Origin of the sequence: Dietzia sp. 179-F 9C3 NHS (assembly GCF_045369825.1) — a bacterium.
Lineage (GTDB): Bacteria > Actinomycetota > Actinomycetes > Mycobacteriales > Mycobacteriaceae > Dietzia.
On sequence record NZ_JBIQES010000003.1, the window covers coordinates 1 to 57,671 of the forward strand.

The 57,671-nt window shown below is 70.1% G+C and carries 42 protein-coding genes, 4 pseudogenes and 1 riboswitch (1 of these 47 running past the window's edge); of the genes and pseudogenes, 24 read left to right on the forward strand and 22 right to left on the reverse strand.

Annotated features, from left to right (window positions below; translation table 11 throughout):
* Positions 1 to 237: 237 nt before the first annotated feature.
* Genes ACH0BZ_RS04570 through ACH0BZ_RS04590 form a run of 5 tightly spaced genes read right to left on the reverse strand, consistent with a single transcriptional unit; the run spans position 238 to position 5,863 of the window.
* Positions 238 to 1,566, reverse strand: a complete 1,329-nt coding sequence (locus ACH0BZ_RS04570) for an ABC transporter ATP-binding protein (protein WP_406896794.1) — start codon at positions 1,564 to 1,566, stop codon at positions 238 to 240.
* 35 nt (positions 1,567 to 1,601) lie between these two features.
* The gene (locus ACH0BZ_RS04575) at positions 1,602 to 2,399 is read right to left on the reverse strand and encodes an ABC transporter permease subunit (RefSeq protein ID WP_406896795.1); all 798 of its coding nucleotides are present in this window, start codon (positions 2,397 to 2,399) and stop codon (positions 1,602 to 1,604) included.
* Positions 2,396 to 3,334, reverse strand: coding sequence for an ABC transporter permease (locus tag ACH0BZ_RS04580; protein ID WP_406896796.1), 939 nt, complete (start codon positions 3,332 to 3,334; stop codon positions 2,396 to 2,398). Before ACH0BZ_RS04580 ends, ACH0BZ_RS04575 begins: the two co-directional genes overlap by 4 nt.
* Complete coding sequence (locus tag ACH0BZ_RS04585) at positions 3,334 to 4,860, reverse strand: ABC transporter substrate-binding protein (RefSeq protein WP_406896797.1); 1,527 nt, start codon at positions 4,858 to 4,860, stop codon at positions 3,334 to 3,336. Before ACH0BZ_RS04585 ends, ACH0BZ_RS04580 begins: the two co-directional genes overlap by 1 nt.
* Positions 4,861 to 4,915: 55 nt before the next feature.
* Positions 4,916 to 5,863, reverse strand: a complete 948-nt coding sequence (locus ACH0BZ_RS04590; protein ID WP_406896798.1) for an NAD(P)/FAD-dependent oxidoreductase — start codon at positions 5,861 to 5,863, stop codon at positions 4,916 to 4,918.
* A gap of 175 nt (positions 5,864 to 6,038) precedes the next feature.
* Here ACH0BZ_RS04590 and ACH0BZ_RS04595 point away from each other — a divergent pair, with 175 nt between their 5' ends.
* The 6 genes and pseudogenes from ACH0BZ_RS04595 to ACH0BZ_RS04620 form a co-directional block, all read left to right on the forward strand.
* A complete protein-coding gene (locus ACH0BZ_RS04595; protein ID WP_406896799.1) occupies positions 6,039 to 11,816 on the forward strand; it encodes an amino acid adenylation domain-containing protein in 5,778 nt (1,925 codons plus the stop codon).
* On the forward strand, positions 11,813 to 20,269 hold the full coding sequence (locus ACH0BZ_RS04600) for a beta-ketoacyl synthase N-terminal-like domain-containing protein (RefSeq protein ID WP_406896800.1): 8,457 nt from the start codon (positions 11,813 to 11,815) through the stop codon (positions 20,267 to 20,269). Before ACH0BZ_RS04595 ends, ACH0BZ_RS04600 begins: the two co-directional genes overlap by 4 nt.
* A gap of 35 nt (positions 20,270 to 20,304) precedes the next feature.
* Entirely contained in the window at positions 20,305 to 21,363 is a 1,059-nt protein-coding gene (locus tag ACH0BZ_RS04605; RefSeq protein ID WP_406896801.1) for a class I SAM-dependent methyltransferase, read from the forward strand.
* Entirely contained in the window at positions 21,360 to 23,105 is a 1,746-nt protein-coding gene (locus ACH0BZ_RS04610) for an ABC transporter ATP-binding protein (protein WP_406896802.1), read from the forward strand. Before ACH0BZ_RS04605 ends, ACH0BZ_RS04610 begins: the two co-directional genes overlap by 4 nt.
* Positions 23,102 to 24,817 (forward strand): ABC transporter ATP-binding protein, encoded by a 1,716-nt coding sequence (locus ACH0BZ_RS04615; RefSeq protein WP_406896803.1) that lies wholly within the window; start codon positions 23,102 to 23,104, stop codon positions 24,815 to 24,817. The genes ACH0BZ_RS04610 and ACH0BZ_RS04615 overlap by 4 nt, the downstream gene beginning before the upstream one ends.
* A 318-nt stretch (positions 24,818 to 25,135) precedes the next feature.
* A pseudogene (locus ACH0BZ_RS04620) lies at positions 25,136 to 25,291 on the forward strand (zinc transporter permease); the annotation flags it as partial.
* Here ACH0BZ_RS04620 and ACH0BZ_RS04625 read toward each other — a convergent pair.
* The gene (locus ACH0BZ_RS04625) at positions 25,276 to 25,602 is read right to left on the reverse strand and encodes a transposase (RefSeq protein WP_406896804.1); all 327 of its coding nucleotides are present in this window, start codon (positions 25,600 to 25,602) and stop codon (positions 25,276 to 25,278) included. The pseudogene ACH0BZ_RS04620 and the gene ACH0BZ_RS04625 overlap by 16 nt on opposite strands.
* Before the next feature lie 211 nt (positions 25,603 to 25,813).
* Between ACH0BZ_RS04625 and ACH0BZ_RS04630 the strand changes: the two genes are divergently transcribed.
* From ACH0BZ_RS04630 to ACH0BZ_RS04645, 4 genes are all read left to right on the forward strand, one after another.
* Positions 25,814 to 26,980, forward strand: coding sequence for a glutathione-independent formaldehyde dehydrogenase (locus ACH0BZ_RS04630; protein ID WP_406896805.1), 1,167 nt, complete (start codon positions 25,814 to 25,816; stop codon positions 26,978 to 26,980).
* 1 nt (position 26,981) lies between these two features.
* Positions 26,982 to 27,551, forward strand: coding sequence for a type 1 glutamine amidotransferase domain-containing protein (locus ACH0BZ_RS04635; protein ID WP_406896806.1), 570 nt, complete (start codon positions 26,982 to 26,984; stop codon positions 27,549 to 27,551).
* Positions 27,548 to 27,850 (forward strand): putative quinol monooxygenase, encoded by a 303-nt coding sequence (locus tag ACH0BZ_RS04640; RefSeq protein WP_227923047.1) that lies wholly within the window; start codon positions 27,548 to 27,550, stop codon positions 27,848 to 27,850. Before ACH0BZ_RS04635 ends, ACH0BZ_RS04640 begins: the two co-directional genes overlap by 4 nt.
* Positions 27,851 to 27,989: 139 nt before the next feature.
* The gene (locus tag ACH0BZ_RS04645; RefSeq protein ID WP_406896807.1) at positions 27,990 to 29,120 is read left to right on the forward strand and encodes an NAD(P)/FAD-dependent oxidoreductase; all 1,131 of its coding nucleotides are present in this window, start codon (positions 27,990 to 27,992) and stop codon (positions 29,118 to 29,120) included.
* A gap of 137 nt (positions 29,121 to 29,257) precedes the next feature.
* Here ACH0BZ_RS04645 and ACH0BZ_RS04650 read toward each other — a convergent pair whose 3' ends face one another.
* Complete coding sequence (locus ACH0BZ_RS04650; RefSeq protein WP_406896808.1) at positions 29,258 to 30,001, reverse strand: molybdopterin-dependent oxidoreductase; 744 nt, start codon at positions 29,999 to 30,001, stop codon at positions 29,258 to 29,260.
* Positions 30,002 to 30,531: 530 nt separating this feature from the next.
* Here ACH0BZ_RS04650 and ACH0BZ_RS04655 point away from each other — a divergent pair.
* Together ACH0BZ_RS04655 and ACH0BZ_RS04660 are read left to right on the forward strand one after the other, a co-directional pair.
* Positions 30,532 to 30,945, forward strand: coding sequence for a GlcG/HbpS family heme-binding protein (locus ACH0BZ_RS04655; protein ID WP_406896809.1), 414 nt, complete (start codon positions 30,532 to 30,534; stop codon positions 30,943 to 30,945).
* 43 nt (positions 30,946 to 30,988) lie between these two features.
* A complete protein-coding gene (locus tag ACH0BZ_RS04660) occupies positions 30,989 to 31,300 on the forward strand; it encodes a putative quinol monooxygenase (protein ID WP_064864493.1) in 312 nt (103 codons plus the stop codon).
* 628 nt (positions 31,301 to 31,928) lie between these two features.
* Here the strand turns inward: ACH0BZ_RS04660 and ACH0BZ_RS04665 are convergent.
* Positions 31,929 to 32,606 (reverse strand): annotated as a pseudogene (locus ACH0BZ_RS04665) (esterase/lipase family protein); the annotation flags it as partial.
* 301 nt (positions 32,607 to 32,907) lie between these two features.
* On the opposite strand from ACH0BZ_RS04665, the pseudogene ACH0BZ_RS04670 reads away from it, so the two are divergent.
* Positions 32,908 to 33,075 (forward strand): annotated as a pseudogene (locus ACH0BZ_RS04670) (IS3 family transposase); the annotation flags it as partial.
* A gap of 25 nt (positions 33,076 to 33,100) precedes the next feature.
* Here the strand turns inward: ACH0BZ_RS04670 and ACH0BZ_RS04675 are convergent.
* The 9 genes and pseudogenes from ACH0BZ_RS04675 to ACH0BZ_RS04715 form a co-directional block, all read right to left on the reverse strand.
* On the reverse strand, positions 33,101 to 34,276 hold the full coding sequence (locus tag ACH0BZ_RS04675) for a PucR family transcriptional regulator (RefSeq protein ID WP_406896810.1): 1,176 nt from the start codon (positions 34,274 to 34,276) through the stop codon (positions 33,101 to 33,103).
* Positions 34,277 to 34,399: 123 nt separating this feature from the next.
* Entirely contained in the window at positions 34,400 to 35,821 is a 1,422-nt protein-coding gene (locus tag ACH0BZ_RS04680) for a phytoene desaturase family protein (protein WP_406896811.1), read from the reverse strand.
* A gap of 10 nt (positions 35,822 to 35,831) precedes the next feature.
* Positions 35,832 to 36,841: pseudogene (locus ACH0BZ_RS04685) on the reverse strand (DUF3556 domain-containing protein).
* A gap of 41 nt (positions 36,842 to 36,882) precedes the next feature.
* Positions 36,883 to 39,828 (reverse strand): AMP-binding protein, encoded by a 2,946-nt coding sequence (locus tag ACH0BZ_RS04690; RefSeq protein ID WP_406896812.1) that lies wholly within the window; start codon positions 39,826 to 39,828, stop codon positions 36,883 to 36,885.
* A gap of 196 nt (positions 39,829 to 40,024) precedes the next feature.
* Positions 40,025 to 40,147 (reverse strand): hypothetical protein, encoded by a 123-nt coding sequence (locus ACH0BZ_RS04695; RefSeq protein WP_406896813.1) that lies wholly within the window; start codon positions 40,145 to 40,147, stop codon positions 40,025 to 40,027.
* Positions 40,144 to 40,332: a hypothetical protein gene (locus ACH0BZ_RS04700; RefSeq protein WP_406896814.1), complete on the reverse strand. Its 189-nt coding sequence runs from the start codon at positions 40,330 to 40,332 to the stop codon at positions 40,144 to 40,146. Before ACH0BZ_RS04700 ends, ACH0BZ_RS04695 begins: the two co-directional genes overlap by 4 nt.
* 37 nt (positions 40,333 to 40,369) lie before the next feature.
* Positions 40,370 to 40,948 carry an LppP/LprE family lipoprotein gene (locus tag ACH0BZ_RS04705; RefSeq protein ID WP_406896815.1) on the reverse strand — a complete coding sequence of 193 codons (579 nt, stop codon included), beginning with the start codon at positions 40,946 to 40,948 and terminating at the stop codon, positions 40,370 to 40,372.
* 281 nt (positions 40,949 to 41,229) lie between these two features.
* Positions 41,230 to 42,387, reverse strand: a complete 1,158-nt coding sequence (locus ACH0BZ_RS04710; protein ID WP_406896816.1) for an acyl-CoA dehydrogenase family protein — start codon at positions 42,385 to 42,387, stop codon at positions 41,230 to 41,232.
* A 137-nt stretch (positions 42,388 to 42,524) separates the two neighbouring features.
* Complete coding sequence (locus tag ACH0BZ_RS04715; protein ID WP_406896817.1) at positions 42,525 to 42,677, reverse strand: hypothetical protein; 153 nt, start codon at positions 42,675 to 42,677, stop codon at positions 42,525 to 42,527.
* A gap of 98 nt (positions 42,678 to 42,775) precedes the next feature.
* Here ACH0BZ_RS04715 and ACH0BZ_RS04720 point away from each other — a divergent pair, with 98 nt between their 5' ends.
* Together ACH0BZ_RS04720 and ACH0BZ_RS04725 are read left to right on the forward strand one after the other, a co-directional pair.
* Positions 42,776 to 43,372 (forward strand): TetR/AcrR family transcriptional regulator, encoded by a 597-nt coding sequence (locus tag ACH0BZ_RS04720; RefSeq protein WP_406896818.1) that lies wholly within the window; start codon positions 42,776 to 42,778, stop codon positions 43,370 to 43,372.
* Between the two features lie 46 nt (positions 43,373 to 43,418).
* Positions 43,419 to 43,883 (forward strand): SRPBCC family protein, encoded by a 465-nt coding sequence (locus ACH0BZ_RS04725; protein ID WP_406896819.1) that lies wholly within the window; start codon positions 43,419 to 43,421, stop codon positions 43,881 to 43,883.
* Positions 43,884 to 43,932: 49 nt separating this feature from the next.
* Here ACH0BZ_RS04725 and ACH0BZ_RS04730 read toward each other — a convergent pair whose 3' ends face one another.
* Positions 43,933 to 44,607, reverse strand: coding sequence for a hypothetical protein (locus ACH0BZ_RS04730; RefSeq protein ID WP_406896820.1), 675 nt, complete (start codon positions 44,605 to 44,607; stop codon positions 43,933 to 43,935).
* A gap of 88 nt (positions 44,608 to 44,695) precedes the next feature.
* Between ACH0BZ_RS04730 and ACH0BZ_RS04735 the strand changes: the two genes are divergently transcribed.
* The 5 genes from ACH0BZ_RS04735 (at position 44,696) to ACH0BZ_RS04755 (ending at position 50,294) form a co-directional block, all read left to right on the forward strand.
* Positions 44,696 to 46,183 (forward strand): protein adenylyltransferase SelO, encoded by a 1,488-nt coding sequence (locus ACH0BZ_RS04735; protein WP_406896821.1) that lies wholly within the window; start codon positions 44,696 to 44,698, stop codon positions 46,181 to 46,183.
* Between the two features lie 188 nt (positions 46,184 to 46,371).
* Entirely contained in the window at positions 46,372 to 47,019 is a 648-nt protein-coding gene (locus ACH0BZ_RS04740; RefSeq protein WP_406896822.1) for a TetR family transcriptional regulator, read from the forward strand.
* A 4-nt stretch (positions 47,020 to 47,023) separates the two neighbouring features.
* Complete coding sequence (locus ACH0BZ_RS04745) at positions 47,024 to 47,929, forward strand: ABC transporter ATP-binding protein (RefSeq protein ID WP_406896823.1); 906 nt, start codon at positions 47,024 to 47,026, stop codon at positions 47,927 to 47,929.
* A complete protein-coding gene (locus ACH0BZ_RS04750; RefSeq protein ID WP_406896824.1) occupies positions 47,926 to 49,569 on the forward strand; it encodes an ABC transporter permease in 1,644 nt (547 codons plus the stop codon). The genes ACH0BZ_RS04745 and ACH0BZ_RS04750 overlap by 4 nt, the downstream gene beginning before the upstream one ends.
* Positions 49,570 to 49,790: 221 nt before the next feature.
* A complete protein-coding gene (locus ACH0BZ_RS04755) occupies positions 49,791 to 50,294 on the forward strand; it encodes a hypothetical protein (RefSeq protein ID WP_406896825.1) in 504 nt (167 codons plus the stop codon).
* On the opposite strand, the gene ACH0BZ_RS04760 is transcribed toward ACH0BZ_RS04755, so the two are convergent.
* Both ACH0BZ_RS04760 and ACH0BZ_RS04765 read right to left on the reverse strand, forming a co-directional pair.
* The gene (locus ACH0BZ_RS04760) at positions 50,291 to 50,653 is read right to left on the reverse strand and encodes a RidA family protein (protein ID WP_406896826.1); all 363 of its coding nucleotides are present in this window, start codon (positions 50,651 to 50,653) and stop codon (positions 50,291 to 50,293) included. The two genes, ACH0BZ_RS04755 and ACH0BZ_RS04760, sit on opposite strands and share 4 nt — an antisense overlap.
* A 635-nt stretch (positions 50,654 to 51,288) precedes the next feature.
* Entirely contained in the window at positions 51,289 to 52,053 is a 765-nt protein-coding gene (locus ACH0BZ_RS04765; RefSeq protein WP_406896827.1) for a 3-oxoacyl-ACP reductase, read from the reverse strand.
* A 35-nt stretch (positions 52,054 to 52,088) separates the two neighbouring features.
* Positions 52,089 to 52,186, reverse strand: a riboswitch (TPP riboswitch).
* A gap of 315 nt (positions 52,187 to 52,501) precedes the next feature.
* Here ACH0BZ_RS04765 and ACH0BZ_RS04770 point away from each other — a divergent pair.
* A complete protein-coding gene (locus ACH0BZ_RS04770) occupies positions 52,502 to 52,843 on the forward strand; it encodes a transglycosylase family protein (RefSeq protein WP_406896828.1) in 342 nt (113 codons plus the stop codon).
* 230 nt (positions 52,844 to 53,073) lie between these two features.
* On the opposite strand, the gene erm is transcribed toward ACH0BZ_RS04770, so the two are convergent.
* Entirely contained in the window at positions 53,074 to 53,862 is a 789-nt protein-coding gene (gene erm / locus ACH0BZ_RS04775) for a 23S ribosomal RNA methyltransferase Erm (protein ID WP_406896829.1), read from the reverse strand.
* Positions 53,863 to 54,175: 313 nt separating this feature from the next.
* Here erm and ACH0BZ_RS04780 point away from each other — a divergent pair, with 313 nt between their 5' ends.
* The 3 genes from ACH0BZ_RS04780 (at position 54,176) to ACH0BZ_RS04790 (ending at position 57,433) form a co-directional block, all read left to right on the forward strand.
* On the forward strand, positions 54,176 to 55,537 hold the full coding sequence (locus ACH0BZ_RS04780) for an MFS transporter (RefSeq protein WP_406896830.1): 1,362 nt from the start codon (positions 54,176 to 54,178) through the stop codon (positions 55,535 to 55,537).
* 146 nt (positions 55,538 to 55,683) lie between these two features.
* Positions 55,684 to 56,178, forward strand: coding sequence for a glutathione peroxidase (locus ACH0BZ_RS04785; RefSeq protein ID WP_406896831.1), 495 nt, complete (start codon positions 55,684 to 55,686; stop codon positions 56,176 to 56,178).
* Positions 56,179 to 56,290: 112 nt separating this feature from the next.
* A complete protein-coding gene (locus ACH0BZ_RS04790) occupies positions 56,291 to 57,433 on the forward strand; it encodes an alpha/beta hydrolase (protein WP_406896832.1) in 1,143 nt (380 codons plus the stop codon).
* Here ACH0BZ_RS04790 and ACH0BZ_RS04795 read toward each other — a convergent pair.
* Positions 57,411 to 57,671, reverse strand: the end of a protein-coding gene (locus ACH0BZ_RS04795) for a pyridoxal phosphate-dependent aminotransferase (protein WP_406896833.1). The gene runs 1,008 nt beyond the window's last position; the window shows 261 of its 1,269 coding nt (coding positions 1,009-1,269); its start codon lies beyond the right edge, outside the window; its stop codon occupies positions 57,411 to 57,413. The genes ACH0BZ_RS04790 and ACH0BZ_RS04795 overlap by 23 nt on opposite strands.

Genomic DNA, 57,671 nt, shown 5'->3' on the forward strand with positions numbered 1-57,671 from the left:
CGCCAGCGGGCAACTCTCACGTCCGCCAGCGGGCACCTTCGTGACCGCCTACGGGCAGTCTCTCGTGTCCGTCGTCAGAGGCATCCCCTGCCGACCCCCGCGTTCTGCTCACGCCTCGTCGTTAGGCCGCGCCGCGGCCCAGCAGCACTGGAAATCCGACTTAAGCTTCTGCCCCGGCATTGCTCGCTAAAGCACTGGACTCTGGTCTTATCTCCTCGTGGACGCACGCATAGTTGGCTAGGATTTCGGGTCACGTAGCGCGACCATTGCGTGGCACCTATCTACGACCCGGGAATCGTGCGTGGCCATGAAGACGGCCGTCCCGTTCGAGGCCGCGTGTGCGAGACAGTCCAAGACGGAGTGGGTCGTCCCAGTATCGAGGGCGGCCGACGGTTCGTCGATGAGGAGAACGTCGGGAGTACGTAGAAGTGCAGCGGCGAGCGCAATGCGTTGGCGTTGCCCGCCAGAAAGCGCTCCGGGCCGGCGTTGCAGTAGCTCCGGAGCGAGGTGGAGATCGGTGCAGATCCGCGCCAGGTCGGTGCGGTGGTCGCGGGCGAGTCTGCGCAGTCTCCGGCCCACAGCGACCGCGGGGGCCAGAGAGAGAGAGGAGTCCTGTGGCACCAGGGCGAGCGAGTCGATGTGGGACCGTGGTCGGTCCTCGACCCGGGGGGCCATTACCTCACCGTCGAGTAGGACGTGGCCCCGGTCCGGGGAGTGTAGGCCCGCGGCCGCGCGCAGCAGTGTCGACTTCCCTGATCCCGAGCGGCCTACCAGGGCGACGAGTGAGCCGGCCGGCACGACTGCGTCGAGCGGGCCGATTGGTGCGCTGTTCGGATGCGACACCCGGACGGAGTCGAAGGCGAGCCTGGGGCGCGTTTCTGCGAGGGTGGGAGCTTTGCGAGTCGGCCACCGGGGCGGAGCTGACGGCGGGACTGATTCGTCGATGCGGCCGGAGTCCACTGTCACGATTCTGCCGCCTACTTCGCACGCGAGGTGCGTGTCGTGGGTGACGAGGACCAGGGTGCGACCGCCGGTCACCGACAGGAGGAGCTCGGTGAAGGATCGGGCGGTATCGGGGTCGAGTCCGGCCGTGGGTTCGTCGAGCACTACGAGACCGGGGTCGACCGACAGGGCCCGCGCGATGGCCACGCGGCGCCGTTGGCCACCACTGAGTTGACCTGGTCGGCGCCGCAGCCAGTCGTCGTCGACGGGCAAGCCCAGCTCCCGCGCGTAGTGGATGCCCAGACCGCGGGTGACTGCGTTCTCCTCGGCGAGCTGTCTGATCCGGAGCCAGGGGGTCAAGGCCGCGCCCGGGTCCTGGTCGAGGAAGCAGGTGCGACGGCGGAGCAGACGTACCTGCCGCGCGCTGGCACCGAGAGCCTCGATCCCGTCGATGGTGACCTCTCCGGAGGCCACGTGCAGTCCGGGGGAGACATCGCCGAGGAGGCTGTGGGCGAGCGTCGACTTTCCGGCTCCGGATTGGCCCACCAGTACCAGCCGTTCACCGGGCTCGATGTCCAGCCGCGGTACCTGGAGACGAGGCGCCCCGGTCTGGTCCCGGATCACCAGGTCACGTACGGATAGGGCAGATGCGGCCACCATCAGATCGTCCCGTGCCCTTCCCTGTCGGCGAGCAGTGCCGGCGGTACCGCTAGTAGCGCGATCCCGATCGTCGGCACGATCACCGACCACGGATTGAGGGTCGCCCCGGCGATTGAATCCCGGACGGTCGACGCCCAGTCGTCGCCTCCTCCTCCTAACCCGCCGCCGAGGAACGCCAGTGTGCTCACCAGGTAGACGGCGCTGGTGAAGCGCACGGACAGCTCTGTGAGCAGCGGGCGGGACAGGCCCGGGACGACCTCTCGTACCGTGACGTCCAGCCGCGACCGTCCCTCCGCCCGCGCGATCTCTACGAACCCGGAGTCGAGAAGGGGCGCGCTCGCGGCCTCCAGATAGCGCGAACTCACCGGGATGAACAGCACCGTCGTCACCGCCCCCACGACCACGGCCGAGCCGTTTCCGGCCGTGGCCACGACCAGGATGATGAGCACCGGGGGGAGGGTGACCAACACGTCGGTCGCGAACCGCACGACCGGGCGTACTAGTGGGATCCAGGCGAGCGTGAGACCGACTACGGCCCCGGTCGCGGTCGCCAGGAAGGCTGCTGTCACCGAGATCGCGATGAGCGGCAGATTGCCGTGAAATGCCCGTGCCAGGACGTCCCGCCCCAGCCGGTCGGTACCCCATACGGCGTTCTCTTGGGTGAACGCGCCGCCGACAACGTCGTCCGGGGCGGGCAATCCGACTACGGGCGCGAGGACGGGCCCGAGCAGCGCGATCGACAGACCCGTCATCAGCAGTCCCACGAGGAGCGCGCGGAGCAGATGTGCGGGGGTCACCGGAGCCACCGCCGGGGCGCGGACTCTGTGACCAGATCGGCGACGAGCAGTGATGAGGCGGTGATGCCGGCGGCCACGGTGACCAGGGTGGCGACTGGAACGGTGTCGCGGTTCGCGATGAGGGTGACGAGCAGGCTGCCGGCGCCCGCGTATCCGAACGCGACCTCGACGACGAGAGCCGCGCCGATGAGGCCAGGCACGGCCAGTGCGCAGAGCTGGACGATCGGCCCGGTGGCCCCGGGGATCAGGTGCCGAACGAGTACGGCCAGGGGCGGTATCCCTGCCAGTCGCGCGGCCCGGACGTGGGGGCGCGCGGCCTCCGCGGCCACCACGGCGCGGATTGTTCGCTGAAGCCACGCGCCGACGGCCAGCCCGACGGTGACCGCCGGGAGGATGAGTATTTGCGGACGATCGAGTGGGCTACCCCCCAGCGGGATGAGTGAGACCGGCGGGAGTAGGCCGAACTGGATTGACAGAACCGTCACGAGGATTGCCGCGAGGACGAACTCGGGGGTGGCGAGCAACACGGCCGCGGCAAAGGACGTCGCCCGGTCTGCGCGAGACCCGGTTCGGGCGCCGGCTAGCACCCCACCGCCAACTCCGGCCACCACCGCGACAGGGATCGCCGCGAGCAACAGCAGACCGGTTCGCGCCAGTGGTTCCCTGATCTGGTCGACGACCGGGATTCCCGAGGCCGAGAACCCCGGATCGCCCCGAACCATCCCCCCGAGCCAATCGACGAAGCGCTCGGCGACGGGGATATCGAGTCCGAGTTCGGCTCGTCGTCGGGCGAGCCAGGAGGCGTCAGTGGTCACGAGCGACGCTGTCGCGGCGTCTCCGGGGAGCTTGTCGACCAACCAGAAAGCAAGCACGACGGTGACCGCGAAGGTGAGGAGCGTCTGGGCGACTCGTACCCCCGCGCGTCTGGGCGTCATCAGTCGGGGCGGGACCCGAAGAACGGAGCGGACTGGCTCGAGGGGACGTCGCCGGCGGCGCCGTTGGTGCCGTTGAGGAACGGCTGGTACCCCCAGATGAGCTGACCCCCTTGCTCGGCCACCTCGACGGCGAGCTCGGAGACTGCGGTCTGGCGTGCGGAGTCGTCGGTGATTGCTGCGGCGGTGGCCAGACGCCGGTCCCAGTTCGCATCGGCGCCGAATCCGTCGAGGTTGAAGCCACCGGCGGTGCCGGTGGTGAACGGCAGCGCCGTGGCCGTCGAACGGTTGACCCAGTAGACGGAGAACAGTGGCAGCTCCATCAGGCCCGCGATGTCTGCGAAGTAGGCCGCCGGGTCCCGCCGATCGAGCGTGAGGGTGAGTCCGACCTCGCGGGCCTGGGTGACCAGAAGTTCGGCGGCGTCGTTGAGGCCGGGGACCACGTCCGAGGTCACGAGTGTCACCTCGTCGACCCCCGCCTCCTGGAGGAGGATCCGCGCTCGGTCCACGTCACGGGTGACCTCGGAGAGATCCTCGGGGTAGCCGCTGATGCCCTTCCCCAAGACATCCTCGCCCACGACTGCGCCCTGACCGAGGACGGCCTCGACCAAGCCCTCCCTGTCGACCAGGAGTTTGAACGCCGTTCGCACCCGCTCGTCGTCGAACGGGGCGACACGGGTGTTAAGGATGAGACCCAGCGCCTTGGAGTCCGCCGGACCACCCTCGGTGATGCGGGCCGGTTCGGTCACCGTGCGCGCGGCGGTGACCGGCAGGTCGTTGGCGTAGTCGATGTCGCCGGACACCACCGCCCGGGCTCGCGCGTCCGGGTCCGGGATCGACCGCACCTCGAGTCGGTCGATGCCGACACCCGGGTGATGGGTGTTGGGGGAGAAGACCCACCCGTCCTCGGCCGATCCGGAATCGAGGACGAAGGGTCCCGAACCGACACCGGTCTCGGGGTCTCCGTCCTTGAACACGGTGCTTTGTGGAGCCAGGACCGCCTCGACGAAGTCGGCGCGCGGCGCACTGAGGTGCAGCTCCAGGGTGCGCTCGTCGACCGCGTGGGAGGCGTCAATATCGAGTGGGGCCAGGAACGACCCGGCCATCGGGGAAGCGGAGGTGTACACCAGCGAGGCGAGGGCGTCGTCGGCGGTCACCGGCGAGCCGTCCGAGAAGGTGGCGCCGGGCCGCAGCCGGACCGTCCACACATCCGCCGCATCGTTCGATGTGACCGACTCGGCCAGTTGAAGCTCCGGCTCGTTGTCGAGAAGGACGACCAGCGAGTCGTAGACCGCGAAGATGCCGACCCAGGCACCCGGTGAGGACGCGGCGGCGGGGTCAAGCGTGTCCCCCGGGGAGATCATCGCTGCTACTCGGACGGTGCCCCCATGCACGCTCGGGCCCGAGCCGTCACCGGCGCCGGCATCGTGTCCGCCCGCATCGTCGGTGGCGCAGGCGCCGAGGGTGAGCCCGGCACCGGTGACGGCGCCGGTGACGGCAATGAGACGGAGAAAACCGCGGCGATCCATGAGCGTGGTGGTCCTTAAGACGGTGTTGGTAGTGGCGGGTGGGGCAAGGGCCGCGTCAGCCGAGGCCAGCCTCGACGCGGAAAAGGTCCTGATCAATCCACAGCGCCGCGGCCTGCCCGGCGGCGACGGCACGGGCGACAAAGGCGAGTGGGATGGGGTCGTCGCGACGACGGGCACAGTCACCGGCCGCAAAGACGCGTGGGTCGGTCGTGCGCTGTTGCCAGTCCACCAGAATGTGTGCGCCCTCGGTCTCGACATCGAGTCCGAAAACGGAGTGACGGGGCAGTTCACGGGGGCTGTGGAACACCGCTCCGAAGGAGAGGTCCTCGCCACCAGCCGAGACCGTGAGGTCGCCGTCGACCCCTGTGACCTCGGTGACGGGACGGTGATCGACGACGATGCCGTTTCGTGCGAGGGCCTCGTGGATTTCGTCGGGGACCGGATGGCCGTTGGTGAGCAGGGTGACGTCGCGGGAGAAGTGGGCGGCGAGATAGACCGCCTGCAATCCCGGTTGGGCGGGGTTCTCCGGGGCGTCGGTGAGGACGGCGAGTCGCCGCCCGTCGACCTCGTGACCATGGCAGAACGGGCAGTGGAAGACCCCTCGTCCGAAGCGCTCCGCCACACCGGGGATTCCGCTCACGTCGTCGCGGACGCCGGCGGTGACCAGCAATCGCTCGACCAGAAACGATCCGCCGTCCGAGGTTGACAGGCGGATTGGCGTGTCGGCGTCGGTTACCTCGAGGCTCGTCACGGTGGAGTGCACGATCTCGACGTTCGGGTGGCCGGCGACCTCGTCCATCCCCACGCTCCGCAGCTGCTCCGGGGGCCGACCGTCGAGTCCGAGGTACATGTGCATTTCGGTCGCGGGGGCGTTGCGTGGCTGGCCGGAGTCGACCAGCACGACGCGTCTTTTCTGACGGCCCAGTACCAGTGCTGCGGTGAGGCCTGCCGGTCCGGCGCCGATCACGGCGACCTCGGCTGCCGTGGGGGTGGGTGATGGCATGACGGCTCCCTGATGGGTGTGCGACGACGGGCGGACGTCCCGTCCCGCATGGGTAACGAGCAGCGACCGTAGAGACCTTATTGAAAATGGGTGGCGTTATCAATAGAGTCAGCGCGGTCGCGCCTCGGCACAGTCCGGACAGCGACTGTTTCCGTGTGAGTCGAGAGGTGAGGTCATGCCGTCGAATCGGTCCGTAGTCGCAGCTGCCGTCTGCGATGTTCTGGAGGTTGACTCGGTGGGACCGGGGAAGTTGGTGGACCTCGGACTTGACTCGCTCTCGGCTGTGCGGCTCCAGCGACTGCTCTTGGAGCAGACCGGGGTGAGGATCCCGCTGCGGGACTTCGTGGGCGACATCGATCTAGAGTCACTCGAGCGCCGTTGTGCGTCCGCAGAGGCGCCGGCGGCGGCGGTGGCGGCGGTGGCGTTGGCGAGCGAGGATCGGGTTCACGACCAAGGGGAACCCCCCGAGGACATGATGGGCCGGCAGCCGGATCCCGGCACGTTCGCGCTGAGCCCGGTGCAGAGCACCTACTGGGTCGGGCGCGGTGACGATTACCCACTCGGTGGGGTCTCGACCTACTTCTACTCCGAGTACGAGGTCGTGCCGGCCCCCGGTACGGACGCCCTCTCAACCGTGGCAAAGCTCGAGTCGGCGTGGAACCGTGTGGTCGCCCGTCACCCAATGCTCCGTGCGGTGGTCGGTCGCGACGGGGTGGGCCGGATACTCGACAATCCGGGACTTCACCGGTTCGAGATCGTGGACCTGCGCTCAGACCCGGATCCGCGGGAGGCTGAGGACTGCGCCCGGCAGGATCTGTCCCACCGGCGCGCGCCAGCCCACCGGTGGCCTACGCACACCCTCGCTTCGGTTCTGCGCCCGGACGGGTCCCTTGTCCAGTGTGTGGGTTTCGACGTGTTGCTCATCGACTTCCCGAGTATTCGGCGGGTCCTCGACGAGTGGGGCCGGGAGTACCAGCACGGCGCTGGTGGTCAGGCCGCGCAGGGGGAGGCTGTGGTGCCGCCCCCCGCTCTGCCGCGCTCCCGGGCCGCCGAGCGCGACGCCATGGAGTTCTGGCGGGGCAGAGCGGCAGACCTACCGGGGGGGCCGTGGGACACCGCGCACCTGCAGGCCGAGCAGTTCACTCCGCCGCGTTTCCGGCGTTCCGTGGGCCGGGTCGCCTCCGATGTCTGGGATGACTTTCGTGCTGCGGCTCGTGCACACGGTGTCTCGCCCGCCGGTGCACTCGCGGCGTTGTTTGCCGTCGCGCTGCGGCGTTTCGGTGCCAGGGATCGTTTCTGCCTGGTCACCACCTTGTTTGACCCCGCGGCTCAGGATGAACCGGGGGTGGGGGACACCACTCGGACGGCCCTGCTCGACACTGATCGCCCGGACTACGCCGAAAGGTTCGTGGACTACGCCGTGCGAGTGACGCGCAACTTCTGGGATGCGGTGGACCATTCGACGGTACCGGCCTCCCGTGTGGTCGGCGAGCTGCTGGGAGCGTCGACTGGCATCCCCGAGCACTGTGTCGTGTTCACCACCTCCATCGGGGATCGCGCGGGGGCACGCACGGACGCTTGGCTCGGCCGACGCGGGTTCGGTGTGTCCCAGACGCCCCAGGTCCTGTTGGACGCCATTCACTGGGAGGAGGACAACGAGCTCATCTTGGCCTGGGACTACGTGGTCGGGGCGGTCGATGAGCGCGTCATCGACGGGATTCGTCAGGCAGTCCAGGCGGCCGTTTCACGGTTGGCGCGCGACGAGACTGCTTGGATGCGCCCGGGGCTATTCCTCGACCCCTGGGTCCGGACCCCGCGACCGCGTCCGGTGTCCTACGACTCCGGACCGGGTCTCCACGAGCCGGTGCTCGCGGCGCTGGGTGCGGACGGAACACGGCGGGTGGTCTCGCAGGGGGCCCGCGTCGCCGACGCCCATGAACTCGCGTCCATCGCGGCGTGGACCCGCGGCGAGCTGGTGCGCCGAGAGGTCCGTCCCGAGGAGCCGGTACTTGTGCAGCTCGGCAAGTCGGTGGAGCAGATCGGCATCGTCCTAGGGATCACCTCTGCGGGAGCGGCCTACGTGCCCGTCGATCCGGCGTGGCCACTCACGCGAGTCAAACGGATCGCGGCCCGCGCGGGCGCGCGGTTCGCCTTCGTCGCCGAGGGAACGTCGCTGCCCGACGGGGTCGTCGCGATACCCGCACTGGTCCCGAGATCGGTGGACGGTGCGGATCGTCCTGACTCCGCCCCGGTGGAGGGAACCGGGCTCGCGTACACAATCTTCACCTCGGGCTCTACCGGTGAGCCGAAGGGGGTCGCCATCGAGCACCGCCAGGCCAGGACGACGATCGACGACCTGGCCCGCCGATTCGAACCCGGTCCGACTGACGTCGTGTTCGGGCTGTCCGCACTGAGCTTCGATCTGTCCGTGTGGGACATCTTCGGCGGCCTGTCCGCCGGCGCGCGACTGGTCCTGCCTGAGCGTGGTGCGGAGGCCGATCCCGAGCACTGGCTACGCACAATCGAGACCGAGGGCGTCACGGTCTGGAACTCCGCGCCCGCTCTGGCCGAGATGCTCGCCGACTACGCGGAATCCGATCCCGGGCGCGCGCGCTCGGCGCTGGGCTCGCTCAGGCTGGTGATGATGTCCGGGGACTGGATCCCGGTGACGCTGCCAGACCGACTTCGTGACCTCGCGCCGCATGCGGTCGTGGTGAGTCTCGGTGGGGCGACCGAGGCCTCCATCTGGTCGATCCACCACGTCGTCGGTGACGTCGACCCGCAGTGGCCGTCCGTCCCCTACGGCACGGCGCTGGACGGACAGTGGTTCCGGATCCTCGACGGCCCGGACGGGGAGCCGGTTCCGGTCGGGATCCCGGGCGAGTTGTTTATCGGCGGCGACGGCGTGGCCCGCGGGTACCTGGGCGATGAGGACCAGACCGCGGAGCGGTTTCGGGTCCATCCCGTCTACGACGAACGCCTGTACCGCACCGGCGACGAGGGGATGTGGTTGCCCGACGGGACCATCCGGTTCCTCGGCCGCGTCGACCGTCAGGTCAAGGTCAACGGCTATCGCGTCGAGCTCGGTGAGATCGACGCGGCGCTCACGCGCCTGGACGGTGTGAGGGGTGGAGTCTGTAGTGCGGTCAACGGCCCCGGCGGTGGTAAGCGCCTCGTGGGGCATGTCGCACTCACTCCGTCGTCCGGTCTCGACGAGCGCGCGATTCGCTCCGCGCTGCGGGACGCACTGCCCGCGTACATGGTCCCGACCGCAGTCGTCATCCACCGAGAGCTGCCGGTGACGGCCAACGGAAAGATCGACCACAAAGCGCTTCCCAACCCCTTCGCCGCCGTGCCGTCTGCCACCGCGCCTCTTGACACCGCAGCACCGACGCTCGTCGAGCCGGAGGCCACTCACAGCGAGGAGACCGACGCCGTGCCGGACGCCGTGCGGCCACGGCAGAGGGGGCCGGTGAAATTGGCACCCGAGCTCGCCGCGATACTCCCGGGCGACGTTGATCCGTCACTCGAGCCCCTGGCTGCCGGGCTCGACTCGCTCGCGGTGGTGCGCATAGCGAATCTTGTCGAAGATCTCACCGGGTCCCGCCCTGAACTGGAGAAACTCCTCGCGACGCCACTGGGGCACATCCTTCTCGACGACGCGGACCGCAGGCCAGGTCACGAACCCGCACCGGGTGCGTCGAGCTCCGGCGGCTCGGCGGGGCTCGTTGGCGACCCGACCCGCCAGACCCCTGCCGCTGGCATCCGGGCTCATCGCGTTCTCGCGCCTCCCGCTACGCAAGCCCCGCACGAGTCTGGCGCGGACCTCCTCGAGGTGGCCCGCGCCGGATCCGGTGTGGAGGTGGCGATCGCCGCCGGAGACGGGCCGCTAGGGTCGCAGCTGCTGGCGGCGGGCCGATGGCTGAGCCGGATCGAGCAGGTCGCGCCCGAGCATGGCCTCCGCCTGGACGCCACAGCAGGCGGAAACGATCAACTCGTGACGCTGCGACTCGGACGGGCGCCCACGTCATCGGCCCCCGAACCGCCGCCGCCGACGGCGCCGGCCGTGTCCGGCGTCCCGACGACCGGATCGGTGCCCGTCACCGCGGTGCCTGCCATGACCGGCCCTGGCAGAGCAGCGTCTGTGACAACGCAGCCCGCCACGACAGAGTCCGCTTCATCAGCGACCACGAGCGCACCACTGACGGAGATGCAGGTGGCCTATCTCGTCGGTCGCGCGGACCCGTGGTTGGGTCGCCCGGTTGCACCGCGGTACCGGACCGAGGTCGAGGTTGACGCTCTCGACGTCGCGGCGCTGGAGCGCGCGCTGGACGCGGTCGTGGACGCCCATCCGATGTTGTCGGCGCGGGTCGACGACAACGGCCGACAGGTCATCGACAGCTCTGCCCGGCCGAGGCTACGGATCGAGGACCTGAGCACCGGGACGGCCGCGGAGGTGCGCGCCGAGCGTGAGCGCCGCCGAGTCGAAGAGATGTCCTGGATCCACGACCCCCAAAGCGGTCGGCCCTGGCTCGAGCTGCGCGCCGTACGACTGCCGGCGCCCGCCTCGGGAATCTCCCCGTGGATGGTCGTGCTCATTCTCGACATGCTGTTCTGCGATGTCCGCGGAGCCGAGATCATTGCGCGCGACCTGACCGCCGCATACCAGGGCGAACCCGTCGACCGTCCCACGGTCGACTTCCTCACGTGGGCAAACGCCCGCGCCGCCGTGGGCGCTCCGGAGACACCGTTGAGGGTGGCCGAGACAGCACCGGTGGGGACACCGAGGACGACCGTTCTGCTCCCGGTCCGTCCGCCCGAGAGCTCACGGTTCACCCGTCGGCGTCGCCAGATCGACCCCCGTACGACCATGGAGTTGATCCGCCGGTGTGCTGTCCACCGGACCACACTGGACGCGCTGCTCGTCACCGCCTTCGGAGCACTCCTGGCCACAGATGAAGGGCACCGCCCTCCGGTCGTGGTCACCGTTCTCGACCGCCCCGCCGAGCACCGTGACGTTGTGGGCGAATACACCTCGACCGTCGTCGTCGACCCCCCGGACGGCCGATCCACGAGCGAGCGCGCTCGAGCAGCGGCGACTCGTCTACTCGAGGGTGTCCGTGGTCTCGGGCGCGACGGATCCGGCCACGGCAACCTACGGGTACGCGAGCACCTTCGTTCCGGTGGCGGTACCGGCGTGCTGCCCGTCGTTTACTCCTCGGGATTGACCGGGTGGACCGGAGGGCCGGCCGCGTGTGATGCGCTGGCGGAGTTGGGTGAACCGATCCACTCGATCAGCTCGACCCCGCAGGTGCTGATCGACCTGCAGAGCTTCCGCGGCCCCGACGGCTCGCTGCTACTCATCCTCGACGCGGTGGAGGACGCCTTCACCGGCGGCGCGCTCGACAGCATCGCCGATCTACTCGCCGCCACGGTGACGGAGCTGGCCGACGGTGACGACCGCTGGCACGAACCAGGCTTCCCTTCGACGGCGACACCGGGGGCGCCCCGACGCGATGTCGCCGGGCTGGGCCGCACCCGGTCGGCGACGATCCCGGGACGCACCGCACCCGGTCGAGACGGAGGTGGCCTCCTCACTCTTGTGCGGGAGACGGTCGCCGAGGTGCTTGGACGAACTCCCGGGAACGACGAGCTGGACCGGGGCTTTTTCGAGCTCGGGCTGACGTCCATGGATCTTGTTCGTCTTCGGCGGACACTCGCCGATCGAGGGCACCGGGTAGAGCTCGCCGAGCTATTTGCCCACCCGGACATCCGATCGCTGGCCGCGGGGATGCAGCCCGCATCGATCAGAAATCTCGGTTCTGACCCGAGTCCGCACCATGACCCAGGCCGCGCCGGGCTCGCCACCGACCCCGATGCCAACGATCTGCTCACGCAGGCCCGTCAACGCGGGCGTCAGCGCCGCCGCGTCTGGCAGGAGACCCTTTCATGAACCGTCCCGTCGATCCGCGACTGGCGCACCACGAGTCAGACATTGCCGTCATCGGCATGTCGTGTCGACTCCCCGGAGCGCCCGACGTCGAGGCGCTGTGGGGACTGCTCCTCGAGCAGAGGGAGGGGGTGATCCGGACCGATCGCGAAGCCGCCCGTCGCGACGGCGCGCCGGCGGATCTCGTCGACCATCCAGGCTTCGTGCCCACCGGGTCGGACCTCGGCCCGATCGACGACGTCGACCTCGCCGCCTTCGGATTCACCCGGCACGAGGCCAGGTACCTCGATCCCCAGCACCGGGTCTTCGCCGAGGAGGTCTGGCACGCCCTCGACGACGCGGGCCACGGACACGGCGCGGGCGTGGACCGGGTGGGATTGTTCGCCGGTTGCTCTCCCTCGGCCTACCTGCACCACTCCTTCCGGCAGTCCTTCGATCCGTCCGGTGGAACCGATCCGGCCAACGCCATGCAGATCGCACTGGGGACGATGCCGGACTACCTCGCGACCGGGATCGCCTACCGGATGAACCTCACCGGGCCCGCGCAGACCGTGCTGACTGCTTGTTCGACATCACTGGTCGCGGTCCATCTCGCGGCGGAATCGCTGCGCAGCGGCGAATCGGACATCGCTGTCGCTGGCGGGGTCACCGTGCGGGTGCCGGCGTCTCGCGGGTACGTCCACATTCCTGACGGGCCGTTCTCGGTCGACGGGCACACCCGGAGCTACGGCAGCGGGGCCTCAGGAGCCGTGTTTACCCAGGGGGCGGGTGCGGTCGTGCTGCGCCGGTATGGCGACGCCGTGCGTTCCGGGGACCGTGTTCGTGCAGTGATCCGGGGCAGCGCAGTCAACAATGACGGAGCCGCCAAGGCTGGGTTCGTCGTTCCGGGGGTAGACGGTCACGCCACGGTCATCGCCGAGGCGCTGGCCGGCGCGGGCCTGGAGCCACGCGACATCGGCTACGTCGAGGGACACGGAACCGGTACCCGGATGGGTGATCCCGTCGAGGTGGCGGCGCTGAACAGGGTGTTCGGGAAGTCGGAACGTCCCTGGTGCCGGCTCGGTTCGATCAAGTCGAACATCGGGCACACTGAGGCCGCCGCCGGGGTCGCGGGACTGATCAAGGCGGTGCTCGCGGTGGAGCGGGGAGTAATCCCGGCGTCGTTGCACTGTGCCGAGCCCAATCCCGACCTCGGGCTCGATGGTTCCGCCTTCCGCTGCGCCGACGCCGCGACAGACTGGGGCCCGGGCCGGCCCCGCATCGCGGGGGTCAGCTCGCTCGGATTCGGCGGAACCAATGCGCACGTCGTCGTGGCGCAGTCCGAGCGCACGCCGGTGACCGAGTCGGACCCTCGCCCGCAGTTGTGGCTGCTCGGTGCGGCGAGCCGCGCCGCGCTCGACGGGCTGATCTCCACCGCTCAGGCCGCTGCATGCGCTACCTCCGGCGGCGGCAGCGCACTCGCGGTTCCTGACCTCGCCCATTCATTGTCGCGTTCCGAGGGCCCACGCAGGTTTCGCGCCGCGCTCGTGGTCAACGGCACCGACGGCGCCGTGCTTGAGACAATCACGTCTTCTGAGTCCGATGAGACCCGAGTCCCCGCCGTCGTCGCGGCCTGCCCAGGCGGCGGCGCGCAGCGGACTGGGATGGCGGAAGATCTCTACCGCACCGAGCCCGCGGCCAGGGCTCTGATCGACCAACTCGCCTCGGTCGCCGAGGAGATCGTGGGCGATGACCTCCGGCGGGTGTGCTGCCCGTCCGCCGCCGGGTTGTCTCCGGCCGATGCCGACGATCCCCTGCTCGGCCTTCCCGCACTGTTCGCCACGACGGTGGCCGGGGGCCGCCTGTGGCTAAGGGGCGGGTCTAGGCCCGACGCCTGGATCGGCCACTCCTCGGGCGAGTACGCGGCCGCCGTCCTGTCGGGCGCACTCGACGCCACCGAGACGATGCGGCTCGTCGCCCGGCGGGCCAAAGCACTGTCGACGCTCGAACCAGGCGGCATGGCGCGCGTCCGCCGCGGCGCCGAGGCGATTTCGGATCTTCTTGAACGATTCCCGGGGGTCGAGATCGCCGCACGGAACTCGCCGCGATCAGCGGTGCTGGCGGGGTCGGCCACCGTGATCGACCGCGTGGTCGACGAGCTCGGGGACGACGCCACCCGGGTGCGGATATCCGTCCCGGGGCACTCGACGCACGTGGTCTCGGCGATACCCGAGCTCCGCGCGGCGGCCACCGGTCTCGCGACGCGGGACCCGCAAGGGACGCTGTACAGCTGTCTGACGGCCGGACCGATCACCGCGGCGCATGTCGGCGATCCAGATCACTGGGCCGACCACCTGCGCCGTTCGGTGCGGTTCGACGAGACCCTGGGGCGGTTGGCCGATGACCTGCGGGGCCCGTTCGTCCTGGTGGATCTCGGACCCGGCTCGGTGATCGCGGCACTCACCCGCGAATGCGCCCCGCCCGGGCTCGAGAAGATCATCGCGTTGGCCGAGGACGACGGCTCCGTGCGCCGAGAAGGGGTGCTGCGGGGGTTGGGCCAACTCCACGCCGCCGGCCGTGACGTGCACGTCGACGAGCTCGTGCAAGGACGTCGGGGCGCCCATCCGCTGCCGCGCTACCCCTTCGACCGCACCCGGGCGTGGACGGAGCCGGAGGACCCGACTCCGGTGGCGACCCCGTCCGAGCTGCGTCGCAGGGCCCTGCGCGACCGGCTCGCTCCATCGGCCGCCGACCACGTGCCCGAGAATGCAATCGTCTGGCGTGCCCAGGGGCCCGCGCTCACCGCGCTGGCCGGTCTCCGCGCCGTCATCCGCGACGCACTCGAGTCCGGTGGACCACTCGTCGTCACGGTCGATGCCCGCGAGGGCGATCCCGAGGCGACGGCGGCCGTGCTCGCAGCGCTGCCCTCGGTGCGGGCTGAGCACCCGGAGCTCGCCCTAGCCGGGATCGTCGTGCACTCCGGTGACCCTCACGCAGCCGGGTGCGCGCTGGCAGCCGATCTGCACCGTCACGGGCCGACCCGCTGGCCCACCACGGTCCACCTGTCAGGAAGCTCGTGGCAGGACGAGGTGGTCGTCGATCACCCCGTGTCGACTGCGCCGGACACCCCCCAGGGTCAGGCGTCCCCACGCGTCGTGGTCATCGGCGGGCTCGGCACCGTGGGTCGGGAAATTGCCGCGTCCTTCGTCGCAGCCGGATCGCCCGTCACACTGACCACCCGCCGCGAGCTGTGCGACGTGCCCCCCGGTCTCGTCCCCCGGGGCGCGTCCGTGGCCACCTGGGATGGCTCCGACGCCGCCGCGCTCGCAGGCGTGCTGAGCGACAGCCAGGGAAGCGGCCCCCTGATCGTGGTGCAGTGCACCGGTGTGGTGGGTAAGGAGAGCTTCGCGACCGTCCAGGAGTCGGGAGCGGAGGTCCTGCAGGCCCACGACCGTGCGCGAGTGCGGGTCTGGGGCGCTCTGGAACAGGCAGTGGTCGACCTCGGCGAGGAAGCTCCCGACGTCATCGTGGCGATGTCGTCCCTCGCCTCCGTCTCGGGCGGACTCGGACTGGCCGCGTACGCCGTGTCGTGTCGGGCCGTGGAACTGCGCTGCGAGACCACCGCACCGGCACAGCGGACCCGGCGGGTCGCGGTGGCCTGGGACGGATGGCGCACCACCGGTGCCGAAGACGCCGCGTTCGCCCGGAACCTACTGCGGCACGCCCTGGATCCGGAGTACGCCTCGACCCTGCTACGTCGGATAGTCGCGGGCCCGGCTCGGGGCACGGTGATCGCCAGCCGCCGCCCGCTCACGATCGAGGGCGTGGACGTCGACCAGGCGACCGGCTCCGAGACTCCGCGGCGGGCCTTCGCCGCGTCGTTGTCGGACGGTCCCGGCGCCGTCGAGGCGCAGCCCTGGCTCGACCGACTGTGTGCACTCTGGGCCGACGCCCTCGGTCTGGACCGTGAGGAGGTCGGTCCCGAGTCCGATTTCTTCGCCCTCGGTGGCCAGTCCCTGGCCGCCACCAGGCTGCTCGGCGCCCTCCGCGACGAACTGGGACTCGACCTGCGGCTGCGGGATCTCCTCGACGATCCGACACCGGGGGCCGTGGCGGGCATGGCCGTGCTGGATCCGGGCCACGAGGTGGACCGGGCCGGTACATCACGCACCCCGGATTCGTTCCGGGACCACGTGGGCCCGGCTCCGCTTACCCCGGTCCAGCGCGCGTACCTACTGGGGCGCGAGGACGACTACGGGGTCGGAGGCGCGGCGTGCCACAGCTTCGTGGAGTTCCGATCACGGTCCCTTGACCCGGAGCGGTTCGAGGCCGCCTTCCGCACCCTCGTGCAGCGTCACCCGATGCTGCGGACGGTCGTCGAGCTGGACGGGATGCACGAACTCGACATCAGGCCCGAGGATTTCCGTCTTGACGTCACTGATCTGAGCCACTTAGACGATCCCGATACCGCGCTCCAGCGGTGGCGAGACCGCCTGTCGATGCGGCGCGCCCCGGCCTCGCGGTGGCCGCTGGTCTGTCCGTACCTCGCAATCACCGCCGACGCGGTGCACGTGGGATGGAGCATCGACGTGCTGGTCTGCGACGCCGACAGTTTCGGTCTCCTGCATTCGGAGATGGGAGTGATCTATCGCGGTGAGGACCCGGGCCCGGCGCCGCTGCGCACCTTCGCCGACCACGTACGGGCAGGCGCGGCGAGTAGGGACGCGAGCTGTAACAGGCAGGACGAGGACCGCCGCTGGTGGGCGGACCGGGTCGGAGTGCTTCCCGCCGCGCCCGAGGTCACCGGCGAAGCGGTGGCTCCTGAGCAGGTGCCGGTCGGAGGTTTTGCCCGGCACCGCTGGGCACTGGGTCCCGAGCTGAGCCAGGCGGTGGTGCGCGCGAGCGCCCGCAGGAGGACCACGCCGACCGCATTGTTGCTCACCGCGTACGCCCACATGCTGCGCGAGTTGTCCGGCAGATCGGAGTTCTCCGTGATGCTCACAACCTTCGGGCGTCCGCCGGAGATGGCCGGGGTCATCGGAGAGTTCACCGAGTTGTCCCTGGTAGGACTGCACACCTCGGCCGATTCCCATGCCTCTCTCGACTCGGTGGGGGCCTCGCTGTTCGAAGCGCTTGACCGGTCGAGCGTGTCGGGGATCGACGTGCTCGCCATGCGCAGTGCCCAGGAGGGCCGGCGGTTCTCGGCACCGGTTGTGTTCACCAGCACCCTCGGCGGGGAGGACGAGTCTGGGTTCGACGACGACTGGAGTGGTGAGCTCGTCGGCGGGATCAGCCAGACACCTCAGGTGGTGTTGGACCACCAAGTCTATCGCTGGGGCGGCAACATCATCGCCCAGTGGGACTACCTCGCCACTGCGGTCGACGCCGAACGGCTCGAGCGGGCCGTTGGGGTGTACGAGGAAACGGTGCGCACTCTTGTCGAGGACGCGCCGTCGCCTGAGGCCGTGTCAGCCGAGGGCGATGAGGGAGGAGCGGGGCGACCCGGTGTCGACCGGGCAGACGATCCGGCCGCGATCCTGCTCGACCTCGTCCGGGGATCCTGGGCCGATGTGCTGGGGCTCAACCCCGCCGACGTCGCTCCCGAGGCGGAGTTCCTCGCACTGGGAGGAGACTCGCTCACCGCAGTGCGAACGGTGGCCGGCCTACGGGAAATCGGTGTCACCGTCCCCGTCGCCGACGTCCTCAACGGGGTCAGTCCTGAGGAGATCGCCCGTGAAGCAACGGCGGCGGGATGGCGCATCGGTGATGCCGAACCGCCGCAGCTCGTTCGGGCGGAACCGGGGCGGCCGTTCCCCCTGACCCCGCTGCAGCAGGCCTATTGGGTCGGTGCGCAGGGGGGCTGGCAGCTCTCCAACGATGCCGCGCATTTCGTCGTCGACTTTTTCGACCCACTGTGTGACCCCACGCGGCTGCGTGCGGCCGCGCGTCGGCTCATCGATCACCAGCCGATGCTGCGCGCCGTAGTTACCGAGGATGGCTATCAACGGGTCCTCGATCCGGGCGACCCCCGGCTCGCTGCCGACCCCGTCGAGATCGTCGACCTCACCGGATGCGCCGACGAGGAGGTCTCCCGCGCCATCGCCGACACCCGATCGGCCTGGGAGGTCGACGGGCCCGACCCCGAACAGTGGCCAACCTTCCGCATCCGAGCGCACCTGCTACCCGGGGGCGGTGCCCGCGTCCATGTGGTGGCCGCTCTCGTCTTCGTGGACGGATGGTCCTTCTACCTGTTCTTCGACCAACTACTCACCTTCCACGACGAGCCCAACGCCTACTTCCGGGCGCCCGAGGTGAGCTTCGCCGACCACGTGGCGACCCTCGAGTCAAGCTCGAGAAGTCCGGCGGCACGCCGTGCGCTGGAGAACTGGCGGCGCCGGTTACCCGAGCTTCCGCAGGCACCGCTCGTCCCCGTGCGAGCGGTGCCGGACCGGGTGCGCCGGATGGAGCGTCGTGCATTCCGACTCGATGCCGACACCGCGGCGGCGTTCACCGCGCGGTGCCGCGCCGCACGGGTAACGCCCACGGCGGTGTTCGGGGCCGCGTACTCCCACGCGCTGGCCGAGTGGTGTGCCCAGGAGCGGTTCCTGCTCACCGTTTTGTACTTCAACCGTCCGCCGATCTCCGGCGACATCGACAGGGTCCTGGGCGCGTTCTCATCGACGGTGCTGGTGGACATCGCGGTGCCCGACTCGTCGGACCCGGCGGTACACGCTGGTAGCTTCGGCGACGCGGTCGGTCGCTCACTCGACGATTCCGCTGTCGACGGTGTCGACGTCGCCCGGGAGCTGTCGCGATACCGGGGCACCCGCGGCCTCGTCTCTCCCGTCGTATTCACCTCCACGCTGGGCTTCAGCGATCCCACGGCGCAGTCGGTGACCAGACGCATCGACCCGACCGATGTCTGGGAGCGGGTACGCACCCCACAGGTCCTCGTGGACCTGCAGGTGGCGTCCGAGCACGACCAGATCGTGTGCAACGTCGACTGCCCCGAAGGGGTCATCGACCCCGACGACCACCAGCGTCTTGTCGACCGCGTGCAAGATTTCGTTGCCGCCGTGCTCGAGGATCGAGTCCTTGAGCACGGCGACTGGCCGCGGCACGGTCGTGATCAGGACGGGTCGACGGGCGAGCGATCGCTGGCCGAGCTCACATCGCGCTCGCCGGGCGATGTCGGGGACGATGCGAGACCCCGACCGCTGCGAGCCGCCGGGGAGGCCACCCTGGCCCACGTCCGCGAAGCCGTGACCTCTCAGCTGGGGAGCACACCCGCCGATTCGACCGACTTCTTCTCGGCGGGCGGGGACTCGCTCGGTCTCGTCCGTGTCCTCGTCGCCCTGCGGCGACGCACCGGGCTGGCGGTGGCTCCGGCTGAAGCAGTGGTCGATCCCACCATCGAACGCATAGCGGCCCTCGTGGACGAGCAGCGAGACGCCGACGGACCAGAGGGTCCCGTCGAGGCTGAGGGCTCGGGTCGCTCCGCCGCGCTCGCCGCAGTCAGAAAACTCGATCCGGAGACCCACCTCGTCCCGATGTCCGGGCCCCGGGGCAGGTCCGTCTATCTGCTCCACCCCTCGGGTGGCGACGTCCTGTGCTACTCGGACCTGGTCGTCGAACTCCCGGATTGGCGGGTGCTGGCACTTCCCGATCCCCGGTACTTCGACACCCCGATGCCGGACGATCTCTCGCTCGTCGTCGCCGCCTACGCGGATCTGCTCGAGGCCGCCCATCGGGGCCAGGACCACCCCTTGGTGCTCGGTGGCTGGTCGATGGGAGGCACCGTCGCCCACGACGTGGCCGTGGAGCTACACGGACGAGGCGTCCGCGTGGGCGGGGTGATCATGATCGACTCGACCACGCCGGACCGCATCCGACGCATCGCAGGACTCGCGCCGGGCGAGGTCGACGCTGAGGTGGCACTGCGCTATCTGCGGTCCGTGCAGGCCTTCGCCGGCACCGGTTCTCAGGGGCGCGCGGCGGAGGACATCGCGGAGGAGGCGCTGAGGCTCGGTATGGCCGGCGCCGCCGATCCCACCGACCGGGGCGACGTTCTCGCGACGCAGTTACGGGCCGCGGGACTAACCGCGACGGATGCCCGCCGGCGACTCGAGGTCTTCACCTCCCATCTGGCGGGGCTGGCGGAGCATCACGCCCGCTCACTCAAGGGCACCGGCGTGCCCGTCCTGCTGATACGGGCCGACGAGACCTCCCCGGTGAACTCCGGCGTCGGCATGGGCGTGGACGACGCGCCGGGCTCGAAGGATCTGGGATGGGGGACCGCCCTCGGATCCAGTGCCCGGATCATCGGAGTGGACGCGCACCACTACTCGGTGCTCAGGAGCCCCGCGGTGGAACGAATCGGATCGGCGATCCGGGAGTTCCTGACTGACCTGCACCGTTCTGACACGGTCGGAATCAAAGCGGTCGGGGCTGACGTGGACGGGCGGGGCCCCGGGTGATGAATCGGGCGCTGACGAGTACTCAGGTCGACCGTGTGGATGCGTGGACCACGGTCTACGAGGAGATCTACACCGACGGGCACGGCCGGGGGACCGCCGCCCCCGGTCTCGAGGGATGGGTCGACGCGCTGTCCGGCCGTCCCCTTCCCGCAGAGACCATGTGGCAGTGGCGGGACGCCACCGTCGACCGGCTGCGGGGACTTCGTCCAGAGCGAGTGCTCGACGTGGGGGCCGGCACCGGGATGATCGCCCGCGTCCTCGGACAGGAGGTGCAGTCCTATCACGCGGTCGACCTGACGCTCGCCGGGGTCAAAGACCTCGTCGAGGATCCGGAGCGGCCCGCCAGCCTCACGTTCGATCGCTGCGCTGCCCACGAGCTGGGCGCGCGGTCGCTCCCCGGCGACAGACCAGACCTCATCATCCTCAACAGCGTGGTGCACTATTTCCCCGACCGGGACTACCTGGGAGAGGTGCTTGCGAACCTCCTCGACCTGCTAGCCCCCGGTGGAGTGCTTTTTCTCGGCGACCTCCGCGACGCCCGACGCGATCCCCGGCGTCTGCGCGAACGAGCGTTGCGATCCGAGCCATGGGCGGGCCCGGAGCGGCTCGACGAGCTTGTCGCGGACCTCGCACGGCGGGATGGGGAGCTAGCTCTCGACCCCTGGGAGCCGGGGGATGCGCACAAGGTCCGTACCACCGTCCTGGCCCGCTGCCTGCAGGACAGCGATCTGGCCCGATACCGCGTGGACGTCCTGCTCCGGCCCGGCGACGACCCGGCACGCCTCGACCACGATCCCGAGGCCACACATCGTTGGGAGAACCTCGGTGACGACGAACAGGCCCGAGCCTCGGCGGCCCGCCGAGTCCTGCGCGACGAAGGTGTGGTTGATGTGCCCGACGGGCTACTCTGTCCCTTCGGCCCGTCAGCACTGGAGGCCGCCGGGTGGACGCCGGTGGGCAGCGCCGGGGTGCACATGAGCCGGCATTCGCCGGACCGCCTCATCCTCACCACAGAACCACTCATCCCGACTGGTCACGGAGCTCATGCCGGCCACCGCAAACAGGCCGGCGACCAGACAGGGAAGCCGCAGTGAGCGCCTCGGGATTCGACTACCGGGCCGTGCCGCGGCTGGTACGCCCGCACCTCGACGGATCCCGCCGCCAGCTCGTGGCGGCGGTGGTGCTGGCCGCGATCTCGGCTTTCGCGGAGCTCGCGGTGCCCTACGCCGTCTACCGACTACTTGTGCACCTGGTGGTGGGCAACGGGGGAATGACAGTTCCCCAGGCGGTCGCACTGGCGGCTGCGGGAGTCGTCGTCACCTACGTCACCTTCGGAGCGGCCACCGCGCTGGCGCACCGCGCCGCCTTCGATGTGATCGCCAGGATCCGCGTCGCACTCGGCGAGGCGTGGTCCGGGGCGGTTCTGTCCGATCTGTCGGATGGGCACACGGCCTCCGCCCGCTCTGCCGCAGGGGAGGAGGTCGAGCGCCTCGAGGGGATCCTCGCGCACGGTGTTCCAGAGTTCGCGGCCAGCGTGACGGTATGGCTCGCCATGACGGTGTGGCTTCTCGGTGAGGACTGGCGCCTGGCACTGGCGTGCACCGCGGTAACCCCCCTGGCCTTCTGGACGATGCGGCGGGCGATGCGCTCCAACGCCCACCGGATGGGCGAGTTCGTCGCGGCGAACGCGGAGATGGGTCGGGCGATGATGGACCAGCTCACCGCCCTTGCGGAGATCAGGGTCTTCGGCGCTCGGGCTCCCGGGTCCACTGCCGTGTCCACGATCGGACACACCGCGAACCTGCAATCCGCGTGGGGCGCGGCGTTCCTACGGTGGGGCGCCTGGTTTTCTCCCCTGGTCACCGCGGCACCAGCGGTCATCGCGGTGCTCGGGGCATGGCTTCTCGCGGCCGGCCGATTGGATGTGGAGACGTTCCTTCTGTTCATCGTTCTCGGGCCGGCCTACACGGTTCCACTCGTCACCCTCTTCTACCGGATGCACTCGCTTCCGCTGGCTGCGGCGAGCGCCCGCGCCGTTCAGGACCAACTCGACCTGTCACCGACCGACCCGGCGACGATGACCGGTCGGAAGCCGAGTGATGGCGCAGTGGTGGTCGACGACCTCGACTTCGGACACCGGGGGCGAACCGGCACCCTCCGACAGGTCTCGTTCCGGGTCCCCGAGGGCACGACCGTCGCCCTGGTGGGGGAGTCCGGGTCGGGCAAGACGACCCTCCTCGAGGTGCTCGCCGGGTTGCGGACACCGCCCGTCGGTGAGGTGTCACTCGGCGGGGTGTCCACCGCCGAGCTCATCAACACACCCGGTCGGCGCTGGGTGAGCCTGGCCGCCCAGAACCCCTTGCTATTCGCCGGCTCAGTCGCCGACAACCTCCGCACCGGGGCTTACGACGCCCCCGACGAGCTGCTTCTTGACGCATTGGAGGCCGTCGGGCTTCGCGAGGAGTTGGGGGAGGCGGCTCTCGATCGGCGTCTAGGGGAGGCCGGAGCCGGCTTGTCCGGGGGACAGCGGCAGCGACTCGCCCTCGCTCGGGCCCTCGTCGTCGACGCCTGGTTGGTGCTGATGGACGAACCGACCGCCTCGGTCGATCCACTCACCGAGGGCGATTTGTGGGAGTCGATCTCCCGATGGTGCCGGGGCCGGACCCTAGTGATGGCGACCCATCGCATCGCATTGGCCCGACGGGCGGACCACATCGTGGTGCTCGACCGGGGCGCGGTCGCCGAGCAGGGCACACACGAGGAGCTGATCGGCCGCGGCGGGCTCTACGCCGAGCTGAATGATGCCGAGGCGCGAGCGAGGGCGGGAATCCGATGAGCGGCTTTCGCACGCTGTGGCAAATCGCCGGTGCCGAACGAGTGCGCGTTGTGCGCGGGGTGGGATGGCGGATCGTCCAGTCCCTGCTCGGCGGACTCCTCTACGGGGTGCTGATCACGCTCGTGGTGCACCTGGCCCGTGGCGGGGAGGTCGACGGCGACCGGGCGGCCCACGTGACGGTGGTAGCCGTGGCGACGCTCGTCGGCCAGCTACTCGCCTCCTATCTGGCCGCCAGGGATTCATGGCTGGCCTCGTATCAGGTGTCGGCCCACGCCCGGGTGTGGATTCTCGAGCATCTGCTCCGCGTGCCCGTGCCGATGGCCGCCGGTCGCCGTCGAGGGGAGATCCAGGCGCTACTCACCGGCGACATGCAGCAAATTGAGGACTTCCTGTCCGAGGGACTGCCCAAGCTGGGGCAGGCTCTCGGATTACCCGTATTCGTCATAGCCGCGGCATCTGTCTACGACCCAGTCGTCGCGCTCATCCTCACAGGGCCTGTGATAGCGGCGATCCCAGCCATCGTGTGGGCGGGCATCCGGACCACCACTGCGGCCCGAGAACGGACCGCTCAGCAAGCGGAGTCCTCGGCGCGGTTCGTCGACGTGCTGACTGCGATCATGGTGTGGCGAGTGCTCGCGGCGCCGGAGCGGATCAACGATGTTCTCCGCGCGACTGCGCTGGAGCTACACGACTCCTCGGTACGCATGCTCGGCAAGCTAATCTTCCCGCTGATGCTGGCCTCGGCCGTTCTCATGGCCGGGGTGCCGGTCATGATGGCAGTGGTGGCCGGTCGCGGGACCGAGATCTCAATCGGGTTCCTCCTCGTGGTAATTGCGGTGTACCGGCCGCTGCTTGCGGCGCTATCAGTGGGCGAGCAGTGGCACATAGCCCGTGCCGCCGTGGAGCGACTGCGATCAGTCGCGGAGATCGCGCAACTGCCCGAACCGTCGGACCCGAAGAACCCCCGTGGCGTCGACGTGCGGTTCGACGGGGTCGGATACGAGTACCCCGACGGCACACCGGCGTTGCACGGGATCGACGTGACACTCCCGGAGAAGGGCATGATCGCGGTGGTGGGCCACTCGGGCAGCGGCAAGTCATCGCTCGGGGCCCTGCTCTCCCGCCTCGACGACCCCACCACGGGCTCGGTGAGGATCGGCGGAGTGGACGTCCGCGAGATCGCCCCCGATACTCTCGCGGCCACGGTGACCCAGGTTTTCCAAAAGACCCATCTGATGCCGGGGACGGTGGCCGAGAACATCGCGCTCGGCCGTCCCGACGCGGACCGTGCCGACGTCGTGAACGCAGCCCGGCGAGCGAAGCTCCACACCGCGATCAGCGACCTGCCCCACGGGTACGACACGCAACTGGGTGAGGATGGCGCCGGACTATCCGGCGGACAGCGGCAACGCCTGGCCACCGCCCGGGCGCTGCTCGTGGACGCGCCGATCGTGGTGCTGGACGAGCCGACCTCGGCTTTGGACACCCGCACAGAGAGCGAGGTCTGCGAGGTGATCTCCGCACTGGCCCGCGGACGATCGGTGCTGCTCATCGCTCATCGCCTGAGCACGGTTATCGACGCCGACGAGATCATCGTCCTTGACCGCGGGCAGGTGGCCGAGCGCGGTACCCATGCTGAACTACTGGACTCGGACGGATGCTACCGCCGGATGTGGGCATCAGCGGAACGCTCCGAGATCCGAGGCGACTAGCGAACAGTCCGTGAGTGTGTATGGACGGGCGAGATCGGCGGCCGCGCGTTAGGTAAGACGAGTTGCCGTACGGGTAGACCCTGCTGTCGATGACCACGTCCGGGTGGGCGCGCGACCGCCCCACGCCGAGACCTGCGGGTTCACGGTCTGTGGCAGGACTGCTCTTGCGACTCGGCCCGTACCCATAAACACATTGCGACGTTTGCATATAAATGGTGAGATAGCGGTGAGATAGCACTGTGGACAGATTGGCATCCTCGGATGGCTAGCCCGCTACCGAGTCGCCAGCTGGAAGGAAATCACACTATGAGCACCGCGCACCAGTTCGAGTGCACCACTGCCGAGCACACGGTCGCCGAGCACCGCCACGGTCCCGACTGTGGACATGAGGCCATCCAGCATGGCGACCACGTTGACTACATGCACGATGGTCACCGGCATGCTGAACACGAGGATCACTACGACGAGCACTGAGCAAGCCTTGACCGACGCAAGCCATCGACGGCTTGCGCGACCAGTGGGGTGTACCAAGGATCTTGGCTGTCCAAGATCCTTGGTACACCCCAGCGCATGATCTCCAGGTATTCGGTCAGCCGCCGGTTCTCGGCCCTAAGCCGCTTGATCTCGGCGCTCTCCTCGGTGCTGACGCCGGGGCGTGCGCCGGCGTCGATGTCGGCCTGCACCGCCCACCTGCGAACCGTTTCCTTGCCCAGTCCCAGACGGCGGCCCACCTGGTCACAGCAGGCCGTCAGCGACGCGTACTCCCCGCGGTGCTCGGCCACCATCCGCAGTGCCCGCTCCTTGACCGCGGGATCGATCTTTCTTCGGCATACAACCATCCTCCTCGACTCGAAAAGGAGGCGGCGGGAAACCTGAGGCGGTTCAGGGCAGGCTCCGAGGACCTGCCCACAATCCGTGACACGACACATATTGGTGGCGTGAGGCGTAGCGTGGGGAAGTCAGAGGTTTGCCAAGCACAACCATTGGAGGCTCGCCATGAAGGCTGTCGTCTATCAGGGGCCCAGAGATGTCGCGGTCACGGATGTTCCGGACGCGAAGATCGAACGTCCCACCGATGTGCTGGTCAGGGTGACAACGACCAACATCTGCGGCTCGGACCTGCACATGTATGAGGGCCGGACCTCCTTCGAGGAGGGCCGCACGTTCGGCCACGAGAACATGGGGGAGGTGGTGGAGGTCGGTCAGGGCGTGGAGAAGGTCAAGGTGGGCGACCGGGTCGTGTTGCCCTTCAACATCTCGTGCGGGTTCTGCAAGAACTGCGAGCGCGGTCTGACGAATTACTGCCTGACCACGCAGCCTGACCCGTCGGCCGCCGGTGCGGCATACGGATTTGCGGACATGGGCCCGTACGGCGGAGGCCAAGCGGAGCTGCTCCGGGTCCCCTTCGGCGACCACAACGCGCTGCGCCTGGGTGAGGATGCGCAGGAGAAGGAGAACGACTACGTCATGCTCTCCGACATCTTCCCCACCGGCTACCACGCCACCGAGATGGCAGGCGTGATCCCGGGTGACAGCGTCGTGATAGCCGGGGCCGGACCGGTGGGGCTGATGGCTGCCCTGTCCGCGACGATCAAGGGGGCCGCGAAGGTCATGGTGGTCGATCGCCACCCCGACCGGCTGGCGCTGGCCGAGCAGATCGGTGCGATTGCCAACGACGACTCCAAGGTCGACCCGGTGCAGGCGGTGCTGGACGAGACGATGGGGCTCGGAGCCGACCGTGGCTGCGAGTGCGTGGGCTATCAGGCACATGATCCTCAGGGCAACGAAGACACGGCTGCCACCTTGAACATGCTCATCAACGCGGTGCGCTTCACCGGCGGGATCGGCACCGTCGGCGTGTTCGTCCCCCAGGATCCAGGGGCCGAGGACGACTTGGCCAAACAGGGCAAGGCGGCCATCGACTTCGGCACCCACTGGTTCAAGGGGCAGACCATGGGCAACGGTCAAGCCCCGGTCAAGCGGTACAACCGCCGGCTCCGGGACCTGATCGCGGCTGACAAGGCGAAGCCGTCCTGGATCGTCTCCCACGAGATCTCGCTGGAAGAGGCCGCCGACGCCTACAGGAACTTCGACGCCAGGTCCGAGGGCTGGACCAAGGTCGTCATCAAGCCGGGTATGTCCAGCGGAAAGAAGGCGAACTGACATGGCAGCAGATCTGCAGGGCAGGACAGTCGCGATCCTCGCCGCGGACGGGGTCGAACGCGTCGAGCTCGAGCAACCCCGCGAGGCACTGGACCGGGCCGGCGCCCGGACAGAGATCCTCTCGATCCACGACGGCGAGATCAAGGCCCGCGACAACGACCTGGATGAAGCGGGCACGTTCGGCGTCGACGGGCTGGTGGCTGAGGCCTCGGTGGCCGACTACGACGCCTTGGTGCTTCCGGGCGGGACGGTGAACCCCGACCAGCTCCGGGTCGACGAGAACGCTGTCGCCTTCGTCCGCGACTTCGTCGAGAGCGGTAAGCCGGTGGCGGCGATCTGTCACGGGCCGTGGACGTTGATCGAGGCCGGCGTGGTCACTGGCCGCACCCTGACGTCCTTCCCGAGCATCCGCACGGACCTGCGCAACGCCGGCGCCGACGTCGTCGACCAAGAGGTCGTGGTCGACAAGAATCTCATCACAAGCCGCTCGCCCGACGATCTGTCGGCGTTCTGCGAGGCGATCGTGTCCCAACTCGCGGGCACCACAACAAAGGAAGAGGAGACATCATGAGTGTGACCAAGGGACTGCTGGTCAGGTTCGACGCGTTGCCCGGCAAGGAGGACGAGGTGAAGGACTTCCTTGACAGCGGCCGTGGGCTTGTCGAGGGAGAGCAGGCCACCACCGCGTGGTTCGCGATCCGCCTCGGGCCGACCTCGTTCGGCATCTTCGACGTCTTTCCGGACGACGCCGGACGTGACGCTCACCTGTCCGGACCCGTGGCGGAAGCGCTCGGCGAGAACGCCGGCACGTTGTTCTCCGAACCCACGATCGAGAAGCTCGACGTCCTGGCTTCCAAGCTCCCCGCCTGACACCACAGACCGGGAGTACTGACCCCGACATGAGGGGTCGCTGCCCGGCGTCATCGGGCTGACACAGCCCGTTGACGTCGTGGCAGCGGCCCCTTCTCTTGCGGCCTATCGCCCATCCCTGACAGATCGAGGAACCGCGATGACAGGAACTGACGACGACGTTGCCCCGACGCGTTCACCCGAGGTAGCAGTGATCGGGGGCGGGATCGTCGGTCTGTCGACGGCGTACGCGCTGCGGGAGCAGGGCGTGCCGGTGCGCTTGTACGAGGCCGGTGTGCCCGGAACGGGTCAGTCCGCGGGCGAGTCGCGGATCTTCCGGCATGCCCACGACGACCCGCGACTCGTCGCTTTCGCGCGCGAAAGCCGCGGAATATGGGATGAGTGGGCCGAACACTTTGACCTCGAGCTTGTCTCATCGGACGGTGTCGTGGCGATCGGCGAGAGCGCCCTGGCGCGGCTGCGGGTGCTCGACCAGGTCGGCGGCGTGGAAGCGCACGAGATCGATGCAGCCGAGCTCGCCCAGCGAATGCCGCTGCTCGCTGGGTACTCGGGGCCAGCGGTGCTCGAGGAGTCGGGCGGCGCGATCCGCACCCGCACCGCGATCACGGCACTCGCAGGTGCCCTCGCAGATGCCGTCACCACCGCAGAGGTCATCTCCATCGATCCCCGCGACGATGGGACGGTCGAGGTGCGCAGCGTCACCGACCGGGCTGTCTACTCCAAGGTGGTCGTGTGCGCCGGCCGCGAAACCGCCCGCCTGGCCCGCAGCGTCGGCCTGTCGCTGCCGGTTCGCCTTGCCGCACACGTCCGGCTGACCTTCGACGTGAAAGCCGCCGCCCCGGCACGAGTCGCGTGCCTGCAGGACAGCAGCGGCGTCTTCGGCGAAGTCGGCGTGTACGCGACGCCGCTACCGGGCAACAGCAGTTATTCGGTCGGACTCAGCGACACGGTCGGCGTCCGCGACGACGGAACGTTCATCGACCCCGCGGCGATTCGATCGCTGGACGAACGCGCACGCGAATACGTGACACGGGCGCTGCCCGGCCTCCACCCAGAGCCGCGCGACTTTCTTCACTGCTGGGTGACCGACCTCCCATGGAGCGAGGACGGCGTGGCCGTGTGGGAGGCAGGCTCTGTCTTTTTTGTGGCCGGTCACAATCTGTTCAAGCAGGCACCTGCGCTGGGTCGCGCTCTTGCCCGGGCTGCGACCGGCGGCGGTCTCGCCGCCGACCTCACGCCCGCCGCTCGCCTCGGCGAAGCCCTGCGATAGTTCGCCAGACCCCAGAACGGACGCACTCAATGGGTAAACATCTCCTCGTCGAGGACAACGGCGGCCAGCCCTGGGTCAACCCGAAAGTCGCGGCTGGACAGCAGTCACGGGCTCAACCACCTTGTCATGGGGTGTCTTCATCGGGAGGATCGGTACGCGGAGGTGCCGCAGCGGGATCCGTCACTGCGGGATCCGCTCGCGGTGCGACCCGGCGCGGGATGATGAAACCGCGTCGCAGTGCGGGGTTCGGACCTAGCCGTCAGGTTGCCTGCTGCGCTCACGCTACGCGCGCCAATGTAGCCCGGGACGACCACGCGCACCGGGGCGCCGTGCACGGGGGCGAAGGGCACGCCGTTCATCGCCCACGCCAGGATGACCTCTGGGCGGACGGCCTTCGCCAACGGGACGGCGCCTCCGAAACGCTGCGCGGGTCGGGCCTCGGTGAAGATGTCGGCCCCGACGAACCCGATGTGTTCGACCGCCGGGAGCGGCTTGGCGAGAGCGAGCACGTCTGCGAAGGCGATGCCGCTCCACGTCGCCGTGCCGGTTGCGCCGGGTCCCCACGGCGCGACGCCAGGGATGCCACGGACCGCCATGAGTCCCGCACGTCTGTTGCCGGCGCACTGCAGGGTAGCGGTCACCTCGCGCTCAGCGAACACTTCGCGCAAGGGCGACAACGACAGCTCGAGCTCGCGTTCGACCGCACCGTGAATCCGCAGACGCCACGCGCCAGGATCCACCTCGGGCACCTCGCCGTGTCCGCGAACGTAGAACGCGTCCGTCGGAGTAAGCACCTCGGTGAGCGCCGCCAGACCACTCTCGGCGTTGATGGGTCGCGACTCGTGAACCACCGTGTCACCGCGAGTTCCGTACTGGCCCACCAGCCGATACTAGGACCGCAGCCTGAAGCGAGATTTGCGCGGCCTCACCGATCTTGAGACGTAGCGTTGCCCGCGAGCCGGCCCTTCTCTGCGCGTTCCGCGCGACGGTGCGCCCGCGCAGCGTACCGGTGACCGATCCCTGAAAGGTCGCGCTCGTCGAAGGCATAGTCACCGTGCCACCGGTCGAGGTACCGCAAGCAGATCGCAACAAGTTGTCGGGCCTGATCGATTGTGACCTCGTGTACGCGGCGAGAGAAGCGAATGCGCGCGTTGGACACCACCGCCCCTTGCACGTCGGGAACGCCACGGTCGAGATCCGTGCACGTCCCAAGCACGGCGTTGAGGTCACTACGGCGCAGCCAGGGAGCGACCCCCTGAAGAGCAGGCAGCAACTCGTCGACGTTCTCCGCGAGCGCGAGCCGATAGGGGTAGGCTCGGCGAAAACACCGGCATGACGTCGAACTTGAGCGAGACAGCCCTAGCCCATCGGTCGACGCGATTGGCATTTGGCCCACAACCAGGAGGTACTCATGACCATCAGGCTCGAATCCGTATCGCTCGAGGACGCTCAGCGCGTGATCGCCGCCGCTCAGGCTAAGGCGGAAGAGATCGGGTCGCCGAGCAACATTGCGGTGGTCGACGCGGGCGCTAATCTAGTTTCCCACATTCGCATGGACAACGCGTGGGTGGGCAGCGTCGACATCTCGATCAACAAGGCCTTTACGGCGCGCGCCTTCGACATCGCTACCAAGGACCTGGCCGAAAATGCTCAGCCCGGCGAGCAGTTCTACGGCATCCAGGGCTCGAACAATGGCAGGGTCATGGTCTTTGCTGGCGGCATCCCGCTGCGCCGCGACGGCTTGGTCGTCGGGGCGGTAGGAGTGAGCGGGGGTAGCGGCGAGCAGGATCAGACGGTCGCCGAGGCAGCTGTAGCGGCGTTCTGATCCATCCCAGAGAACGCAAAACCGGGCAAAGGATAGATCCAAGATGGCAACAACAAAGGTCAGCAAAGCGCTTCTGGTGCGCCTCGAAGCACTGCCCGGCAGGGAGGACGAAGTCCGCGACTTCTTGAACCAGGGGCTGTCAATCGTAGAGGGTGAGCCCAAGACCGTCCGGTGGTTCGCGATCCAATTCGGACCCTCGTCGTTCGGGATCTTTGACGCATTTCCCGACGACGACGGGCGCCAGGCGCACCTGTCGGGTGAGGTCGCGAAAGCACTCGGTGAGAAAACGGGTGAGCTCTTCGAGGAGCCCGTGATCGAGCAGCTCGATGTCGTCGCGGAGAAGCAGCCCGCATAGAGCAAGCGGCCGCCCGCGGCGGCCACAGGACGTGGCGCTCGCCATGCGTGCGCAGACGCCGGGCTAGAAGCCTACTGCCTCGCTGTAGCAGCACCATGACCCCTGAGTTCCCGTATTCGTCTTCGCGGCTGCGGCTTCCGTGACTCTTGCCCCAGGTGTCGACGGTGCTCGAAGGTTGAGCGGTTTCGGCGGTCGAAAGTTGAGCGTTTTTCCTCGCCGGATCCAGTCCTTGCTTGATGAGTTCCTTGCCCCGCAGCGAGTAGGTGGCGGACAGGTGGTCCGACCGGTCCTCGGGGCAGCCGTCCTGCAACAGGATGTTCCGGACAGTGGCACCCGGGCCCGCAACGAGGAACTGGCCGGTATACGGCGTCACCACCTCGTCGTACCGCGAGGCGAAGATCGTGTAATCCAATCCCGGCCGGGTATCACCGGCGGCGATCATCTCCTCTATCACCGGGGAGCCGATAGCCTGCTGAACCCCGGCGGGACCGATGACCAGGCCGACCGTAGCCATCAGCCCCGGGTCCGACACGTTGGCCGACCCCAGAACCGAGCCGATGCCCAACGACCCGGCATCGTCGAGAGTCCATCCGAGAGTGCCGATCCCCAGCAACGAGGTGCCGTGTGTGTTGGGGTTGACTCCCACCACGCGCTCGACCGTCTTGTCGCCGCCGTGGCGCTGGATGTACAGCTGGAGCTGGGTGCCGCCCTGCGAGTGCCCGACCATGTCTACCTTCGACGCCCCGGTCTCGTCGAGGACCCGTTCGACGAAGGCCGCCACCTCGGTCGAGGACTCGACCAACCCGCGGGAGGCGTACAGCCCCGGCACGAGTCCGACGAGGGACTGGTTCTCGTCGCCGAAGTTGAGGGCGTAGACACAATAGCCCTCTTCGACAAGCTCGGGAGCCAGCGCCGACCACATGGTGTAGGCGTTGCTCCACGTCCCGTGGACCAGCACGACCGGGTTGGGGTGCTCGGAGCTCGGGGTGCAGCCCCAGTCGTTGACCCCGGCCGGAAGCATCGCCGGATTGAGCAACGAACGACGGAAGGCGGTGCCGAAGTCGTCTTCGCGCGGGCCGGCCGGCACCGAGTCCCAGTCGGGAGCTCGTGACGAGCCCGCCACGTCGAGCGATCCCGCCGACCCGGGGTCACCCTGCTGGGCGGCGGCGACCGCAGGCTGCGCCATTCCGAACGCCAAGAGCGCCGCCGTCACAGCGCTCCCGCAGCGGCGGGCGGCGAGCCGCATCGATACCCCGAGACCAGGCTCGCGGTCGATGATTCTTGTTGTAGGTCGGATCCCTGACATGACGCCCTCCGAGACGTAGGCGCATCCCTGCACTTCAAGGACCTGACCGGCGGTGACGTAAAGAGCAAGACGCGAATAACTGTGATGTTCATCACGGTACGGCAGGGACGGCTGTGACGGGGCGGCCTTTCGGCCCGATAATTGCCCCAGGTTCTCCGCCTCCTCCGGTTCGAGTCCCGGAGGCAAACCGAAGAAGATCGATCCCGCGGCCGAGGAGCGGTGCGTCCTGACCAGCCTGCCGCGCCTTGGGCAGGCCCCGGGCGGCGAGGGCCGCGCCGTCCGGCCGGCACCAGTTGGTCACCGGGATATCGTCGACGAATCCTGGGCCACCAGAGACGAACTCCGGGCCGCCATCGTGTACTGGATCGAACGCACCTACCGCCGCCGCAGACGGCAAGGCCGCCTCGGCAGATTGACCCCCATCGAATTCGAGTCGATCATGACCGACGAGGCCCTTCAGGCCGCGTGACTAACCCCTGGCACCTATCCGTGCATCAGCCCCGAACCAGGACCGCGTCGCCCAGCATGTGGCAGGTGGCCAGCGCGAGGTGGGTTTCGATCCGCCGGCCACCTGGCGGGCGGCCGAGCTCCTCCTCGGCCTTGGTCAGCCGGTACCTGACCGTGTTCCGGTGCAGGAGCAGCCGGGCGGCCGTGTCGGAGTAGTTCTCGGCGCACTCCAGGAACACCCGCAGGGTGTCGCGCTGGCGTGCGGCCTCGTCGGTGTCCCGGGCGAGGGTTCCCAGCACCTCGCCGACCCATCGGCGGGTGGCGGGCAGGTCCTCGACCAATCTCGCGATGACCGGGATCCCGTCGTCGGCGTACGAGACCACATGGGCGTGGGACGACGTGGACACCCGCGCGACGGTGGCGGCCTGTGCCGCCTGATCGCGCGTCATCCGGAACCCCTTGACGCCTGCGGCCGGCGCGCCGAAGGAGATGCGTGCGCGCGGAGTCGCGGCGGCGATCGGCGCGACAGTGGAAGGACGGGGGGAGGGACGACGACGATCCCACCCGAACCACACCTCGGCGGTCGCCCGATCGGTGACGACTGTCAGGGGCGGCTGGGCCACCGTCAGCCCGGAGGCCAGGTCGCGCACGACATCCGACAGCAGTCGTTCCTGATCGCGGGCGGACCCGAATTCGTCGATCCACACGCGGCACCCGAGATGGACCTGGTCCAGGCGGTATCCGGTGGTCGTCTCGAACGCGGCGAGGTCGGTGTTCTCGCCACTCAGAGTGCTGCGGACCAGAGAATTGATGGACCGGGCGGCCCGGGTGTGGGAGGACTGCACCTCGTCCTCATGAGCGGCCATCACCGTCCGGGTGATCTCGTCGACGTACTGGTACAGCCACCCGGCGAGGTGGTGATAGAGGGGCAGTTGCTCGTGTGGTTCGCAATCGACCTCGCGGACCTGGTCGAAGACGTGGGCCAGCAGGGTGTCCGAACCCACGTGGTAGGCCCGGCGCAGCGGAGCGCCCGGGACGCCGTGTCGCGCGAGCTCGACCGCGTACCGGACGGCGTCGGGGAGCGGGGGCAGGTCGTTGGGCTCCCGGGACGCGGCGAGCAGGCTGACGATGACCTCCACGTTGTTGCTCACACTGGAATGCAGCAACGCGCGCATGTCGCCGTCGTCGAGTTCTCCAACCGCGTCCTCGATCGCCGCTGTCATGGTCTGACTGATCTCGGCGGTCCTGGTGCTGAGCCGCTTCCCGATCCGGCATGCGAGTTCGCGTTACCGCTCCGGGTCCTGCGGCGTGGTGATCAGCATGGCGTCCTCGTGTTGCGCTCGCAGTCACCTCGACCGCAGATACGCCAGGGCGGAGCGGGCGGCGTTCCATCCCGCCATTCCGTGCGCGCCGGCACCGGGCGGAGCCGCCGCGGAGCAGAGGTACACGCCCGGAATCCCCGCGGAGTAGGGATCGAGGGCCACCCGGGGCCGGAAGACCAGCTGGAAGGGCGTGTTCGCACCGGTGACGATGTCGCCGCCGACGAAATTGGGGTCGTACTCTTCGATCTGTCGGGTCGACAACGACCGAGTTGAGCGGATCCGGTCCCGGAAACCCGGTGCGAACCGCTCGATCTGGTCGATGATTGTCCGGGTGGCGTCACCGATCCATCCCGCGGGGACATGGGCGTAGGCGTCAACGGGGTGGACGCCGCCCTTCGCGCGGCCCGGGTCGGCGACCGACTGCTGCCCCACCAGGATGAACGGACGCTCCGGCATCTCCCCGCGCACGACCCGTCGTTCGGCGTCGGCGATCTCGGGAAGCGTTCCGCCCACGTGGACCGTGCCCGCACGTCGTGAGGGCTCGTGGGTCCAGGGGATCCCGCCCTCCACGGCAAACGCCACCTGGAACGCGGCGGGGCCGTGCCGGAACCGTCGATAGGCGCGGCCGACCCGCGGGGGCAGGTCGTCGCCGAGAATGTCGGCGGCCGCGGATGGGGAGGTGTTGAGCATGAGTAGATCGGGACGGCCCAGCTCGCGGTGGTCCCGAACGGAGACGCCGGTCTCGATCCGGCCTCCGTACTCGACCAGGCGGGTGGCCATGGCGGTGGTGATGGTGGACGAACCGCCGGCTGCCACCGGCCAACCGTAGCGGTGCGCGGCGGTGCCGAGGGCGACGCCGATCGCCGACGACAACACCGACCCCAACGGGCGGAACGAATGCGCGGCGACGCCGGCGAACAGCGCCCGCGCCTCCTCGGACTCCCAGCGACGGGCCAGGACCGCGGCGGGCAGTGCCGCGTACAGCCCGAACCTCGCCAGGGGGACCGGGTGTCTGGGCACGTGAACCAGTGGCTGGAGGAACTCCTCGACGATCTGGGGGAACCGCTCGGTCAACGGTCCGAACATTCGACGGTAGGACTCCTTGTCGTCGTCACCCAGTTCCGCGGCGGTGCGATCCACCGACCGCCACACCGACGCACCACGCCCACCAGCCAACGGGTGGGAGTACTGGACTTCGGCTTGTGCCCACCGCAAGCCGTGCTCCTCGAGGCCGAACTGGCGGCTGAAGCCGGTGTCCACGGCCAGCGGGTGGAACCCGGAACAGTGGTCGTGCAGCAGGCCCGGCAACGTCAGCTCGCCGGACCTGGTGCCGCCGCCGATGGAATCGGATGCCTCCAGAACGGTGACATCGACTCCACCGGCGGCCAGTGTCAACGCGGCTGCCAGACCGTTGGGCCCGCTTCCGACGATGATTGCTGAGGGCATGGGAACAGTTCTATCCCACCGTGGACTCGTCGCGACGGGTCCCGGCGGACCTGTCGGCGAGCGGGCCCCCGGCGCCGGGGCTGGCGGGCACCTCAGCGGTCGCCCGCTCGCCGGCCGGCAGGTACTCGGGGTGGCGCCACGTCACGGTGTAGGCGATCGGACCGTCAGGCAACCAGGGCTGCTCCTTGACCACGTCCCGGACGTCGTAGTGTCCCCGCTCCACCACACCGAGTGCCGCATCGATGACCCGGTACTCGATGGTCTTCTTGTGGAGCGGCTGGGACTCGGTCCAGACGCTGATGAACTCACCCGGCTCGAACTTGCAGCGCTTCTGTACAGCGGCGATGGTGCGCTCGTCGAACAGGTGGCCGTCGCCGAACTGCCAGCCCGAGAAGAAGGTGCACATGACCTCGCCCTCCCGGAACCGGTAGTTCTCCATGCTGTCCAGAACGTCCGGGAAGATCGACATGTGCCCGCGACCCTGCGTGTTCATCATGCGGAACGCGGTGGTCTTCTGCAGAACATCTCGGCACCGGCCTCGCCGAACAGTGCCGACAGCTGGTGCTTCGGCGAGGTCATGGAGGTGACGAAGTCCGGATTGTCCAGCTTGGCCTCGCAGCCGTTGTTGCGGAAAGCCATGGTGGAGTTGGCCCAGTTGCCGGCGTACTGGCGCATCGAGATCAGGAACGAGATCTTGTCGGGGCGGAAGTTGCCGACGATCGGCAGGGTGAGCGTGAGCACCGCAGCACCGACCACGACCCACGGGCTGCTGGCGTCCCACAGGGCGTACCCGTCGCCGGAGAAGAAGCCGAGGAACACGATCGGGGTGGCGAACACGTAGAAGAGGTTCCACTCCTGCGGCATGGCCAGGGCGAACATCGAGTAGATGAACACGTGGAAGCACATCATGAAGGCGGCGGCCAGAACTGCGACCGTCCAGTTGGTGGCGAACAGAAGGATGAGGGGGACAACGAACTCGACGATCGTGCCCAGAACGTGTGCGGCGAACCACGCGCCGATCCGTCAGGAGGAGTGGGCGGTTCGCCCGACAGGTCAGCAGGTCAGAGCGCGTCCCGCACCGCCTTGGTGAGCCGCGTGTACTCGCCCGAGTCGGGATCGCGGATCCAGGTCCGCGGGCTGGCCTTGGGCAGGCCCCGGGCGGCGAGGGCCGCGCCGTCCGGCCGGTACCAGTTGGTCAGCGGGATGTCGTCGACGACGTGGACGATGTCGGGCCGGCCCGAGGGCGGGACGGAGGCCAGGGCACCGCTCACGTCGGCGGCGCCGATGGCCTTGGTGCCCCACTTGCTCACCGCGGCCACGGCGATCGGCCCGTCCGCGCCCGGCACCTCGTACACCACGGCCAGGTCGACCTCGGGCAGATCGCCGAGGGCGTCGGCCACCTGGATGGGATACACCGGGCCGTGCCCGGTGTGGACGACGTGGCTGGCCGGGCCGAGCATCCAGTAGTCGCCGTCCCGGTCGCACTGGAAGACGTCGTCGGTCGACACCCACGTGTCGCCCGCCCGGAACACCCCGCGCAGCCGGCGGACCGAGGCGTCGATCCCCAGGCGGGGCGTGGTGAGCAGCACCCCGGGTTCGTCCACCCCGGCCGGGATCGTGAAGCCGTCGTCGCCGATGACCGCGTCGCCGGAGTCCGGATCGAGCGCGACGAGCCGGACGGCGGCGGTCCCGGGGAGCGGTCGGCCGCGCGAGCCCGGCTTGGTCGTCGAGAGGTTGGCCAGTACCACGTCGAACTCGGTGGCGGCGTAGAACTCGAGGACGCGCGTCCCCGGGTAGCGGTCCAGGACTCGCCGCCACACGCCGCGGGGCATGCCGGAACCCATGAAGAGCGTGAGGGTCGGCAGCGTCTCGCCCGGCTTCGCCGGCCGGCGGACCAACTCGCGCATCATCGCCCAGGTGTAGGACACGACCGTCACGCCGTAGCGGCGGACCTCGTCGTTGAACGTCGCTGGGTCGAATCCTTGCGAGAGCGCGATCCGGGCCCCACCGGCCACCGCACCGCCCACGGCGGTGAGCAGACCCGAGGGGTGGTGGAGCGGGCTGAGGCAGTACACGGTGGAGTCTGCGGACAGCCGGGCGGCGCTAGCGGTGCCGAACGCGGACAGCGCCCACCGGTGGTTGGTGACGAGCTTGGCCTGCCACTTGCCGAGGGTGCGGGTGAAGACCACAAAGGCGAGGTCGGCGGCGATCCCCGGGTCCGGCCGGTACCAGCGCGGGAGTTCGACGGCGTCGGGGTCGATGCGCTCGAGGTCGACGATGCCCGCGCCCAGCTCGCCGGGCAGGTCGCGTTCGGCGCCGCCCCCGCCCAGGACGAGGGCCCGCGCCCCGGCGTCGGTGACCCTGGTCGCGTGTTCGGGGTCCACCACGACCTCGGCCACCGCGCCGAGGTGGAGTAACTCGGCCAGGTCCGGGGACGGCGGCAGGAGGACGGCGACGGCGCCGAGCCGGGAGAGCGCGGCGATCGCGACGAGCGCCGAGGGCCGCGGGTCCATGAGCACTCCGACGTGGTCGCCCTGGTGGACCCCCACCGAGACGAGCCCCCTGACCACGTTGGTGATCCGCGTGTCGACGGCCGCGTACGTGTGGACGCGGTCGGCGAAGAGGAAGCAGGCGTCGTCCGGCTGGGCCCTGGCGCGCTCGGCGATGATCTTGGCGAACGAGATGCGGGTCGCCGGCTGGATCTGCCCGAGCCGCAGCAGGCGTGGTGTGGCCTGCAGCGCCTCGGCGCCCACGGCCCGGGTCGCCTTGAGGGTCCCGACGGCGAGGCGGCCGACGCCGCGCGCCGCGCCGATCCCGAGTCCGGCGATCTGTGTCGCGCTCTCGGCCGCGAGCATCACGGCCTTGGTGGGGGACGGCTCGGCGTGGTCGTCGGGGTGGACCTCGGCGATGCCCTCCGGGCGGTCCGCGTCGCCCTCCCGCCATCGGATCCATGCTGCGACGGCCGGCCAGGTGCGGGCCGAGGCGGTCGACCCCACGACGAGTCCGAAGTGTCCGGCGCGAACCGCGAACTCGTACACCTCGGCGGCGGGGGCGACGTCGGCGATCTTGCGGACGCTGCCCGGCATGCCGATCTCGTCGACCTCGCCGAGCACCGCGAGGACGGGGCAGGTGATGTCGCTCAGCGACACGACGTGGTCGCCCACGACGAAGCCGCCGACCATCATCCGGTTCTGGATGATCACCTGCTGCATCATGTCGACGATCGCCGGCCCGGACCACGCCACGAACCCCTCCCCGGCGAGGAAGCGCCGCTGGCGTTCGGAGCCGAGGAGCGCCTCGCGGTCGTGGAGCCGGCGCAGGAAGTCCACCTGGGCCCGGGCGGTCTTGAGCGGGTCGAGGAGGCGGAAGCCCGTCGAGGCCATCCAGCCGGGCAGCGAGCGGTCGCCGAAGACGTAGTCGGCGACGAAGCGGGCGACGTTGACCACGACGTCCTCCGGCACCCCGAGCGGGGCGTTCCCGCGCCAGTCGACCGGCGACCCGAAGGTCACCACGCTGGCCAGGTCGCGCGAGCGCCGGTAGGCCGCGGCCTGGTAGCAGAACATGCCGCCCTGGCTGTAGCCGCCGAGGTGCACCGACCGGCCGGTGGCGGCCACGACGAGGTCCACGGCGTCGCTCACGGCCACGACGTGATCGGTGAGGGTGCGCTCGAGCCCGCCGTCCTCGAGGTCTGGGGAGCCGAAGTCCACCACCCACGGGTCCATGCCGACGGCGTGCAGCGCGGCCACCGCGCTCGTCGCGGGGGAGACGTCCCAGACGTCGGCGGAGATCATCATGGGCGGGATGAGAACGACCGGTGTGCCCGGCGCCTCACCGGAGTCCGCGAAGTAGCGGCGCAGCCGGAACATCGGCCGGTGGGCCACGATTTCGTACGGCGAAGTCTCCTCGTCGGTCTGCAGTCCGCCGAAGCGCAGGACCTCGACCGCATTGACGGCATAGGAGGTCGCGGCCTTGAGGGCGGCGGCGAGGATATCCGGGTTGAGAGGCATGGTGCCTCAGAGACTAGCCAGTAGTCCCGCGCCGGAATGGCTGATGAGGTGTTCGGCTTAGGTGTTCGGCGGCGCGCCGGGTGGGGCGCGTCGGCGGGCCCGGTGGGGGCACCGGTGGTGACGACCGTGGTCCTCGTCGTCGTCACCACTTCCGGCTCCCCATCGGGAGCGGCGGTGACCAGTGACGACGACGAGGCTATCCCCTCCTCCCGCCGGCGACCCGCGCCGCCACCACCGCGGCCACGGCGGGCAGCAGCAGCGCGGCCGGGAGCCGCCGACGGGTGGGGCCGTAGGTGCTCGCCGTGGTCGTCCTGCTCACGGCGGCAGCTGGAGCGAGCTGCAGCCCGGGGTGAGCTCACACACGGCGCCCGCGCTGAGGACGGGCATGCCCATCGAGAGCGTCAAGCCCATCTGCGGATCGGCGAGGAGTTGCGGGATCAGGTTGGGGATGATGTCGGTGACCAGGGTCGCGATGCTTCCGGCGAAGCCGGTGACGCTGTCCATGGATGTCTCCCTCTCGGTGGTATCGGGACCGGTTAGGTCAGGACGGGAAGCCGGCCGGGAGCGGCACGGCGGTGGCGTCCGCGGTGACCGGGTTCCACACGTAGACGGTGGACGCGTAGGTCGCCTCCGCGTTGGGTTCGCCCTCCTCGGGCTCCTGCTGGACGCGCAGCTCCACGTGCAAGTCCGACTCGCCGCCCAGGAGCACCCGGCTGTCGCCGTCGGGCTGGGTGGCGGTCTGTTCGCCGCGGTGGAACAGCACGACCTGGGTGGGCGAGGTGCCGGTCCCGTCCTTGGTCTCGAGGAACAGGTAGCCGAGGTTGCCGCAGACGTTGCCCTGCTCGCCCACCGACCACTCGGCACCCTCGATGGGGTGCGGGGTCTCCTCGGCGATCGCCTCGTCGTCGATCGCGCAGTCGGCCGGCGGCGGGGCGAGGGAGCTGGTGTCGATCGCCGATGCGGCGGGGGCGCCGGCAGCCACGAGGCCGGTGGCGAAGACGGTGGCGGCGACGGCCCTGGAGGTGGTCCTGACGGCCATGATGCGGGTCCTCTCGTCGAAGGTGATGTCGGCGGGGATGCTGACGCCGGTGATGGTGGCACCGGGCGGGGGGCCGGGCAATGTTCCAATCGTGATGTAACGGGCTCACTTCCGCAGTCTCAGAGAGGGAAACAGGGCGTGGCCTGCATCGGTGGCCGATCCGGCGGAGGGGATGGAGAACTTCTTCATGTCGCTGACCGTGGCGGCAGGAGGTCGCTCGCACGACGGCCGGGCGGAGGGGAGTCCTCAACGCCGCACCCAGAAATCGGCTACTCCGCCGCCGGGTCGGCAGCCCCTGTGAGGGCCGCGGATCCGGCGGTGGAGTCGCCGATTTCGGGGGAGGTGGGTAGGCGGGACGGCCGTTACAGCCCCATGTCCTTGGCGATGATGGTCTTCATGACCTCGTTGGTACCGCCGTAGATGCGGTTGACGCGGTTGTCCGAGTAGAGGCGCGCGATGGGGTACTCGTTGATGAACCCGTAGCCGCCGTGCAGCTGCAGGCAGCGGTCGATCACCTCGGCCGCGACCTCGGTGCAGAACACCTTCGCGGACGCCGCCTCTGCCGGGGTCAGTTCGCCGGCGTCGAGGGCCTCGAGGGCGCGGTCGGCGACGGCCTGGGCGGCGTCGACCTTGGCCTTGCACGCGGCCAGCTCGAACTTGGTGTTCTGGAACGAGGCGACGGGCTTGCCGAACACGGTGCGCTGCTGGGTGTACTCCTGGGCGAAGCGCACGGCGGCCGCGGCCTGGGCGTAGGCGCCAAAGGCGATGCCCCAGCGCTCCGACGGCAGGTTCTGGCCGAGGTAGTTGAAGCCCCTGTTCTCCTCGCCGAGCAGGTCCTCGACCGGCACCTTGACGTCCACGAAGGACAGCTCGGCGGTGTCGGAGGTCTTGAGGCCCACCTTGTCGAGCTTGCGGCCGACCGAGTAGCCCTCGAGGGAGGTCTGCACGGCCAGCAGGGAGATGCCGAAGCGGCGGTCGTCCTCGCGGGGGGCCGAGGTGCGGGCGCACACGATCATGCGGTCGGCGTGGACGCCGCCGGTGATGAACGTCTTGGCCCCGTTGAGGATGTAGTGGGTGCCGTCCTCGGACAGCTTCGCCGTCGTCTTCATCCCCGCCAGGTCCGAGCCGGTGCCGGGCTCGGTCATGGCGATCGCCCACATCTCCTCGCCGGAGACGAACTTGGGGAAGTACCGCTGCTTCTGCTCCTCGGTGGCGAGCATCTTGAGGTACGGAAGGCACAACGCCACGTGGACGTTGGAGCCGCCGAAGGTCACGCCGGCGCGGGTGAGCTCCTCGGTCTGGATGGCCTCGAACTTGTGGGACTCGAGCCCGGCGCCGCCGTATTCCTCGGGGACGGTGATGCCGAAGGTGCCGAGCTCGGCGAGCTTGTAGTAGAACTCGCGCGGCACGATCCCGGCCTCGTACCACTCGTCGTAGTGGGGAACGACCTCGGACTCGATGAAGGCGCGGAGCGTCTGGCGGTAGTCCTCGTGGTCTTGCTCGAACACAGTGCGGCGCACGGGTGAACCTCTCCATGGGTGACGCCCCGGCAGGGGCGCGATCGACGTCTATACAGGCGCGATCGTACAAGGCCGTGGCCCCGCTGCCGACCGAAAACGGATCGGAGTCCTCTTCGTCCCCCCGAGCTCGGCCGGGGCTACGAGGCCGGGTGGCGCTCCGGTGTGGCGGCCCGGCGGGTGTGTCGACGGGCCTCGTCGGACACCGTGCCGCCGTGCTTGAGCGCACTGGCCGTGTCCAGGGAGAACCACAGCTCTCGGATCAGGCGGAGGAACAGGTGGAGCGGTGACATCGAGATCCCCTCCCAACGGGGTCGCACGGAGCGAAACTTTACAGGTCTGTATACCTGTGCGGACAACCTACGTATACAGACCTGTAAAGTCAAGGGGTATGAGCGCCACCGACCTGCCCGATCTCACCAACCTGACCCCCGGCGCGCAGCGCATCCTCGACGTCGGGTCCGTGTTGTTCTACGAAAAGGGGATCCACGCGGTCGGGGTGGACACGATCGCGTCCGAATCCGGGGTGACCAAGCCGGTCCTCTACACGAACTTCGGGTCCAAGGACGGCCTGGTCGTGGCGTACCTGGCGAACCGGCACAGGTGGTGGTGGGGGCTCCTCGAGGAGGAGGTCGCGCGCGCGCCGAGCCCCCGTGCCCTGGCCGTCTTCGACGTCTACGCCGCCGACCACGGCAACAGTCACCGCGGGTGCGCCTTCCTCAACGCCGCGGCCGAGTTGCCCGCCGACCACCCCGGCCACGGCGTCATCCGCTACCACAAACACGCGGTGTACGCGCTGCTCGACGAACTCGTCCGGGAGGACGTGCCCGCCGACGTTGACCACGAGGCGCTGGCGAACCACCTCTTTCTCCTGGTGGAGGGGGCGTTCGCGCACCGCCCCGTCTACGGCACGGGCCTGGTGGCGCAGGCGCGCGGGATGGCCGCCGAGCTCCTGGCGGGCCGATCCGCACCACCGGGGACGCGATGACCGCCGACCGGATGCGAGCCCGCGCGTGGGCGGGCATGGTGGGGTCATGAGCAACGACACGAGCATCACCGTCGAGCGCGTGATCGATCACTCGGCGGCCGAGATCTTCGAGCTGCTGTCCAACCCGGAGAACCACGACCGGCTGGACGGCTCCGGCTTCGTCCGCGGCGACTACAAGTCCGACCGCATCCAGCAGGTCGGCGACGTGTTCACCATGGACATGGTGGGCGACCACATGGGCGGCGAGTACAAGACCGACAACCACGTGACCGGCTACGTCAAGGACAAGCTGCTCGCCTGGCGGACCGCGCCGGCGGGCACCGAGCCGCCCGGCTGGGAGTGGGTCTGGGAGCTCGAGCCGCAGGGCTCCGACTCGACCCTGGTGCGCCTCACCTACGACTGGTCCAAGGTCACCGACAAGGCGATCCTCGAGAAGGTGTCCTTCCCGCTGGTCTCCGAGAAACAGCTCGAGGACTCTCTGGGTAATCTCGCGGTGGCGCTGGCGGGCTGACGCGGTTCCCCCGCGACCGCCGGGCCGCGGTGCCCGGGGGCGGCCGGGCTCAGTCCCCGATCTGCACGCCCTCGAAGATCGTCGTGACGTCCTCCTCGAAGGACGGGTCCACGGGCGCGGTGGACTGCGCGGTCATGGTGTAGGTGGTGGAACCGGAGGCGCCGGGGACCACGATGATCTGAACGGAGGCCGGGCGCTCGGGCACCGCGCCCATCGCGGGCGCGGTGTACTCGGCGATCATCGACAGGTGGCCGCAGATCGTGCCCTCGGTGGTGGTGATGTCCTCGATGCCGAAGCCCTGGCGGATGCCCCTGAGCTGGGCCTCGAACGCCGCGTCCACGTCCGCGTCGGCCGGCTCGGCGGTGACGACGACGTTGGGCACGAACTGCCCGGTGCCGATCGAGGGGTTGCGCAGCATGAGGCGGATCATCTCCGAGTCCGTCCGCGTGGTGCGTTCCCAGTCCTCCGGCAGCGGGATCTCGACCTGCGGCTCGCCGTCGCGGGCCTCGACCGCGACGGTCGGCCCGTCGACGTCGGCACACTCGCCGTTGTCCCCCGCGCCGGCGCCGCTCCCGCCGGCGCCGTTCCCCTCGCCGGCCTCGGCGCTGGCCGTGACTCCGGGGGTCTCGTCGCCGGCGGTGACCGGGGTGTCGTCGGCCCCGCCGCAGGCGGTGAGGGCGAGCAGAGGCAAGAGCAGGACGGCGGGCAGCGTGCGGAGCGACATGGTGGGGGAGCCTAACGGTGCCGGGGTCACACATGGGCGCCCTTCTTCCCACGGTCGCGTGTTCGGCTCGCGTCCGTATGGTCGGGGCATGACCTCCTCGCCGACCGCCCCGACGCTCGGCGCCCGGTACGCCGATGAGTTCCCCGAGCTGGCACTGCCCTGGACCGCCGCGGAGGTGGCCGAGCCGCGGCTGCTCGTGCTCAACGAGCCGCTGGCCGCCGAGCTGGGGCTGGACCCCGCAGCGCTGCGCGGCGCCGACGGCGCCCGGTTCCTCGTGGGCAACGCGGTGCCCGACGGTGCGCGGCCAGTGGCCCAGGCCTACGCCGGCCACCAGTTCGGCGGATACTCGCCGCGGCTCGGCGACGGCCGCGCGCTGCTGCTCGGCGAACTCACCGCCCGGGGTGACGAGGGCCGGACGGGTGAGGAGAGCCTGCCCGGACTGCGCGACCTGCACCTCAAGGGCTCGGGCCGCACGCCGTTCGCGCGCGGCGGAGACGGCCTCGCGGCGGTCGGCCCGATGCTGCGCGAGTTCGTCGTCAGCGAGGCGATGCACGCCCTCGGCATCCCCACCACCCGCTCGCTGGCAGTGGTGGCCACGGGCACGCCGGTGGTCCGCGAGACGATGCTGCCCGGCGCCGTCCTGGCCCGCGTGGCGTCGAGCCACCTGCGCGTGGGCACGTTCCAGTACGCGAGGGCGCTCGCGGCGGGTGAGGACGGCGACGACGACCTGCTGCGCCGCCTGGCCGACCACGCCATCGCCCGTCACCACCCCCACGCCGCCGGCGCCGATAACCCCTACCTCGCCCTGTTCGCCGCGGTGCTCACCGCCCAGGCCGAGCTGGTGGCGCGCTGGATGCACGTGGGGTTCGTCCACGGGGTCATGAACACGGACAACACCACGATCTCCGGCGAGACGATCGACTACGGCCCGTGTGCCTTCATGGAGGAGGTGGACCCGCGGACGGTGTTCAGCTCGATCGACACCCAGGGCCGCTACGCCTATGGAGCCCAGCCGCCGGTCATGCAGTGGAACCTCGCCCGCTTCGCCGAGACCCTGCTGCCCCTGGTCCACGAGAACCAGGAGGAGGCCATCCGCCTGCTCACCGCCGAGCTCGAGACCTTCCCGGCGCACTACACCGCGGCGTGGACCGCGGGCATGCGGCGCAAGCTCGGGCTGGGGGAGGAGGTCGACGACGAGGTGGCGCGACCGCTCATCGACGCCCTCGCGGAGAAGCTGGCCGAGCACCACCCGGACCACACGCTGTTCTTCCGCCGACTCACCGAGGTGGCACGCGGCGACACGACGGATGTCGAGGACGGCTTCGGCGACTGGGCGCGGCGGTGGCGCGCGCTCTCCCCGGACGCGCGCGTGATGGAGCGCGCGAACCCGGTCTACATCCCGCGCAACCACCTCGTGGAGGAGGCGTTGGACGCGGCCACGGCGGGCGACCTCGGGCCGTTCGAGGAGCTCCTCGTCGTCGTCACCGATCCCTACACCGAGCGGCCGGGGCTCGAGCGTTACGCCCGCCCCGCGCCGCCCGGTGGCGCGCCGCACGTCACCTACTGCGGGACCTGACGCCCCGCGTGGCGGCGTGGCTCAGGGGACGATGCCGATCGCGTTGCACCCGGGGGCGAACTCGCAGGCCGAGCCGACGCCGAAGAGCGGGGCGGGCCGCCGCCAACCTTCCGCGGCCGCCATTGACCGAATGGTCAGTCAGCACCTAAACTGACCGAGTATTCAATCAGCATGGCGAAGGGGTCGATGTGCAGGGAGAACGCAAGGGCGGGGCCGAACGGATCCTCGACGCGGCGCTCGTGCGCTTCGGCGACCGGGGCGTCGCCGCGACGAGCCTCAAGGAGATCGCCGCCGAGGCCGGGGTCTCGCAGGCGCTCATCGTCCATCACTTCGGCAGCAAGGACGGCCTGCGCCGCGCGTGCGACGCCCATGCGGCCCGGCTCCTGCGCCGGAGCAAGGAGGACTCGATCGACGCCGGGCCGCAACTCGACCCGCTCATGGCGCTGCGAAAGATCGAGGACGGCCGACCGCTGCTGCGCTACTTCGTCCGCACCCTCACCGAGGGCGGGGAGCACGTCGACGAGCTCGTCGACCAGATGGTCGCCGACGCCGAGGAGTACACCGCCCGCGGCGTCGAGGAGGGGATCTTCAAGCCCAGCGCCGTCCCGCGCGAGCGCGTGGTGACCCTGGTGCTGTGGTCGCTCGGGACCCTCGTCCTGCACGAGCACATGCACCGCCTGCTGGGCGTGGACCTGCTCGCCGACGACCCCGGCCCCGAGAACCTCGCGCCGTACCTGCGGCCGACCATGGAACTGTTCACGCACGGACTCCTCGAGCAGGGCGCCTACGAGCAGTTCACGCGACTGTTCGACACCACGAACGTAGAGGAGCGCTGATCCCATGACGGACGCACCCGTGATCTCCGCCCGGGGGGTGGTCAAGACCTTCGGCACCACCCGGGCCCTCGACGGCCTCGACCTCGAGGTGGCACCCGGCGAGGTCCACGGCTTCCTCGGGCCCAACGGCGCCGGCAAGTCCACCGCGATCCGCGTCCTGCTGGGGCTGCTGCGCCCCGACGCCGGCGAGGTGCGCCTGCTCGGCGGCGACCCCTGGGCCGACGCCGTGGCGCTGCACCGCCGACTCGCCTACGTGCCCGGCGACGTCGCGCTGTGGCCGAACCTCACCGGCGGCGAGGTGATCGACCTGCTCGCCCGACTCCGCGGCCCCCTCGACCGCACCCGCCGGGACGCGCTCTGCGAGCGCTTCGGGCTGGACCCCACCAAGAAGTCGCGCACCTACTCCAAGGGCAACCGCCAGAAGGCGGCGCTGATCTCGGCGCTCACCTCGGACGTCGAACTGCTGCTGCTCGACGAGCCGACCTCCGGACTCGACCCGCTCATGGAGGTGGAGTTCCAGCAGGTGATCCGCGAGGCCCGGGACGAGGGCCGGACGGTGCTGCTCTCGAGCCACATCCTCGCGCAGGTCGAGGCGCTCGCCGACCGCGTCTCGATCATCCGGCAGGGCAGCACCGTCGAGTCCGGCAGCCTCGAGGACATGCGGCACATGACCCGCACCACGATGGTCGCCCGCCTCGACGGGCCGTGGGACGGGCTCGCGGCCACGCCCGGGGTGCACGACGTGCGGGCCGAGCACGGCGAGGTCCACTTCCAGGTGGACGGCGACCGGGTGGACCACGCCGTCCGAGCGCTGGCACCCCTCGGCGTGCGCTCGCTCGTCGCCCACCCGCCCACGCTCGAGCAGCTCCTCATCCGCCACTACGGCGACGCCCCGGAGGCAGCCCGATGAGCACCGCGGCCGCGCGAATCGCACCAGCGCAGACCGCGACGGTGGGCACCGGGCTGGCCGGCACCGGCACGCTCATCCGCTTCTTCCTCCGCCGGGACCGGATCACGCTGCCGGCCTGGCTCGCGGGCCTGGGCCTGTACGTGCTCTACGTGGGCGCGGCGCTGCCCACGCTGGCGCCCGAGCCCGAGGACCTGCAGGCGCTGGCCCCGCTGTTCAGCCAGCCCGTCGGCCGCATGTTCACCGGACCGGCCTTCGGCATGGACGCCCCCACGTACGAGCGGCTCTTCGCGAGCGGCTACGCCCTCTACCTCTTCCTGCTCGCGGCCCTGATGAGCATTCTGCTCGTCACTCGCCACACCCGGCTCGAGGAGCAGTCCGGCCGCGCCGAGCTCATCCGCGCCAACGTCACCGGCCGGAACTCCGCGCTCACCGCGGCGCTGCTGGTCGCCGTGCTCGCCAACGCCGGGGCGTTCGTCGTGGTGGCCGGGATGTGCCTGGCCACCGGCTTCGCGGCCGGCGGGTCGGTCCTCGTGGGCCTGTCCACCGCCCTCACCGGCCTGGCCTTCGCCGGCATCGCCGCCGTCACGGCGCAGCTCAGCGAGTTCTCGCGCACTGCGGCCGGCATGGCGGGGATCGTCCTCGGCGCCGCCTTTGTCCTCCGCGCCCTCGGCGACATGGCGGCGGTCGGGGGCACCGCGTTGTCGTGGGCCTCTCCGCTGGGGTGGGCCGCGCAGACCGCCCCGTACGTCCACGACCGGTGGGCGCCCCTCGCGCTGCTCGTCGGCCTCGCCGTCGTCACCGTCGCCGCCTCCTACCTGCTGCTCGCCCGCCGCGACTTCGGCGCCGGCGCCGTCGCCCCGCGGCCCGGGCCGCCGCACGCGGGCCGCGCGCTGGGCACGCCGGTCGGCCTGGCCGCCCGGCTCCAGCGCGGCGCCCTCCTGGCCTGGGGCGCGGCCATCGTGGCCGTGGGCGTGGTGGACGGCGCGTTCGCCCAGGAGATGCTCGGGGCGGCCGACGGCATGCCCCCCGAGCTCCGAGAGATGTTCGGTACCCAGGGGCTCCTCGACGGCTACGTGGCGTTCCTCGGGAAGTTCGTCGCGATCATGGTGGCCGCGTACGCGGTCTACGCCGTGCAGTCGCTCCGCGAGGAGGAGGCCCGTGGGCGGGCCGAGCTGGTGCTGGCCACGGGCGTGGGTCGGGTCGCCTGGCCGGCCTCACACGCGCTGGTCGTGGCCGCCGGGGTGGTGCTCGTCACCGCGGCGACCGGCCTCGGCACGGGACTGGCGGCCGCCGCGGTCATGGGCGACGGCGGGGTCGTGGGCGACGTGCTGATCTCGCACCTGGCCACGATCCCGGCGCCCCTGGCCGTCCTCGGTGCGTGCGTGGCGCTGTTCGCCTGGGCGCCGCGGCTCGCCGCGCCGGTGGGCTGGGCGCTGGTCGCGCTCACCGGTGTGGTGACGGTCTTCGCGACGCTCCTCGACCTGCCCGAGCAGGTGCAGGCGCTCTCGCCGCTGTACCACCTTTCCGACGTGCCGGTCGAGGAGTTCGCACCCGCGCCCTTCCTGGCCGTCACGGCCGTTGCCGCGCTCGCCGTGGCGATCGGCCTGGCCGGGATGCGGCGCCGGCAGATCGGCGGGTGAGGCGGCCGCGCCTCCCCCGCCGCCTCTGTGCCGCCGCTGCTCAGAGCCCGGCCGAGAGCGGCCCGGGATGATGGCCCCTCCGATCGACCATAGGGGTCGTGAGCTGCTTCACATTCCACGCCCGTGGCGGGTCGCGGCTCGACGGGGACCGTCCCGGTCTGGGTAGGGTGTGCGCCGCGACGGCCCGGCCCGGGCTCGCTCTACGGCCGGAGAGGAGACAGGTGCGCGCACGACGGACGGCCCCCGCCGCGGGGCTCGCGCTGGTAGCGCTGGCGGTGGCCGGGTGCTCGGCGGCGGAGGCGCCGCTGCCCGTCCTCGACTCCGACGCCCGCCCCACCGACGCGGTCAAGCGGGAGGTCAACGCCTCGGTCACCGAGATCGTGGGCACGCTCACCGCGCACGATGCCGAGGCCAGCCGCACCCTGGTCGCCGGCGACGACTACGGACCCTGTGAGGAGGGTGGCCGCGGCGAGCGCGTGGGATACGACTTCGGCGCCATCTGGCTGGAGTCGCCGAGCTTCGCCCGGGACTGGGACGCGCTCGCGCCCCGCGTGGAACAGGCCGCGCAGCGCCACGGCTACACGCTCGCCGAGGAGCAGCCCGCCGCCGACGCCGAACGCACCCTGGTGTTCCGCAACCTCGACGCGGACCGCGTCGAGGTGGCCGTGACTCCGACGAGCGTCGGTACCTCGGCCGGCTCGAGCTGCTTCCCGCCCGCGGACTAGGAGCCGGCCTCCATCACGGCGATCGCGTCGATCTCGACCGTCGAGCCGTAGGGCAGGTCGGACACGCCCACGAAGGTCCGGGCGGGCCGCGGCTCGGAGAACACCTCGAGGAACTGCTCGTTGGCCTCCTCGCGGAGGGTGATGTCGGTGACGAAGTAGGTGAGTTTGACGACGTCGTCTGGCGTCGCCCCCACGGTGGCCAGTCGCTCGGTCATCCGCTCGAACGCCGCCGCGAGGGCCTCGTGGCGGCCCTCGACGGGCTGGAAGTCGAGGTCCACGGACAGGGCGCCGGAGACAAAGACGTGGTTGCCGCTCCGGAACGCGGGGCTGTAAGGATGCTGGGAGTCGGGGGCGGTCATGCCTCCCACCGTAGGTCACCCCTGCGGTCGGGGAGGAGGGTGCGCGGGATGAGTGTCACCGAGATCGTGATCTCCGGCCCCGTCGGCGGCGTGGTGCTGGTCAACATGGTGGGCGCGGTGACCGCGGCGCTGGGGGCGGCGAGCCTGCTCATCGGCTCGGTGGTGTGACGGCGCCGGGGCCGTCGCCGGCCTCAAGCGCGATGTCCAGCCACAGCACGGTGCGGCCGGCGGGGTGTTCTCCGTGATGCTCGGGGGATTCGCTCACTCGCGCACCCCTCCCGCGGCGCCCCGGCTGCGGCCGGCTCGCGTCGTTGCAGGTGGGGGCGCAGACACGCCGGGCGGCGCGGGAGTCCGGCGGCGCCACACGCCGGCCGAGCCGCACGATGTGAGCGAAACCCGCCCACATGCTGTGCGAGACCGGATCGGCATTCCGATTCGCACACCGGGGAGAGCCCGATTCGCGCACTCCGGTGGCGGGCACCGGTGGCCGGGTGCTGATCCGGGCCGCGTGTGTGGCGCTCCTGGTGCGCGTGTGGCACAGGGTGCGGCGAGGTCACGTCCGAGGGGTGCGCGAGTGAGCGAAAACCCGGAGCCTCCGGATGACGACGAGGGGCGGCGGTCGCCCCCGGCGCCGGTCAGCCCTTGACCAGGCCGCCGTCCACGATGAGGTTCTGTCCCGTCACCGCACGCGCCCACGGGGAGGCGAAGAACACCACCGCGTCGGCGAGCTCGGCCGGCTCGGTGGCGCGCCGCAGCGGCGTGCCGGAGGCGATGAGGTCGAACACCTCCTCGGGAGTGGCCGCGCTCGCGTCGGTGGTGCGGAGCAGCCCGCCCGAGACCATGTTCACCGTGATGTTGTCCAGCCCCAGGTCGGTGGCCAGCGTGCGCGTCAGCCCTAGCGCGGCGGCCTTGGCGGCCGTGTAGTCGTGGTACGGCACCACGGGATGCTGGACCAGGTTGGTGCCGATCGAGACGATCCGCCCGTAGCCGGCCTCCCGCATGCCGGGCAGGGCCGCCTGCGTCGTGGACATCGTGGCCTTGAGCGCCCCGCGCAGCTGCGCGTCGAAGTCCTCCCAGCGGATGTCCTCGACGGAGGGCCGGGCGTCGCCGTTGAACGAGAAATCCACCAGCGCGTTGTTCACCACGGTGGTGACCGGGGCGCCGAACCGCTCGCGCGCCTCGGTGAACAGGCGGCGGACCTCGTCGTCGTCGGTCACATCGGCCTGCACCGCCACGGCCCGGTCCTCGCCGACCTCCGCGACCAGCGCGGCGGCCGCGTCTGCGCTGCGATGGTAGTTGACGACGACCCGCGCGCCCTCGCGGGCGAAGGCCCGCACGATAGCGGCGCCGAGCCCACGGGCCCCGCCGGTGACCAGAACGATCTGCTCGTCGATACGCATGTCTCCCACTTTCCGTCCGGGGCGGGCAGGGGGCACGGGCATCGCCTCGACATCCCTTCGCCGGCACGACCCGGATCAGGTTCGACGGGTGTGATCTCAGCCGCCCGGCTGGGCGGCACCCCGTGTCACGGACCACCATAGCCAGGGCGGGCTCAGCCCGGCGGCCGCTGTTCCACGATCAGCGTCGGCTGGCACGGCGCGGGCCCCGCGGCGCCGCCGTGGGGGCGGCACGTCGGGTGTGACCGACCTCATGCCGGGGTTTCCCCGCGCGCGGATCGGGTGGTGATCCGAGGGGTGCGCTGGCGATTCGCCGCGTCGGGCGGCTCCGCGGGACCCGGCAGGACGCGATCCGAGCGGCCCCGCGGCTTGCATCCCCCCTCCCCGCCGCTCCTAGGGTCGTCCGGGTCCGAAGCACTACCCCGAGACCTTCGTAGGAGGTCCGCGAAGTATGCAGCAGAAGACCGTTCAGATCCTCGCCGGCGCGTTCCTCGCCGGAGGTGTGGCCGCCGGCGGCGCCACGGCCGGCACGCCCGTCGCCGAGGCCGCGAGCCCGGCCGCCTGGGACCAGGTGGCGCAGTGTGAGTCCGGCGGGGACTGGCACATCAACACGGGCAACGGCTACTACGGCGGCCTGCAGTTCGCCGCCCAGACGTGGACCGGCTTCGGTGGCGACCAGTACGCCCCGACCGCCGACCAGGCCTCGCGCGAGCAGCAGATCGAGATCGGTGAGCGCGTGCTCGCCGGTCAGGGTGCCGGCGCCTGGCCCAACTGCGGCGGTCCGCTGCACTGATCACGGCCGGTCACGAAATCCCGCCCGCCCGGGCGAGGGGCAGGAGGAGCGCCCGCTCCTGGCCACCACGTCGTCGGTGGCGGTCGTGCCCAGCCGGTCGTGAACGTGGGCGCGCTATTCCAGGGAGTTGCCCGGGTTTTCGCCCATGAGCCAGGGTCGCGCTGGCCGCTGCCTCCGTCTGTTGTGCGCGCGTCGCTTCGTCACGGGGCCGACGGCAGCAGCCGCGGCCGTCACCTGTCGCGCGGTGGCGACGTCCCCGTCGTCTCGAACAGGTCCACCCACTGCTCCACGGTGAGCCGGCCGGGGAGCGAGCCCGGCGCGGCACCGACCCGCCGGCACCACGCGTGGGCCTCCCGGGGCCGGGAGGCCAGACGGGTGCGGACGAGGATCTCCGCGATGCCGCGGCCTCTACCCGTGTAGACGCGGTGCACCATGGTCTGGTAGCGCTTGCGTTCGTCGGGTGCCACGAGCGGCTGCGCCCGCCGGTGCATGACCAGGATCCCGCCGTCGACCCCGGGGCGCGGCCTGAACGCCGCGGACGGGACGCGTCGCCCGAGGGTGAACTCGACCCACGGCGCCCACTGGGCCGTCATCATGGTGGCGCCGCCTACCCCCGCCCTGCGCCGCGCCACCTCCCACTGGACGAGCAGGACCGCGTCGGTCCAGCCCGGTGCGTGGAGGAGCCGCCGCAACAGCGCGGTGGTGAGGTGGAAGGGCAGGTTGCCCACCACGACGTGCGGTGTGGCGGGGAGGAGGTACCGCAGCGCGTCGGTGTGTATGACGACGAGTCGGTCGCCGAACCGGCGGTGCAACCGCGCGGCGAGCCGGCCATCGATCTCTACGGCCGTCGTGGGGCGGCCGAGGTCGAGCAGTGGCGTGGTCAGCGCGCCGTCGCCGGGGCCGATCTCGACGATCGGGCCGGCGGTCTCCGCGACGCGAGAGACCATGTCGGCGATGACGTGTGGGTCGGTGAGGAAGTTCTGGCCGTGTTCGTGCCGGCCGTGGGAATGCGTGGGCATCGTTGATCGCTCCGCGAGAGGTGTCGGGAGCCGGGCATGCCGGAGAGCCGCCCGGCCGGGGAACCGGGGCGGAGAGACCGTGAGAAGTGGTCCGCCGCCTTAGCGGCTGGAACGCAGCCGCAGTGAGCCGACTCCGGTGATCAACATGAGAGGAGAGTAGCACCGGCGGCGGCGTTGGATCAGCGAGACGAGCTGGTCCGCGACGTCCGCGGGCAGAAGCTGGAGCGGATGGCGGCGCGGTACGGCATTGGCCGCCGCGTCGCGGGCCCTCCAACCGGATGAGGTGTCCGAGAAGACGACTACCCTCCACAGGGTGAGCACCGCCGAGTCCGTCTACTCCGCCCTCGTCCGTCGCGAGGGCTCGCGTGCGGGCGACCTTCCGGAGCGGGTCGAGCGGGACATCCCCCGCAACGGGCTGCGCCTCGTCACGGCCAACACGCTGCAGTCCTCCGGCGACCAGACGGTCAACGCCTCCACGGTCCTGCCGTGGCTCTTCCATGCCCTCGGTGTCCCGGCGGCGCTCGTCGGCCTGCTGGTACCGGTCCGGGAGTCGCTGTCGATGCTCCCGCAGGCCTTCCTCACTCCGCTCGTATTGCGGGTGCGGCACCGCAAGTGGGTGTTCGTGGCCGGCGCCGGCGTCCAAGCCGCCGCGGTGGCGGTAATGGCGGCGATCGCCGCGCTCGGCCACGGCCTCCCCGCCGGCATTGGGATCCTCACGGCGCTCGTGGTGTTCTCGCTCGGCCGCTGCCTGTGCTCGATCGCGTCCAAGGACGTCCAGGGCCGCACGATCCCCTCCGGCGAGCGCGGCCAGATCATCGGCCTGGCCACCTCGGCGGCGGGCCTCGTCGCCGTCACCTTGGGCCTGGGTATCCGGGTGCTGGGCGGGGACGACCTGCGACCCGGCTTCCTCGCGCTCCTGCTGACCGCCGGCGCGCTGCTGTGGGTGCTCTCGGCCACGGTGTACGCGCAGGTCACCGAGCCGGGGGAGGAGGCAGCGGCGGCGGGCCAGGGCCGGGAGGGAAGTGACGACGACGCGGGCGGATCCTGGTTCGGCGAGGTGATACGGCTGTTCCGTGAGGACGCCACCTTCCGCCGCTTCGTCACCGTGCGCGGGTTGATCCTCGTGTCGTCCCTCAGCCCGCCGTTCCTCGTCTCGATGTCCGTGGGCGCGGGAACCGGGGCACTGGCCGGCCTGGGCGGGTTCATCCTCGCCTCCGGCATCGCCTCGCTCCTCGGGGGCCGGATCTTCGGCCGGCTCGCCGACCGGTCGAGCAGGCTGCTCATGGGGTGGGCCGCCGCGGCGGCGTCGGCGGTCGCGGTGATCATCGTCGCCGTCGTCTCCCTCCCGGCCTTCGACGGTGGCTCCGCCGCCGGCACCGCGTTCTTCGTCGCCGGCTACTTCGTGCTCACGCTGCTGCACTCCGGCGTGCGGGTGGGACGCAAGACCTACGTCGTGGACGTGGCGGAGGGCGACCTGCGGACCACCTACGTCGCCGTGTCCAACTCGGCGATGGGGATCATCCTGCTGGCCGTGGGCGGGATCAGCTCGCTCATCGCACTCGCGGGCGCCCAGTGGGCACTGGTGTTCCTCGCCGCGCTGGGGTTCGTGGGCGCCGCGTCGGGCCTGCGGATGCCGGAGGTCTCGGGCCGCGCGCGCAGCGGCTCCAACGGTTGACCGGACGCCGCCCGGCGACCTCGCCGAGGGCATGTGGCCCGCGGGTCTCCGCCGAGAAGCTGTCTCCTTCTGCCTCCATGGTTCCAGGGTGCGAGTGCATGATGAAGTGACCGTGACAACGGCACGGGCGACGACGAGGAGGCCACATGACCGCGGAACAGACCACCCTCGGAGATTTCCGGGCCCGCCGCCTGGACGGGGTCGAGCAGGACCTCGCCGAGTACGCCGGCCGGGTCGTCCTGGTGGTCAACACCGCCAGCAAGTGCGGGTTCACGCCGCAGTACCGGGGTCTGCAGGAGCTGTACGAGCAATATCGCGACCGCGGCCTGGTGGTGCTGGGCTTCCCCTGCGACCAGTTCGCGCACCAGGAGCCCGGCAGCGACGAGCAGATCGGCGTGTTCTGCGAGCGCAACTACGGTGTGGAGTTCCCGATGTTCTCCAAGATCGAGGTCAACGGCTCCGGCGCGCACCCGTTGTACCGCTGGCTCAAGGGCCAGAAGTCCGGTCTGCTGGGTGGGCGGATCACGTGGAACTTCACCAAGTTCCTCGTGGGGCGCGACGGCACGGTGGTCGCCCGCTTCGGGCCCAACCGGAAGCCGGAGAAGCTGAGAGGCGCCGTGGAGGACGCACTGCGGGGCTGACCTCCGGGCCGCTCACCTGGCAGAACAGAGATCGGCAGAGGTGAAGAATTGTGCCGGTGTGTGACCCGTCAGTAACATAATGCGCGGTACTCCGCCCGACCCTGGGAGCAACATGTCCATCCGCCGCAGCCGCCTGGCCACCGCCGGCGCCCTCGCCGCCGCCCTCGTCCTCGGCTCCGCCGCCCCGGCGCCGGCCCAGAGCGACGACCTCGACCCCGCCTCGCTCGGCCTCGACCCCGAGACGATCGTCGAGATCGCCGGCTCGCTGCCGGTCGGCTCGACCGCCGACCTCCTGGGGTCCGTGGGCTCGGCGGACGTCCCGCTCATCGGGGCCGGTTCCTCGAGCCCGCTCCACGGCACCCCGAGCGAGGTCGACGAGTCGATCACCGAGACCACGTTCCTCCGTGCAGAGAAGAGCGGTTCCTACGAGTACTGGTACATCAACTCCGCCGCCATGCAGCGCGAGGTCGTCGTGGAGGTCGTCCCCTCCCGTGGCGAGAGACCGGCGCCGGTGCTCTACATGCTCGACGGGGTCGACTCGCCGGCCACCTCCGGCTTCAAGAGCAGGGCCAAGATCGATAAGCGTGAGGCGTTCGAGGACGTCCATGTGGTGACCCCGACGCGGGCGTACGCCGCGTACTGGACGGACTGGGAGCAGGACGACCCGACGCTCGGCCGCAACAAGTGGGAGACCTTCCTCACCGAGGAGCTGCCCGACATCGTCGAGGCCAAGCTCGCGACCAACGGCAAGAACGGCATCGGCGGCATCTCCATGGGTGGCCAGGCCGCCATGCACCTCGCGGCGACCCACGACCTCTACGACGCCGTCATGTCCTTCAGCGGCTACTACTCGACCATGGACCAGCTCGGTTACCAGACCATCCGTCTCACCGTGGAGACCCGCGGCGGCGACGTGCAGAACATGTGGGGCCCGTTCCGCAGCGAGCGCTGGCGCGAGAACGACACCATCGCGCACCCGGAGGGGCTCCGCGGCAAGAAGGTGTACTTCAATGCCGCCAACGGTGAGATCGGTGCGGACGACCTCACCGCGTACAGCGACCCCGCCGCGATCCCGGTCGGGATCGTGCTCGAGCGCGGCGTCCTCGAGGGCACCAAGGACTTCGAGCGTGTGCTCAAGGCGAAGGATATCGACCACTTGGCCGAGTACGCCGACACCGGCCTGCACAACTGGAACACCTTCCTCGAGAAGTTCGACGACGGGTTCAACTACATCAAGCCGGCGCTGCAGGGCTGAGCACGCGCGAACGCCCGGCCACGGCCTCCGCCCGCCGCCCGAGGTAGCTGCCGATCGCGTCGACCGCGCGGTCGAGCACCTCGGCGTCGGGCAGGCACACGATCCGGAAATGGTCCGGCTCGGGCCAGTTGAAGCCGCTGCCGTGCGTGACGAGGATCCGCTCGGAGCGAAGCAGGTCCAGGACCAGTTCCTCATCGGAGTCGATGCCGAACAGCTCGCGGTCCAGCCGGGGGAAGCA

Coding starts and splice junctions, on each gene's coding strand:
- ACH0BZ_RS04580 (WP_406896796.1), bottom strand. CDS start 3,334: ATGACGCCCAGACGCGCGGGGGTACGAGTCGCCCAGACGCTCCTCACC.
- ACH0BZ_RS04585 (WP_406896797.1), bottom strand. CDS start 4,860: ATGGATCGCCGCGGTTTTCTCCGTCTCATTGCCGTCACCGGCGCCGTC.
- ACH0BZ_RS04590 (WP_406896798.1), bottom strand. CDS start 5,863: ATGCCATCACCCACCCCCACGGCAGCCGAGGTCGCCGTGATCGGCGCC.
- ACH0BZ_RS04595 (WP_406896799.1), top strand. CDS start 6,039: ATGCCGTCGAATCGGTCCGTAGTCGCAGCTGCCGTCTGCGATGTTCTG.
- ACH0BZ_RS04600 (WP_406896800.1), top strand. CDS start 11,813: ATGAACCGTCCCGTCGATCCGCGACTGGCGCACCACGAGTCAGACATT.
- ACH0BZ_RS04615 (WP_406896803.1), top strand. CDS start 23,102: ATGAGCGGCTTTCGCACGCTGTGGCAAATCGCCGGTGCCGAACGAGTG.
- ACH0BZ_RS04625 (WP_406896804.1), bottom strand. CDS start 25,602: ATGGTGGCCGAGCACCGCGGGGAGTACGCGTCGCTGACGGCCTGCTGT.
- ACH0BZ_RS04630 (WP_406896805.1), top strand. CDS start 25,814: ATGAAGGCTGTCGTCTATCAGGGGCCCAGAGATGTCGCGGTCACGGAT.
- ACH0BZ_RS04635 (WP_406896806.1), top strand. CDS start 26,982: ATGGCAGCAGATCTGCAGGGCAGGACAGTCGCGATCCTCGCCGCGGAC.
- ACH0BZ_RS04640 (WP_227923047.1), top strand. CDS start 27,548: ATGAGTGTGACCAAGGGACTGCTGGTCAGGTTCGACGCGTTGCCCGGC.
- ACH0BZ_RS04645 (WP_406896807.1), top strand. CDS start 27,990: ATGACAGGAACTGACGACGACGTTGCCCCGACGCGTTCACCCGAGGTA.
- ACH0BZ_RS04655 (WP_406896809.1), top strand. CDS start 30,532: ATGACCATCAGGCTCGAATCCGTATCGCTCGAGGACGCTCAGCGCGTG.
- ACH0BZ_RS04660 (WP_064864493.1), top strand. CDS start 30,989: ATGGCAACAACAAAGGTCAGCAAAGCGCTTCTGGTGCGCCTCGAAGCA.
- ACH0BZ_RS04675 (WP_406896810.1), bottom strand. CDS start 34,276: ATGACAGCGGCGATCGAGGACGCGGTTGGAGAACTCGACGACGGCGAC.
- ACH0BZ_RS04680 (WP_406896811.1), bottom strand. CDS start 35,821: ATGCCCTCAGCAATCATCGTCGGAAGCGGGCCCAACGGTCTGGCAGCC.
- ACH0BZ_RS04690 (WP_406896812.1), bottom strand. CDS start 39,828: ATGCCTCTCAACCCGGATATCCTCGCCGCCGCCCTCAAGGCCGCGACC.
- ACH0BZ_RS04700 (WP_406896814.1), bottom strand. CDS start 40,332: ATGGACAGCGTCACCGGCTTCGCCGGAAGCATCGCGACCCTGGTCACC.
- ACH0BZ_RS04715 (WP_406896817.1), bottom strand. CDS start 42,677: ATGTCACCGCTCCACCTGTTCCTCCGCCTGATCCGAGAGCTGTGGTTC.
- ACH0BZ_RS04720 (WP_406896818.1), top strand. CDS start 42,776: ATGAGCGCCACCGACCTGCCCGATCTCACCAACCTGACCCCCGGCGCG.
- ACH0BZ_RS04725 (WP_406896819.1), top strand. CDS start 43,419: ATGAGCAACGACACGAGCATCACCGTCGAGCGCGTGATCGATCACTCG.
- ACH0BZ_RS04730 (WP_406896820.1), bottom strand. CDS start 44,607: ATGTCGCTCCGCACGCTGCCCGCCGTCCTGCTCTTGCCTCTGCTCGCC.
- ACH0BZ_RS04735 (WP_406896821.1), top strand. CDS start 44,696: ATGACCTCCTCGCCGACCGCCCCGACGCTCGGCGCCCGGTACGCCGAT.
- ACH0BZ_RS04745 (WP_406896823.1), top strand. CDS start 47,024: ATGACGGACGCACCCGTGATCTCCGCCCGGGGGGTGGTCAAGACCTTC.
- ACH0BZ_RS04750 (WP_406896824.1), top strand. CDS start 47,926: ATGAGCACCGCGGCCGCGCGAATCGCACCAGCGCAGACCGCGACGGTG.
- ACH0BZ_RS04760 (WP_406896826.1), bottom strand. CDS start 50,653: ATGACCGCCCCCGACTCCCAGCATCCTTACAGCCCCGCGTTCCGGAGC.
- ACH0BZ_RS04765 (WP_406896827.1), bottom strand. CDS start 52,053: ATGCGTATCGACGAGCAGATCGTTCTGGTCACCGGCGGGGCCCGTGGG.
- ACH0BZ_RS04770 (WP_406896828.1), top strand. CDS start 52,502: ATGCAGCAGAAGACCGTTCAGATCCTCGCCGGCGCGTTCCTCGCCGGA.
- erm (WP_406896829.1), bottom strand. CDS start 53,862: ATGCCCACGCATTCCCACGGCCGGCACGAACACGGCCAGAACTTCCTC.
- ACH0BZ_RS04785 (WP_406896831.1), top strand. CDS start 55,684: ATGACCGCGGAACAGACCACCCTCGGAGATTTCCGGGCCCGCCGCCTG.
- ACH0BZ_RS04790 (WP_406896832.1), top strand. CDS start 56,291: ATGTCCATCCGCCGCAGCCGCCTGGCCACCGCCGGCGCCCTCGCCGCC.